Origin of the sequence: Planktotalea sp. (genome assembly GCF_018607965.1) — a bacterium.
Taxonomy (GTDB): domain Bacteria; phylum Pseudomonadota; class Alphaproteobacteria; order Rhodobacterales; family Rhodobacteraceae; genus Planktotalea.
The window spans coordinates 3,534-54,780 of sequence record NZ_JABBAM010000040.1; the positions used below are offsets into that span (position 1 = coordinate 3,534).

General features: G+C 53.2%; 46 protein-coding genes and 1 pseudogene. 35 read left to right on the forward strand and 12 right to left on the reverse strand.

All coding sequences use genetic code 11. The features are described from left to right. Positions 1 to 1,190 (forward strand): glycerol-3-phosphate dehydrogenase (gene glpD, locus QZ279_RS03470; RefSeq protein WP_293447969.1); only part of this gene is annotated, 1,190 nt, incomplete at its 5' end. Here the strand turns inward: glpD and QZ279_RS03475 are convergent. Continuing rightward, a complete protein-coding gene (locus QZ279_RS03475; RefSeq protein WP_293447971.1) occupies positions 1,187 to 2,158 on the reverse strand; it encodes a DMT family transporter in 972 nt (323 codons plus the stop codon). The genes glpD and QZ279_RS03475 overlap by 4 nt on opposite strands. Positions 2,159 to 2,250: 92 nt before the next feature. Between QZ279_RS03475 and QZ279_RS03480 the strand changes: the two genes are divergently transcribed. From QZ279_RS03480 to QZ279_RS03520, 9 genes are all read left to right on the forward strand, one after another. Next, positions 2,251 to 3,180: an ABC transporter ATP-binding protein gene (locus QZ279_RS03480; RefSeq protein ID WP_293447973.1), complete on the forward strand. Its 930-nt coding sequence runs from the start codon at positions 2,251 to 2,253 to the stop codon at positions 3,178 to 3,180. Beyond that, complete coding sequence (locus QZ279_RS03485) at positions 3,177 to 3,938, forward strand: ABC transporter permease (protein ID WP_293447975.1); 762 nt, start codon at positions 3,177 to 3,179, stop codon at positions 3,936 to 3,938. The genes QZ279_RS03480 and QZ279_RS03485 overlap by 4 nt, the downstream gene beginning before the upstream one ends. Positions 3,939 to 4,002: 64 nt before the next feature. Then, positions 4,003 to 4,800, forward strand: a complete 798-nt coding sequence (locus tag QZ279_RS03490; protein WP_293447978.1) for a S49 family peptidase — start codon at positions 4,003 to 4,005, stop codon at positions 4,798 to 4,800. Positions 4,801 to 4,979: 179 nt separating this feature from the next. Beyond that, the gene (locus tag QZ279_RS03495) at positions 4,980 to 5,951 is read left to right on the forward strand and encodes a calcium/sodium antiporter (protein WP_293447981.1); all 972 of its coding nucleotides are present in this window, start codon (positions 4,980 to 4,982) and stop codon (positions 5,949 to 5,951) included. Positions 5,952 to 6,270: 319 nt separating this feature from the next. Next, entirely contained in the window at positions 6,271 to 8,148 is a 1,878-nt protein-coding gene (gene uvrC, locus QZ279_RS03500; RefSeq protein ID WP_293447984.1) for an excinuclease ABC subunit UvrC, read from the forward strand. A 201-nt stretch (positions 8,149 to 8,349) separates the two neighbouring features. Next, the gene (locus QZ279_RS03505; RefSeq protein WP_293448073.1) at positions 8,350 to 10,539 is read left to right on the forward strand and encodes a DEAD/DEAH box helicase; all 2,190 of its coding nucleotides are present in this window, start codon (positions 8,350 to 8,352) and stop codon (positions 10,537 to 10,539) included. Positions 10,540 to 10,592: 53 nt separating this feature from the next. Further along, positions 10,593 to 11,258, forward strand: coding sequence for a CDP-diacylglycerol--glycerol-3-phosphate 3-phosphatidyltransferase (gene pgsA, locus QZ279_RS03510; RefSeq protein ID WP_293447987.1), 666 nt, complete (start codon positions 10,593 to 10,595; stop codon positions 11,256 to 11,258). Then, entirely contained in the window at positions 11,258 to 11,503 is a 246-nt protein-coding gene (gene moaD / locus QZ279_RS03515) for a molybdopterin converting factor subunit 1 (RefSeq protein WP_293447990.1), read from the forward strand. Before pgsA ends, moaD begins: the two co-directional genes overlap by 1 nt. Before the next feature lie 3 nt (positions 11,504 to 11,506). Beyond that, positions 11,507 to 11,950, forward strand: a complete 444-nt coding sequence (locus QZ279_RS03520) for a molybdenum cofactor biosynthesis protein MoaE (RefSeq protein WP_293447992.1) — start codon at positions 11,507 to 11,509, stop codon at positions 11,948 to 11,950. 4 nt (positions 11,951 to 11,954) lie between these two features. Here QZ279_RS03520 and QZ279_RS03525 read toward each other — a convergent pair whose 3' ends face one another. From QZ279_RS03525 to ubiA, 3 genes are read right to left on the reverse strand one after another with little or no spacing between them, the layout of a single operon-like run. Then, positions 11,955 to 12,281, reverse strand: a complete 327-nt coding sequence (locus QZ279_RS03525) for a hypothetical protein (protein ID WP_293447994.1) — start codon at positions 12,279 to 12,281, stop codon at positions 11,955 to 11,957. Beyond that, the gene (locus tag QZ279_RS03530) at positions 12,268 to 14,178 is read right to left on the reverse strand and encodes an OmpA family protein (protein ID WP_293447997.1); all 1,911 of its coding nucleotides are present in this window, start codon (positions 14,176 to 14,178) and stop codon (positions 12,268 to 12,270) included. The genes QZ279_RS03525 and QZ279_RS03530 overlap by 14 nt, the downstream gene beginning before the upstream one ends. 58 nt (positions 14,179 to 14,236) lie before the next feature. Then, positions 14,237 to 15,202, reverse strand: a complete 966-nt coding sequence (ubiA, locus tag QZ279_RS03535) for a 4-hydroxybenzoate octaprenyltransferase (protein ID WP_293448000.1) — start codon at positions 15,200 to 15,202, stop codon at positions 14,237 to 14,239. An 11-nt stretch (positions 15,203 to 15,213) separates the two neighbouring features. Here ubiA and QZ279_RS03540 point away from each other — a divergent pair, with 11 nt between their 5' ends. Together QZ279_RS03540 and QZ279_RS03545 are read left to right on the forward strand one after the other, a co-directional pair. Then, positions 15,214 to 15,939 (forward strand): 16S rRNA (uracil(1498)-N(3))-methyltransferase, encoded by a 726-nt coding sequence (locus tag QZ279_RS03540; protein WP_293448002.1) that lies wholly within the window; start codon positions 15,214 to 15,216, stop codon positions 15,937 to 15,939. Next, positions 15,936 to 16,463, forward strand: a complete 528-nt coding sequence (locus tag QZ279_RS03545) for a hypothetical protein (protein ID WP_293448004.1) — start codon at positions 15,936 to 15,938, stop codon at positions 16,461 to 16,463. The genes QZ279_RS03540 and QZ279_RS03545 overlap by 4 nt, the downstream gene beginning before the upstream one ends. 4 nt (positions 16,464 to 16,467) lie before the next feature. Here the strand turns inward: QZ279_RS03545 and QZ279_RS03550 are convergent, their stop codons facing one another. From QZ279_RS03550 to QZ279_RS03560, 3 genes are read right to left on the reverse strand one after another with little or no spacing between them, the layout of a single operon-like run. Next, a complete protein-coding gene (locus tag QZ279_RS03550; protein ID WP_293448006.1) occupies positions 16,468 to 17,835 on the reverse strand; it encodes an MATE family efflux transporter in 1,368 nt (455 codons plus the stop codon). 3 nt (positions 17,836 to 17,838) lie between these two features. Then, positions 17,839 to 18,579: an amino acid ABC transporter permease gene (locus QZ279_RS03555; RefSeq protein WP_293448008.1), complete on the reverse strand. Its 741-nt coding sequence runs from the start codon at positions 18,577 to 18,579 to the stop codon at positions 17,839 to 17,841. 10 nt (positions 18,580 to 18,589) lie between these two features. Further along, entirely contained in the window at positions 18,590 to 19,345 is a 756-nt protein-coding gene (locus tag QZ279_RS03560) for an amino acid ABC transporter ATP-binding protein (RefSeq protein ID WP_293448010.1), read from the reverse strand. Positions 19,346 to 19,467: 122 nt separating this feature from the next. On the opposite strand from QZ279_RS03560, the gene QZ279_RS03565 reads away from it, so the two are divergent. Then, positions 19,468 to 20,247 carry a transporter substrate-binding domain-containing protein gene (locus QZ279_RS03565; RefSeq protein WP_293448013.1) on the forward strand — a complete coding sequence of 260 codons (780 nt, stop codon included), beginning with the start codon at positions 19,468 to 19,470 and terminating at the stop codon, positions 20,245 to 20,247. A gap of 74 nt (positions 20,248 to 20,321) precedes the next feature. Further along, positions 20,322 to 20,957 (forward strand): glutathione S-transferase family protein, encoded by a 636-nt coding sequence (locus QZ279_RS03570; RefSeq protein ID WP_293448016.1) that lies wholly within the window; start codon positions 20,322 to 20,324, stop codon positions 20,955 to 20,957. Here QZ279_RS03570 and QZ279_RS03575 read toward each other — a convergent pair. Continuing rightward, on the reverse strand, positions 20,954 to 22,129 hold the full coding sequence (locus tag QZ279_RS03575) for an amidohydrolase family protein (protein ID WP_293448018.1): 1,176 nt from the start codon (positions 22,127 to 22,129) through the stop codon (positions 20,954 to 20,956). The two genes, QZ279_RS03570 and QZ279_RS03575, sit on opposite strands and share 4 nt — an antisense overlap. 143 nt (positions 22,130 to 22,272) lie before the next feature. Here QZ279_RS03575 and QZ279_RS03580 point away from each other — a divergent pair, with 143 nt between their 5' ends. Genes QZ279_RS03580 through QZ279_RS03605 form a run of 6 tightly spaced genes read left to right on the forward strand, consistent with a single transcriptional unit; the run spans position 22,273 to position 29,290 of the window. Further along, on the forward strand, positions 22,273 to 23,103 hold the full coding sequence (locus QZ279_RS03580; RefSeq protein ID WP_293448021.1) for a xanthine dehydrogenase family protein subunit M: 831 nt from the start codon (positions 22,273 to 22,275) through the stop codon (positions 23,101 to 23,103). Further along, a complete protein-coding gene (locus QZ279_RS03585) occupies positions 23,096 to 25,816 on the forward strand; it encodes a molybdopterin cofactor-binding domain-containing protein (RefSeq protein ID WP_293448024.1) in 2,721 nt (906 codons plus the stop codon). Before QZ279_RS03580 ends, QZ279_RS03585 begins: the two co-directional genes overlap by 8 nt. Next, entirely contained in the window at positions 25,809 to 27,302 is a 1,494-nt protein-coding gene (locus QZ279_RS03590) for a 6-hydroxynicotinate reductase (RefSeq protein ID WP_293448027.1), read from the forward strand. Before QZ279_RS03585 ends, QZ279_RS03590 begins: the two co-directional genes overlap by 8 nt. Further along, the gene (locus QZ279_RS03595; RefSeq protein ID WP_293448030.1) at positions 27,299 to 28,132 is read left to right on the forward strand and encodes a UPF0280 family protein; all 834 of its coding nucleotides are present in this window, start codon (positions 27,299 to 27,301) and stop codon (positions 28,130 to 28,132) included. Before QZ279_RS03590 ends, QZ279_RS03595 begins: the two co-directional genes overlap by 4 nt. After that, positions 28,125 to 28,709: an amino acid synthesis family protein gene (locus QZ279_RS03600; RefSeq protein ID WP_293448032.1), complete on the forward strand. Its 585-nt coding sequence runs from the start codon at positions 28,125 to 28,127 to the stop codon at positions 28,707 to 28,709. The genes QZ279_RS03595 and QZ279_RS03600 overlap by 8 nt, the downstream gene beginning before the upstream one ends. After that, a complete protein-coding gene (locus tag QZ279_RS03605) occupies positions 28,706 to 29,290 on the forward strand; it encodes an amino acid synthesis family protein (RefSeq protein ID WP_293448034.1) in 585 nt (194 codons plus the stop codon). The genes QZ279_RS03600 and QZ279_RS03605 overlap by 4 nt, the downstream gene beginning before the upstream one ends. On the opposite strand, the gene QZ279_RS03610 is transcribed toward QZ279_RS03605, so the two are convergent. Next, the gene (locus QZ279_RS03610; protein ID WP_293448037.1) at positions 29,287 to 29,724 is read right to left on the reverse strand and encodes a MarR family transcriptional regulator; all 438 of its coding nucleotides are present in this window, start codon (positions 29,722 to 29,724) and stop codon (positions 29,287 to 29,289) included. The two genes, QZ279_RS03605 and QZ279_RS03610, sit on opposite strands and share 4 nt — an antisense overlap. Positions 29,725 to 29,835: 111 nt before the next feature. Between QZ279_RS03610 and QZ279_RS03615 the strand changes: the two genes are divergently transcribed. From QZ279_RS03615 to QZ279_RS15630, 15 genes are all read left to right on the forward strand, one after another. Continuing rightward, positions 29,836 to 30,903 (forward strand): aromatic ring-hydroxylating dioxygenase subunit alpha, encoded by a 1,068-nt coding sequence (locus QZ279_RS03615; RefSeq protein WP_293448040.1) that lies wholly within the window; start codon positions 29,836 to 29,838, stop codon positions 30,901 to 30,903. A 36-nt stretch (positions 30,904 to 30,939) separates the two neighbouring features. Next, entirely contained in the window at positions 30,940 to 32,148 is a 1,209-nt protein-coding gene (locus QZ279_RS03620) for an ABC transporter substrate-binding protein (RefSeq protein ID WP_293448043.1), read from the forward strand. A gap of 90 nt (positions 32,149 to 32,238) precedes the next feature. After that, positions 32,239 to 34,098: an ABC transporter permease gene (locus QZ279_RS03625; protein ID WP_293448045.1), complete on the forward strand. Its 1,860-nt coding sequence runs from the start codon at positions 32,239 to 32,241 to the stop codon at positions 34,096 to 34,098. Continuing rightward, positions 34,095 to 34,874, forward strand: a complete 780-nt coding sequence (locus QZ279_RS03630) for an ABC transporter ATP-binding protein (RefSeq protein WP_293448048.1) — start codon at positions 34,095 to 34,097, stop codon at positions 34,872 to 34,874. Before QZ279_RS03625 ends, QZ279_RS03630 begins: the two co-directional genes overlap by 4 nt. After that, the gene (locus QZ279_RS03635; RefSeq protein WP_293448051.1) at positions 34,867 to 35,568 is read left to right on the forward strand and encodes an ABC transporter ATP-binding protein; all 702 of its coding nucleotides are present in this window, start codon (positions 34,867 to 34,869) and stop codon (positions 35,566 to 35,568) included. The genes QZ279_RS03630 and QZ279_RS03635 overlap by 8 nt, the downstream gene beginning before the upstream one ends. A 215-nt stretch (positions 35,569 to 35,783) precedes the next feature. After that, positions 35,784 to 36,251: a CoA-binding protein gene (locus QZ279_RS03640; RefSeq protein ID WP_293448054.1), complete on the forward strand. Its 468-nt coding sequence runs from the start codon at positions 35,784 to 35,786 to the stop codon at positions 36,249 to 36,251. Positions 36,252 to 36,401: 150 nt separating this feature from the next. Beyond that, a complete protein-coding gene (ftsH, locus tag QZ279_RS03645; protein ID WP_293448057.1) occupies positions 36,402 to 38,318 on the forward strand; it encodes an ATP-dependent zinc metalloprotease FtsH in 1,917 nt (638 codons plus the stop codon). 243 nt (positions 38,319 to 38,561) lie between these two features. Further along, a complete protein-coding gene (locus QZ279_RS15620) occupies positions 38,562 to 38,843 on the forward strand; it encodes a hypothetical protein (RefSeq protein ID WP_366513841.1) in 282 nt (93 codons plus the stop codon). A gap of 8 nt (positions 38,844 to 38,851) precedes the next feature. Further along, complete coding sequence (locus tag QZ279_RS15625) at positions 38,852 to 39,046, forward strand: hypothetical protein (RefSeq protein WP_366513842.1); 195 nt, start codon at positions 38,852 to 38,854, stop codon at positions 39,044 to 39,046. 154 nt (positions 39,047 to 39,200) lie between these two features. Then, complete coding sequence (locus QZ279_RS03655; RefSeq protein WP_293448059.1) at positions 39,201 to 40,886, forward strand: NAD(P)H-dependent oxidoreductase subunit E; 1,686 nt, start codon at positions 39,201 to 39,203, stop codon at positions 40,884 to 40,886. A 3-nt stretch (positions 40,887 to 40,889) separates the two neighbouring features. Continuing rightward, on the forward strand, positions 40,890 to 43,667 hold the full coding sequence (fdhF, locus tag QZ279_RS03660) for a formate dehydrogenase subunit alpha (RefSeq protein ID WP_293448062.1): 2,778 nt from the start codon (positions 40,890 to 40,892) through the stop codon (positions 43,665 to 43,667). Between the two features lie 33 nt (positions 43,668 to 43,700). After that, the gene (locus QZ279_RS03665; protein WP_293448064.1) at positions 43,701 to 45,377 is read left to right on the forward strand and encodes a formate--tetrahydrofolate ligase; all 1,677 of its coding nucleotides are present in this window, start codon (positions 43,701 to 43,703) and stop codon (positions 45,375 to 45,377) included. A gap of 77 nt (positions 45,378 to 45,454) precedes the next feature. Further along, positions 45,455 to 46,345: a bifunctional methylenetetrahydrofolate dehydrogenase/methenyltetrahydrofolate cyclohydrolase FolD gene (gene folD / locus QZ279_RS03670; RefSeq protein ID WP_293448076.1), complete on the forward strand. Its 891-nt coding sequence runs from the start codon at positions 45,455 to 45,457 to the stop codon at positions 46,343 to 46,345. Positions 46,346 to 46,722: 377 nt separating this feature from the next. Continuing rightward, a complete protein-coding gene (locus QZ279_RS03675) occupies positions 46,723 to 47,322 on the forward strand; it encodes a hypothetical protein (RefSeq protein ID WP_293448067.1) in 600 nt (199 codons plus the stop codon). Next, positions 47,214 to 47,510, forward strand: a complete 297-nt coding sequence (locus QZ279_RS15630) for a LytTR family transcriptional regulator DNA-binding domain-containing protein (RefSeq protein WP_366513843.1) — start codon at positions 47,214 to 47,216, stop codon at positions 47,508 to 47,510. Before QZ279_RS03675 ends, QZ279_RS15630 begins: the two co-directional genes overlap by 109 nt. Here QZ279_RS15630 and pdeM read toward each other — a convergent pair. The 3 genes and pseudogenes from pdeM to QZ279_RS03690 form a co-directional block, all read right to left on the reverse strand. Next, a complete protein-coding gene (gene pdeM / locus QZ279_RS03680; RefSeq protein WP_293448069.1) occupies positions 47,507 to 48,175 on the reverse strand; it encodes a ligase-associated DNA damage response endonuclease PdeM in 669 nt (222 codons plus the stop codon). The genes QZ279_RS15630 and pdeM overlap by 4 nt on opposite strands. A 9-nt stretch (positions 48,176 to 48,184) precedes the next feature. After that, on the reverse strand, positions 48,185 to 50,590 hold the full coding sequence (locus tag QZ279_RS03685) for a ligase-associated DNA damage response DEXH box helicase (protein WP_293448071.1): 2,406 nt from the start codon (positions 50,588 to 50,590) through the stop codon (positions 48,185 to 48,187). Between the two features lie 38 nt (positions 50,591 to 50,628). Then, positions 50,629 to 51,204 (reverse strand): annotated as a pseudogene (locus QZ279_RS03690) (ATPase); the annotation flags it as partial. Positions 51,205 to 51,247 lie beyond the last annotated feature (43 nt).

Consider the following 51,247-nt stretch of genomic DNA (forward strand, 5'->3'; position numbering starts at 1 on the left):
CGTGGCTGATCCGGTTTGGTCTGTTCCTCTATGATAATCTGGGGGGGCGCAAAATCTTGCCTGCGACGTCTACGGTTGATCTTAGCACGTCGCCCGAGGGTGCGCCTTTGCAAGAGCGCTTTAGCAAAGCTTACGAGTATTCTGATTGCTGGATTGAAGATTCCCGGCTTGTGGTCTTGAACGCCCGCGACGCCCAAGCGCGCGGTGCGGACATCATGGTGCGCACTAAAGTTTCTGGCGCAGAGCGTCACGCCGATCATTGGGTTGTGACGCTGAATAATCAGCAAAGTGGCGAGACGCGAACAGTCAGCGCCAAGATGATCGTTAACGCGGCTGGCCCGTGGGTTGGCGATGTCTTGAACGGCAAGCTGGGTCTGAACAGTCGCGAAGGCGTACGCCTTGTACGTGGCAGCCATATCGTCGTGCCAAAACTATATGATCACGACAAATGCTATTTCTTCCAAGGCGAAGACGGGCGCATCATTTTTGCGATTCCGTATGAGGGTGATTTCACGTTGATCGGCACGACGGACGCGGATCATTCTGATCCTTCTGAGAAACCTGAATGTACGCCAGAAGAACAGGATTACCTTTGTGATTTCGCGTCGCGCTATTTCACCAAACCAGTGACGCGTGATGAAATTGTGTGGACTTATTCCGGCGTGCGCCCGCTTTATGATGATGGGGCCGAAGATGCATCAGCCGCAACGCGTGACTACATCCTGACGCTAGATGAAAACGCAGCGCCGTTGCTGAATATCTTTGGTGGCAAGATTACGACCTATCGCAAACTGGCCGAGGGTGCCTTGGCCAAGATAGGGTCTCAGTTCGATGATCTTAGTGGCGATTGGACGGCAGGCGTTCCCATGCCCGGTGGTGATTTTCCTGTGAATGGCGTGGCTGAGATGATTGCAGGTCTTCAGCGCGACTATTCTTTCCTGACCCAGAAATGGGCGCAACGTCTGGTGCGTGCTTATGGGACCGAGGCGAGAGGCGTGCTTGGGGGTGCCAAGACCGCCAGCGACCTTGGCGAAGATTTTGGTGCAACTTTGAGCGAGGCAGAACTCAACTGGCTTAGATCCCACGAATTTGCGCGCAGTGCGGAGGATGTCGTTTGGCGACGCTCAAAGCTTGGTCTGCGGATGAGCAAAGATCAAATCGCGCGGGTTGAGGCGTTTTTGACCGCCTAACGACGCATATTGATCGGGCGCGTGATTTTGCGCGCCAACATGCGTTCACGTAGGAATACGAACAACCCAGCACCCATGATAAGCAAGATGCCGAACGTCACTGCCAAATCGGGCAGTTCGCCAAAGATGAAATAGCCCCAAAGAACCGCAAGAGGCAGGCCGATGTATTCAAAGGGTGCGACAGTCGCGGCGCTGCTGATGCGGTAAGCTTGGCTAAGGCAGTAGCCTACGATTGCGGAGACGCAGCCCAAGCCAATCAAGAGGGGCCAATCTGCGGACGCAGGCCATGTCCACGCGCGCAGCAAGAATATGACCGCGCCGTTTTCGGCACCTTCCGCAAAGCGTCCATCGCCCGCGACAAAATAGAAAGCTGCCGACACCAGAATAAATGCGCTTTGGATATAGATCGACAGGGCAGATGCACGACTGCTGACGCCCAAATTTCGGGTCATGACTTGGTTAATCGCGTAGGTCAGCGCCGCGAGAATAGGCAAGAGCAGCACAATGCGATTCACATCCGTATCGGCTACGCTTTGCCAAGGGCGCTGCATGATCATCACCCCTACAAAACCGACCAAGACTGCGGATAGACGCATGGGGCCGACTTTTTCGCCGAGGATCGGGATAGATAGTAGGGTGATCATCAAGGGTGCTGCGAAAAACAGCGCTGTGGTTTCGGCCAAGGGGAGAACCGCGATAGCAGCAAAAAACGACATGTTTGAGATCACGATCATCAACGCGCGCAGGGTGTGTAAACCTGGTGTAGATGTCTTGAGCAGGGACCAGCCGCCTTCCAGATGAAGGAAGAAGATTGAAAATATTACGCCGATCGCAGAGCGCGTGAACACCAATTGATGAAGAGGATATCCGCCTGAAAGCTGCTTGATCAGAACGTCATTTATCGAAATCGCAGCCATGCCGATCAGGATGAAAAGGATGCCGAGTGTGGATGTGTCGCGTGTGCTCATCCTCCATCCCTATCTGCGATACGTGCGGTGTACTAGCCCGTTTGCGACTGGCGCGCGAAGCAGATAGGCAGGGTGCAACAGGGGAGAAAACCATGGCAGCCATTCTGAGTGTGCGTGATCTTATCAAGCGATACGATGATGGGTTCGAGGCCCTGAAGGGCGTGACGCTGGACATCGAAAAGGGCGAAATTCTTGCTTTGCTGGGCCCAAATGGTGCTGGTAAAACAACTTTGATTTCAACGATTTGTGGCATCACCGAGGGCACGAGCGGCTCTGTCACGGTTGGTGGACATGATATTGTTAAGGGCTACCGCGCTGCGCGTTCCATGATCGGCCTTGTCCCCCAAGAAATCAACTTGGAACCGTTTGAACGCGTGCTGAACACTGTGCGTTTCTCACGTGGCTTGTTCGGCAAACCTAAGAACGAAGCACACATTGAAAAGATCCTGCGCCAGCTTTCGCTTTGGGACAAGAAGGACAATCGCATCATGGAATTATCAGGCGGCATGAAGCGCCGTGTGTTGATTGCCAAGGCGCTTAGCCATGAACCTGAAGTCCTGTTCCTTGACGAACCAACGGCTGGCGTGGACGTGGAGTTGCGAAAAGACATGTGGGAAATCGTGGCGGATCTGAAAAGCCACGGAACAACGATCATTCTGACCACACACTATATCGAAGAGGCCGAAGCAATCGCGGACCGCATTGGCGTAATCGCCAAAGGCGAACTTCTGCTTGTTGAAGAAAAACAGGCGCTGATGACGCGTATGGGGCAAAAGCAATTGCAGATTGATCTGGTTGAGCCCGTGACGGATTTACCCGCCGCGCTGGGCACATATGATCTGGAAATCACGGATGAGGGCAATTCAGTCCTTTATACCTACGACACACGCCGCGAGCGCACGGGCATCACTGCCTTGTTGGCTGCTTTGGCGAAACAAGGCATGATCATGCGCGATCTACAAACGCGACAATCCAGTTTGGAAGACATTTTCGTGGGTCTGGTTGCGGAGGACGCGGCATGAATTGGCAAGCGATCCGATCAATTTACACATTTGAAATGGCGCGCTTCTTTCGTACGCTGACCCAAAGCTTCATTTCGCCGGTCATTTCAACGTCGCTATATTTCGTTGTGTTTGGCGCGGCCATCGGCAGCCGCATCCAAGAGGTTGATGGCGTCAGCTACGGCGCGTTCATCGTACCGGGTTTAATCATGCTGACCGTCATGACGCAGGCCATTTCGAACGCATCTTTCGGGATATACTTTCCGAAATTCATGGGGACGATTTACGAATTACTCTCTGCGCCAGTGAATTTTTTAGAAATCGTACTGGGATATGTGGGCGCGGCGGCAACAAAAGCGCTGTTCATTGGGGTCGTCATCCTAATTACCTCAGCGTTCTTCGTCGATCTGCAAATCATGCATCCTTTCGCGATGGTCGCATTCCTGCTGTTAACTTGCGTTAGCTTTTCGCTGTTCGGCTTTATCATCGGCATATGGGCGCAGAATTTTGAACAACTCCAATTGATCCCACTGCTGGTCGTCACGCCGTTGGTCTTTTTAGGGGGGTCATTCTACTCGATCTCGATGCTGCCCCCGATCTGGCAAACGGTCACGCTGTTTAACCCTGTTGTCTACTTGATCTCTGGGTTTCGGTGGGCGTTTTTTGGTATATCGGATGTGCCCATTGGGCTAAGTTTACTCGCGATCGCTGCGTTTTCGGGCCTGTGTCTGATCGCAGTATGGTGGATCTTCAAATCTGGTTGGCGCATTCGCAAATGAACACAGCAACATTATATCCCGCGCATACCTTGTTTCGCGGCTTTGGGCATTCTACATCGATCTTATGAAACGCTATATTCCCTTCATGAAATCGAACCCCACGGTTGCGGTCGTTCGCTTGTCCGGCGCAATTGGCACGGGCGGTCGTGGTTCGCTGAGTGACCAAGCGCTTGCGCCTGTGCTTGAAAAAGCTTTTTCACGCGGCAAGCCCGATGCGGTTGCGTTGCAGATCAATTCACCTGGTGGCAGTCCTGTGCAAAGTTCGCTGATAGGTGCGCGGATCCGGCGGCTTGCGGATGAAAAAGACATTCCCGTTGTTGCGTTTGTTGAAGATGTCGCGGCCTCTGGCGGGTATTGGCTCGCGGCAGCGGCTGATGAAATTTATGCGGATGAAAGTTCGGTTGTTGGCTCTATCGGTGTTATTTCCGCAGGCTTTGGGGCGCATGTCTTTCTTGCGCGTCAAGGGATCGAACGCCGCGTTTATACGGCGGGAAACTCCAAATCCATGCTTGATCCGTTCAAGCCCGAAACGGAAGAAGACGTCGCGCGTTTGAAAACGATGCTTGAGCAGATTCACACTAACTTTATCCGCCACGTCCAAAAACGTCGTGGGGAAAAGTTGGACAACAATAGTGATCTGTTCACTGGCAACATTTGGATCGGCAGTGCCGCGCAAGAGGTTGGTTTGATTGATGGGATCGCCCATTTGGTCCCGGCAATGAAAGCGCGCTTTGGCGACAAGGTTCAATTCAAACGATACGGCCCGAAACGTGGCTTTATGAGCCGCATTGGCGCGCAAGTCGCGACGGACGCGTTGGCCGGCATTGAGGAGCGCGCAGAGTTTGCACGCTTTGGTCTGTAAGCGTGATCTTTAAGATCGTCACACTTTTTCTGGTTGGCATGGGCGTTTTGGCCATGTTCGGGAAATTCACGTTTCCTGGCCAAAAGCAGCTGCAAAACGCAAAATGCAAACGTTGCGGGCGGTTCAAAATCGGGCGTGGCCCTTGTGATTGCACCAAACTCAAGGGCAAGGGTTAAGATATGTTGGTTTGGCTGCTGTGTGGACTAGGCTTGGTGATCTTGCTGTTGGCTGGCGATGCGTTGGTGAAAGGGGCTGTGAACCTTAGTCTACGGGTCGGTATTCCAGCGTTGATCGTCAGTCTTACAATTGTTGCTTTCGGGACGTCTGCGCCCGAGCTGTTGATTGCGATCAGCTCGGTGCTTGAAAACAAGCCAGACATTGCAATGGGCAATGTCGTTGGTTCGAATACTGCGAATATTCTACTGGTCTTGGGTTTTCCCGCCATTCTTGCGACCCTGCACACCTCTGAATGTAACACGCGTAAAACCTACATTTTTATGATGATGGCGAGCGTTTTGTTTGTTGCCCTTGCGTTTACGGGAAGCTTTGGCACGTGGCAGGCACTGGTCCTGCTTGGCGCTTTGGCGTTGGTTCTGAGCGATGCATTTCGCGACGCACATCTTCACCGCAAAGGTGCGGCAATGGCGGCTGTCGAGGACGCAGACGAGGTTGAAGGCGCTGACCCCAACATGCCGTGGTGGCAAATCGTTGTGTTCTTGTTGCTTGGTCTTATTGGCCTGCCTTTGGGCGCGGATCTTTTGGTTGATAACGCCTCGTTCATCGCGCGGGATTACGGCGTCAGCGAGACAGTGATTGGCCTGACTTTGGTGGCCCTGGGAACGTCCTTACCAGAACTTGCAACGACAACAGTAGCGGCGCTGCGGCGTCAAGCGGATGTCGTGCTTGGCAGTGTCATAGGCTCTAACATGTTCAACTTGCTGGCGATTATTGGTATTGCTGCATTGATCGGCCCGATCCCTGTCGCACCTGAATTCCTACGGTTCGATCTATGGGTTATGTTGGGCGCGTCTGTTTTACTTGCACCCTTCGTATTCTGGCGTTGGAACATCACGCGGGCATGGGGCATTGGCCTGACGGTTGCATATTTCGCCTATATCGGAATCGTTCTTTTACAGGCTTTGCTGGACTAGAAGTGTTCGCTACCAAAGATGCCCTATAGTAAGTTGATGGGAAAGTTTTGCACCCTTTGCGGCCCGGTCACGGATGTGTTGCCAAAAACTTAATGATTTCAATTATTTACAAATATTTAATTAATTTTCAATTTAAAAACAACACCTTAAGTAAGTGCCTAATTTTTAGGCACCTCAGCGAAGTGCGTATAAAACAACGAAAAAATGCACCTTAGGGAAATTTATCCGCAGACTTATCCACAGGAATGGTGGATGCCTTTTCTCTTGCTCTGTAGCTTGGGCCATTGCAGCGGTGGATGAAGAATCATATTCTTTGTACATGAACGATACCCCCGACACAGAAACCGATCCTTCCCCGCACGGTGCGCAGGTTATTCAGGCCTACCTGAAGACTTTAGATAGCTCGCCTGGCGTGTATCGTATGCTGGATGAACAAAGTCGCGTACTCTATGTTGGCAAAGCCCGTAATCTGCGTGCGCGCGTTTCCAATTATGCGCGCCCCACTGGCCATTCGGGCCGTATTTCGACGATGATCGCACAAACTGCAACGATGATGTTCTTAACGACGCGCACGGAAACCGAAGCGCTGTTGCTAGAGCAAAACCTGATCAAGCAGCTAAAGCCGAAGTACAACGTGCTTTTGCGCGACGACAAAAGTTTCCCGAATATTATGGTGAGCAAAGATCATGCATACCCCATGATCCGCAAACATCGTGGTGCGAAGAAGGATAAGGGATCCTACTATGGACCTTTCGCCTCTGCGGGTGCTGTGAATCGAACGCTGAACCAGTTGCAACGTGCATTCCAACTACGCGATTGTGCGGACTCTAGCTTTGCCGTGCGCACGCGGCCCTGTTTGCAACACCAGATCAAACGCTGTTCCGCGCCTTGTGTCGGCAAAATCAGTGAAGCGGATTATGCGGAAACCGTGCGCGACGCGGAACGTTTTTTATCAGGCAAGTCAACAGAGATGCAGGCAAAGCTGGCCCAGCAAATGGCGAAAGCATCCGAGGAGATGGAGTTCGAACGCGCAGCTGCCTTGCGAGACCGCATTCGTGCGTTGACCCAAGTTCAAACATCCCAAGGGATCAACCCGCGAAATGTGTCTGAAGCAGATGTGATCGCGCTGCACATGGAGGGCGGGCAGGCCTGTGTTCAGGTCTTCTTTATCCGCGCCAATCAGAATTGGGGCAACAAGGATTACTATCCGCGCTTGACGGCGGATGTTGATGAGGCCGAAGTGCTTGAGGCGTTTCTGGGCCAGTTTTACGATACAAAAGACCCACCGCGCCAGATTTTGCTTAGCCATGCTTTGGCGAATGATGATCTGATGACGGATGCTTTGTCGCAAAAGCTGGGCAAAAAGGTTGAACTTTTGGTGCCCCAGCGTGGTGAGAAGGCGGAAATTATCGACGGCGCATTACGCAACGCTCGCGAAAGTCTTGCGCGTAAGATGGCGGAGACGCAGGCGCAGAGTAAGTTGCTTAAAGGTGTGGCCGAGGCGTTTGGTTTGGATAAAGTACCAGCGCGTATCGAAGTCTATGACAACTCGCACATCCAAGGGGCGCACGCGGTTGGTGGCATGATTGTTGCTGGGCCTGAAGGGTTTGTAAAAAATGCGTATCGTAAATTCAACATCAAGGGAGAGGATCTGACGCCTGGCGATGACTTTGGCATGATGAAGGAAGTGCTGACACGGCGGTTCAAGCGTTTGATCAAAGAAGACCCTGAGCGGAGCAAAGGCGATTGGCCTGATTTGCTGCTGATCGACGGTGGTGCGGGGCAGGTGAGTGCGGTGCGAGAAATCATGGAGCTGTACGGCGTTGGCGACATTCCGATGGTTGGTGTGGCGAAAGGTGTGGATCGCGATGCGGGTAAGGAAGAGTTCTATCGGACGGGGCAGCGCCCTTTTGCGCTGCGCTACAATGATCCTGTGCTTTATTTCATTCAGCGTATGCGTGATGAGGTGCACCGCTTTGCGATTGGAACCCACCGCGCCAAACGCAGCAAGGCAATTGGTGCGACGCCTTTGGATGATGTGCCCGGTGTGGGTGCAAGTCGTAAGCGGGCATTGCTTGCCCATTTTGGGTCTGCGAAAGCGGTAGGTCGTGCGAACTTGGTAGATTTAAAGGCGGTTGACGGGATTTCGGAAGCTTTGGCGCAAACGGTCTATGATTTTTTCCACGAGCGCGGGTAACCCAATGGAACGCGCTTAGCGCGTGCTTGAGGAGCCGCTGGCGCGGCAGGTTGGGACGCTGTCCCAAACCCTGGGATATTTCATGAGAGAGGAAGTGCTGCATTGCAGCATTTTTTGCATTGGCACTATACTTATGCGATTAATGGGCCTATGCGCGGGGCTTGTTCGAACGGCGGGTATGCAATGACAGATTTTGAAAATATGATTCCAACTTTGGCGACAGCTTTGGCGGCTAAGGGGTACGAGACACTGACACCAGTTCAGATTGACGTGTCCAAGCCTGAATATTTGGATCAGGATTTGCTCGTTTCTGCACAAACCGGTTCTGGTAAAACGGTTGCGTTTGGCTTGGCGATTGCGCCGACAATTTTGGAAGAGACTGGTCGTTTTGAACGTGCTGCGACGCCGCTTGCTTTGGTGATTGCACCGACGCGTGAATTGGCGCTGCAAGTGAAGCGTGAGTTTGATTGGTTGTTTGCACCTGCGGGCGTTGTTTGCGCCTCTACAGTTGGTGGTATGGATTCGCGCACAGAACGTCGCGGGTTAGAGCGCGGCGCGCATATTGTTGTCGCCACTCCTGGTCGTTTGCGCGATCACATTATGCGCGGCGCGATTGATCTGTCTGCTTTGCGCGCAGTTGTTTTGGACGAAGCTGACGAGATGCTCGATATGGGTTTCTCTGAGGATCTGGAGTTTATTCTGGATCACACGCCTGCTGAACGCCGCACGTTGATGTTTTCTGCCACAGTACCACGCGGCATTGCTAAACTTGCGCAGAAATATCAGCGCAGTGATACCAAGCGTATCGAAACAGGCGGTGGTGGCCCACAGCATGCGGACATCACGTATCGCGCTTTGACAGTGGCACCCTCTGATACGGAAAACGCGATCATCAACACATTGCGCTATTATGAAGCGCAGAACGCGATTGTATTTGCTAACACGCGCGCGATGGTTGCGCGTTTGACAGCGCGTTTCTCGAACCGTGGTTTTTCTGTTGTATCGCTGTCTGGTGAGTTGTCCCAGAACGAGCGGACACATGCGTTGCAAGCGATGCGCGATGGGCGCGCACGGGTTTGCGTTGCGACGGATGTTGCGGCGCGTGGGATCGACTTGCCCAACCTTGAATTGGTGATCCACGCGGATCTGCCGTCTAACGGGGAAACATTGTTGCACCGGTCTGGCCGTACAGGTCGTGCAGGTCGCAAGGGTATTTCTGCTTTAATCGTACCAGGGCGCCAGAAATCCAAAGCCGAACGTTTGTTGAAATTTGCCAAACTTACAGTGGAGTGGGCAAATGCGCCTTCTGCTGAGGATGTTCATGCGCGCGACGAAGATCGTATGTTGAACAATGATAGCTGGACAGAAGCAATGACCGAGAGCGAATCTGCGTTCGCGGCGAAACTTCTTGAGAAGTACCAGCCAGAGCAGATTGCAGCTGCGTTCCTACGTATGCACCGCTCGCAGCATTCTGCACCCGAGCAATTGGGTGAAGTGGTTGAGTCTGGTCCGCGCGATAAGCGCGCGCCCCGTGAGCCACGCGCACCCCGTGATTTTGGCCCAAGCTCTTGGTTCTCTTTGTCGCTTGGTCGAAAGCATAAGGCCGAGCCGCGTTGGTTGCTGCCGATGCTGTGCCGCAATGGCAACATCTCTAAGGACGATATCGGTGCAATCCGTGTTCAGTACCAAGAGACGTTTGTAGAGGTTCAAACCTCTGCCGTTGAGCGCATGAAGAAAGAATTGGGTGAAGGCATGAACCTTGAGCAAGGTGCAAGCCTGACCGAATTACCGGGCAAGCCTGACTTTGATTCTTCACCAAATGGTCCGCCCGCTGATGGCGCTTCAAAGCCATATGACAAAGGTCCACGCAAAGATCGTCTTCGTGGGGATAAGCCGCGCTACGATAAGCCACGCGGTGATAAGCCAAGCTACGGCGACAAGCCACGCGGCGACAAGCCGAAGTATGACAAGCCTCGTGGAGACAAGCCGTCCTACGCTGACAAACCACGCGGTGATAAGCCTGCTTATGGTGACAAGCCGAAATTCGACAAGCCTAAGGGCAAGCCAGCATATAAAGCGGACAAGCCGGGTAAGAACGATCCGCGCCCACCTAAGCATGCTGCTAAGTCTGGCGTACCCAAATCAAAATCACCACGCGCACCCAGCGCTGTTGATACGGGCGCCGTTGCGCACAAGTCTGCTGGCAGTGCAAAGCCTGCGTCACGCAAAGGTGCGATGGATCCGTCCAAGCCCATGGGTGATCGCAAAGCGCGCGCTAAATCGGCTGCGGGAAAGCCAAAGGGTGGCGACAGCAAGCCCTACAACGTGAAAACACGCGCGGGCAAAGGTCCTGACGCCAAACCAATGCGCAAAGCGCCGCGTAAACCATAAAGCAAGTGGTAAGCAGACTTGCGGGTGCCAAGGCGACAGCCTAGGTATTGGTCATGAATATGACGATCCCAAATGTTCTTACCGTGCTTCGGCTGCTTGCAGCGCCGGGGCTTGCGGTGATGTTTCTCTATTTCACGCGACCTTATGCGGATTGGTTCGCGCTTTGCCTGTTCGTACTGGCAGCGTTTACCGATTGGCTAGATGGCTATCTGGCCCGTACTTGGAAACAAGAAACCAAACTTGGTGCGATGTTAGATCCGATTGCTGACAAGGCGATGGTCGTGATCGCATTGATGGTGATAATCGGATTTTCTTCGTGGTCTGCTTGGCTTGTTTTACCTGCGACTATGATCCTCTTTCGCGAGGTGTTCGTTTCAGGTCTACGTGAATTCCTTGGTGACACCGCGGGTACTTTGAAAGTGACCCAGCTGGCCAAGTGGAAAACGACCGCACAGATGGTCGCGATTGCTGTCCTCTTTAGTCAGGGCGTTTTCGAACACTACCTCGGTATGTCCGCGTGGGGCATGGACCAAGCTATGTTTGAAGCCATTCTAAGTGGTGCTGAAGACGACGTTTTGGGTCTGGGCTGGAAGTATCAAGGCATGGTTTGGTCTGGCCGCATTGGGCTTTGGTTGCTTTGGCTTGCAGCGTTCCTGACGCTGATCACGGGCTGGGATTATTTCCGCAAAGCGCTGCCGTATCTGAAAGATGGTGCGTGATGGAAGTGCTTTACTTTGCATGGGTGCGTGAACGCATTGGCCTACCAAAAGAGACGGTAGACACACAAGCGCTGACAGTCATGGAGTTGGTTGATGAGTTGCGCGCGCGCGAAGAACGTTATGCGTTGGCTTTCTCTGATCTAAGCGCGTTGCGTGTGGCGGTTGACCAAGACCTCGCAGATTTTGACGCCCCTCTTAAGGGTGCACGCGAAGTTGCCTTCTTTCCTCCGATGACCGGCGGCTGAACGATGCGCATCGTTGTGCAAAAACTGCCCTTTGATAGCGGCGTAGAGCTGAATGCGTTTACAGCCAAGCAATCCAATATGGGTGCTATCGTGAGCTTTACAGGGGTCGTGCGTGATTTTCCCAATGGCGGTTTGCAGTACATGGATATTGAACACTACGCGGGCATGACTGAAAAAGCGCTGGAGGCCATTGCAACAGATGCGATGTCGCGCTGGGATTTAGGCGATGTTTTGGTGATCCATCGTTACGGTATGTTGACGCCGCAAGAACCGATTATGATGGTCGCGACTGCCTCAAAACATCGCAAAGATGCGTTTGAGGCCGCTGATTTTTTGATGGATTTCTTAAAGTCTCGCGCGCCCTTCTGGAAGAAAGAACAAACATCTGCATCTCACGAATGGGTCGCATCCAAGCAAGATGATGAAGACGCATTAAAGCGTTGGTAGGCCGTTAAGCCTGCTGTGCGCGCTCAATGTAGGCGCGAAGCTCTTCGGCTTCATAGCGTGCATCACGTAGACCCTCCATCGCCGCGTTCAATTCGGCTTCTGTCTGGGACAGTTGATTGGTCAATTCAGCTTCGCGTTGCTGCAAATAGGTGATTGACTGATCGCGGGTTTCTTCGGCTTCATGCAGCTCTTGCGCCATACGCTCTAGCTCACCCACATCAGAGCGGGACACGTGCGTGAAGCGGTGGATCAGCCAGTTGGCAAACCAGCCCATGCAAAAGGCGACAAATAGAATAATCGCTGTTGCGATGACGAACTCAGTTCTGTTCATCGGTTGTCCCTTCTTGGCCGCTCTCTTGCGTACCGTCTTGCGCGGTTTCAGCCGTCTCTTCAAGGGTTGTTGTGACGTCTTCGGTGGACTTTGGCAAAATCAATTTAAACTCGATCCGTCTGTTGGCTTCACGACCTGCTGCAGTCGCGTTGTCCCCAATCGGGTCTGCTTCGCCGTATCCCTTTGCAACGAACCGTGATGTCAGAATGCGACGGTCCCGAAGTGCCGCTAAAACCGCCTGCGCGCGTGCTTGGCTTAGCTCTTGGTTCATACTTTCGCGACCTTGGCTGTCTGTATAGCCGCTGATTTCCATTCGCATATCTTCAGGGCATTTGACAAGGATCTCGGCAATATCATCGATAATGCTTGCGTTAGATCCATCTAGATTTCCCGAACCTGGTTCGAACGCAATCTTGCGACCCGTTTGAATTTCAGAGACTTGCAGTTGGCATTCCTCAGGCGTTGGCAATCCCAACACTGGATCAAGTTTTTTTTTGTAGGTAACATCGATTGCAAACTCTTCGGTTTCACCCAATTTAGACAAGAGCATTTGCGCAATATCAGATTTTGCACTGGGAACCCCTGTGTTACCAAACACGCGAACGTTCTCGGGTGTGACCGTGACAGAGCCATTCTTTAGCATTGAAAGGGTTTCGATTGCTGCCAACATCCGCACGGACCAATCTCGAGGAAGCGTATCATCGATGCGCGCAGCAGAATAAACCGCATCAGATCCAAAATGCGCTTTTGCGTAACTATCAGCGGTACTGCGCGAAAGTTCGGAATTCACACGACCACGGATCTGAACCTGACCTTCGGGGCTAAGCGTTACGACAAATTCCGGAGGGCCTTGGCTTGTGTCTTGTGCAATTGGTAAAACTGCATTCAGTGCGAAGACCTCCGGCAATTGCGTTTCCAACTCGCCAACAACGCGATCAAAGAGGGATTGATCCGTTCCCTCATTCGCAGTTAGCGTTATGTCGGCATCAGCAAATGTCACAGATCCGCCGCCCAATTCATCCAATTTGTCGATTGTGAGCGCGGTTGCGTTAGCCCATTGGCGAGATGGAACGCCTAGGCCAATTCGGCAATCTCTTTCGCCCGCCACACCCACTCGTTCGGCTGCAGCAAGGATAATGTCGCGCGCCTCTTCTGTATCAGCACTACACGCATCAAAGCGTGCGCCGTCTGGCAAAATGGAAAAGCGCAGCGTGAAGGGGCTGATGACCGGCCTTGGCGCAGAAATATTCAACGACAGATTTACACGTGTCGTGCGCCGCGCGCGCAATGTTTTCTCAAATTGGCTTTTCTCTGCGGGGCTATCGGCCATCGCTGTGATTGTAACATTGCCAGCATCAATAGAAATTTTAGAGCGTGGCAAAAGTTCAAGTGCTTCGAGGCCAAGTTCCATTGCTGCCGCCCAACCTTCGGGTGCTGGATACTGTGCGCCCTCCAGAAGGTCGCTTATCTTACCATCACCTGCCAATTTTGCGACGTCTTGGCGCATGTCTTCGGTTGAGTTGGTTTCCGGGATCAAACCGATCAAAGAAATACCACTGTCGTTGCGTAGAATCTCAATGGAAAAACGCGGTGGCGCATAGGCTTCGCGGTCTGCAACTTCGGTTTGATCGATCACGCGTGCTGCATCAACGATGCTACCCGCGGTGCTAACAGCTTTGAAACGTTCCGCTTCTGACGGAGCGGTTCCGATCAGGAAAACTTGCAGGCCGTTTGAATCTGCATCGGCCCATGTGAGGCTTTGTTTGTCCAAAGCACGGCGCACAGCGGTCTTGGAATTGTCCTCGATCAGGGTGACCGCAAAGCCAGCGGCGACTGTGCACAAGCTTGCTGCGCATATAAATGTTGCAGCAACAGTAACGTATGAAGACAAGCGCATTGGCATCCAGACTATTCAACTCTGTCAAGGTGATACGCCGTGATGCGATGGGTTTCAATCACAGCAATAGGGCGATGGCGAAAAACAGCACAGGCAGCAGTCCAGCGTCACGATTTGATCGAAAGAGCATTATCAAATTGCTTTGATCGTGGGGGCTAAATTGACGCAATTGCCAGTTCAAGTGCCAACCGTAAGCCCAAACGCCTGCGACTGTGCATAATAGGGATAGAACAGAACGATCAACAGCAGCTTGAACAACTGCAAATGTGAAAAGCGTTACAGAACCGATCAGGAAGTACATCAACCACTGGGGTGACGCATCGCCAAACAAACGCGCCGTACTTTTGATGCCAATCAGCGCGTCATCTTCAGTATCTTGATAGGCATAGATTGTATCGTAAAAGAGGGTCCAAAGGATGCCGGTCACATACAGCGTTATCGCAGGCCAACCGAGTGATCCGCTATGTGCAGTCCATGCCAGTAAAGCCCCCCAGTTGAACGCCAGACCAAGGAACACTTGGGGCCACCACGTAAAACGTTTTGCAAATGGATAGACCAGAACAGGGACGATCGACAAAAATCCCAGTGGTATCGCGGCCCAGTTGAACGTTAGTAAAACACCCAGCGAAACAAGGGCTTGCAGGCCCATCCATATCACGGCTTGGCGAACGGTGACTTGACCAGACGGGATTGGGCGATTGCGTGTGCGCGCAACTGCGCCGTCATAATCGCGGTCTGTTATGTCATTCCACGTGCAGCCTGCACCGCGCATTAACGTCGCGCCAATCGCGCAGCCCACAAAAATCCACAGATCAAACCAACTGGCACTGCGTGACGCCATCATGGCCAGCAAAAGCGCCCACCAACAAGGCAAAAGCAGCAACCATGTGCCAATGGGTCGATCAAACCGGCTAAGACGAAAATAGGGCTGGGACCATGCGGGCGCATGTGTGTCGACCCAATTTCCTTTGACCGCATCAGCAATCAACGGGGTGCCCTCTGGTTCTTGCGAGTGACCTTGCATATGTAGGTTCCATGAATGCTAAAATTCGCCTTTTTGTAGACCAGCCTCTTGCCAAGGGGAACCGCGTTTCACTGACGCAGCCCCAAGCCCACTATTTGTTTGGCGTGATGCGCCTTGCAGTTGGCGGTGCGGTTTCGCTGTTCAACGGTAGAGACGGCGAATGGCGCGGCGAAATTGTGGACGCGGGCAAGCGTAAAGGGACGTTGGAATGTTCTGAGCAGACCAAACCCTTGCAAGTGCCACCGGATCTATGGCTGTGCTTTGCGCCGATCAAAAAAACGCGCACAGATTTCATTGTTGAAAAAGCGGCTGAGATGGGCGCTGCAAAAATTTTCCCCATGCAGACCGAGTTCACCAATTCCGAACGGGTCAAACAGGAACGCTTGCAAGCCCACGCGATTGAAGCCGCGGAACAATGTGGCGCGACATACGTTCCCGAAGTGACGGAACTGCGTAAATTAAGCGCTATGCTGGATCACTGGCCTAAAGAGCGCCAGATCATGTTCTGTGATGAAGTTGAACTGGGTGTGGCGACGTCGCTTGCGACGGTTGCACGCGGACCCTGGGCAATTTTCATTGGCCCTGAGGGCGGCTTTTCACCCGTTGAGCGCAAGCGATTGCATGCAATGCCCCAAGCACATGTGGTTAGCCTTGGCCCACGCATTTTGCGTGCTGATACGGCGGCGGTCGCAGCGCTGACGCTTTGGCAAGCCGCTTTGGGGGATTGGTCGCAATGAGTTTCATTCGCCCAGAAGCGCGCGCCAGTCTTTGGAGGTGGCGCGAAGTTCTCTTTGGTGTCGGTCTTGCATGTTTTGCAACGGCTTGGGCGCTGGGGGCATTCGGCATCGTGCGCATGCTCGCATTGGTTCTTTTGGGGTTTGCCGTTGTGCTTATATTGGCGGGCATTCAACGCAGCCGCTTTCGTGGACGTGGCGGCGGGCAGGGCGTTGTGCAGGTTATCGAGGGACAAGTGACGTATTACGGTCCTTTGAACGGTGGCGCGGTCGCGATTTCAGAATTGGCTGCGCTTAGTTTGGATGGGCGCGATAAACCTGCACATTGGTTGTTGGTGCCAGATCAAGGCGCGACCTTGCAAATTCCAGTCAGTGCAGAGGGGGCGGACGCTTTGTTTGATGCCTTTAACGGTCTGGCTGGATTGCGCACCGAACATTTGCTTCGCATCAAGCAAGCCGCCTTGCCGCGCCTTCAAGTGGTTTGGCGCAGGCAAGACGTTCAAGCACGGATCAATGCACTGAATTAGAGGATTACCTGCGCAAACCGCCAATTTTATCGTTGGCGATGCGGATTGTCAGGATCAATGCGATCACCCATCCAGAACTGACGGCGGCGGCAATCGCGAGCCAAACGCCCCAAACGTCCAATCCCATCACGCCGATCAACAGCCAGATGAAAAAGGCAACACCAAATCCTTGGCGATAAAGGCTGATCCACAATGTATAGACGGGTTTTTTCAGCGCTTGCAGTAGCGAGTTGATGGCGAACAGCATCATGTAGAGCGGGAACAGAAAGCCGTCGACGCGCAGATAGCTTTGGCCAATTGGGATAACGCGAGCGTCGTCTGTAAAAAAGCTCATCGCGAGACCGCCACCGAACCAGAGGATCGGGGCCGCAATTGCGGTCATTGCAAAGCCGAGTTTCCAGCAGAACCACGTCGCTTCACGCACGCGTTCGTGGTTGCCCGCACCGTAGTTTTGCGCCGCGATTGGAAGCAGCGCACCTGTCATGCCAAGAACGGGCAGGAGCAAGATTTGTTCGATCCGCAGCGCTATGCCGTAGGCGGCAATGGCCTCTTCACCAAATCCCTTTAACGCGTATTGCACGACGAATCCTGATATAAACATGACCATCATTGCGGTCGTGACAGGCAACATTTGGGCAAGGATTTCTTTGACGGTTGCCGCTTCGATCCGCACATGGCGTGGTTCAACACCTTTCATGATCTCAAGGCGGCTGACGGTCCAAAGGATCCAGATCATAACACCTGTTTGGCAAAGGATGGTAGAGAACGCGATGCCGTTGAAGCCCATACCGTCGATTACGCCGGGGATGCCGTAAATGAACAGAGGGTTTAGTGCGATATTGGCAAGAAACGCGATCACTTGGCTGCGTTGTAGCGTGACGCTATCGCCATGGGCTTGCAGAATGCCGTTTGCTGAGAACGTCAAGATAAAGCCGGGCAGGGCAGCGATCAGCCAGTAGAAATAGCCAGTTGCCGCATCGCGATACTCGCCTGGTTCAGAAATCAGCGCGATCGCGCGTGGGCCGAACCAAATTGCAAAGACCATTAGAATGGCTGTTGCGATGAACGCGAACGCAAGACCCTGAACTGCCAATCTGTGAGCCGTGCGATTGTCTTTGGCACCGCGTGCATTGCCCACAAGCGCCGACATTGCTGCCGACAGGCCGAATGCGAAGGACAACAATACGAAAAACGCTTGGAAACCAATCGCCAAACCCGCTTGCGCGTCCGTTCCAAGTTGCCCAGCGTAGAACACATCCACCACGTTGTAGAGCGTGGTGAACAACATCCCGAAGGCGGCTGGAATGGCTATTGTTTTGAAGTGGCTGGCGATGGAACCAGTCGTCAGATCGTAGTCGCGTGGCGCTGCCATTGGTTATCCTTCGGAGACGTTCATGCGACGCTCTAGCCAGCGCACACCTTGGGACACGATCAAAATCAGCACCAAATATTCGAGAACTAGAATGGTGTAAATTTCGAGAGGTCTGTATTCTGTTACGACCAATTCATTGGCCTTGCGGGTCAATTCTTGCATGCCGATTACCGACACAAGAGACGACATTTTCATCATATAAACCAATTGATTGCCAAGCGCTGGTAAGATGCGGCGGATCGCTTGGGGCAAAATGATGTAGCGCATTGTGTCGCGGTAGTTCAGGGACACGGATTGTGCGGCCTCATATTGGCCACGTCCGATGCTTTGAATGCCCGCGCGAAAAATCTCGGCTTGGAATGCGCTATCAGAGAGCGCGAGCGCGAGCACCCCCGCCCAGAAAACGTTCAACGTGATGCCTGAGAGTGCAGGTAGGCCGTAATAAACCCAAAGGATCAGAACAAGGATCGGCACAGAGCGCACGCATTCCACGTAGATACGGTTGAACCAACGCAGCCCGCGTTTTTCCGAAAGGCCAGGCAGGGCAACCAAAAGGCCGACCACAACAGATATCGCAATCGCTGTCAGGGACAGTACGATCGTGTTCCAAGCCCCCGAAATGAGGAATGTTAGGTTACTCTTGCCGTTCGGGGTGCCTGGATCGACCACGTACCAACCCCAGTTGTCGCCCGTGCAACCCGACAATCCAACTGCAATCAGAGCGAAAAGAAAGAAACGTTTCATATCGAACCCCTTAATGATTGATGATTTTTTGAAGGAAATCACGGCAGCGATCTGACTTGGGCGCTGTAAAGAATTGCTCTGGCTCTGCGACCTCGACAATCTCGCCTTCGTCCATAAACACCATGCGATCCGCGACTTTGCGCGCAAACCCCATCTCGTGGGTCACAACGATCATCGTCATGCCAGTCTCTGCTAGTTCTACCATCACCTCTAGCACTTCATTGATCATCTCTGGATCAAGGGCCGACGTTGGTTCGTCAAACAGTAAAATCTTGGGCTCCATACAGAGCGAACGCGCTATCGCGACACGCTGTTGTTGACCACCCGATAGCTGGCGCGGAAGCTTTTCAGCCTGATCTGGAATGCGGACACGTTCAAGATATTTCATGGCGCGGGCCTGCGCGACGGCTTTGGTTAGCCCATATGCGCGCATCGGACCTAACGTCAGGTTGTCCATCACGGATAAGTGAGGAAACAGATTGAACTGCTGAAACACCATGCCAACATTCTGGCGTATTGCATCCAGAGCAGCGGGGCTGTCGTTCAGTCGAATGCCCTCGACATCAATCTCGCCCTTTTCGTGCTTTTCCAAACGGTTGATACAGCGAATAAGAGTTGATTTACCTGACCCTGAAGGCCCACAGACCACCAAACGCTCGCCCTCGGCCACATCCAACGACACGTTTTTGAGCGCTTGGAAATCCCCGAAAAATTTAGACACCCCGTTCATCTTGATTACTGGGGCTTGAGAACCACTTTGCATCATACACTCCATCCTGAATTCCTAGGCATTTCAGGATGCGAGAGCCATGACAAGCACTATCGCCTTGCACATCTGCACATGAACGTGTGTTTTAGTGCGCAACCAAAATGAACCGAGGACGAACAATGAAGTTTTTTAAGATCGCCGCAACTGCCGCCATGTTGGCCGGCTCTACAATGGCTGCAAACGCCCAGTCCGTACTTAGCGAAATCCTATCTTCTGGCGTGTTGAAAGTTGGCACAACAGGCGATTGGGATCCAATGTCCGTTCGTGACCCGGCCACGAATTCCTACAAAGGCTACGACATCGACGTGATGACAGAGCTTGCAAGCGATCTGGGCGTTGAGCTTGAGTTCGTTGCAACAGACTGGAAGACGCTCGTCAGCGGCGTGACATCTGGCCAGTACCACATCACTGGATCCGCGTCGGTTTCCCCAGCGCGTGCAAAAGCGGCGGGTTACTCAGATAGCTATTTCGCGTTGTTCACTGTGCCTTTGACACAGAAAAAGAACGCGGATCGTTTCAAGGATTGGGATGATCTCAACAAAGCTGACGTCAAAGTCGCAGCTACACTTGGTACAACACAAGAACAGCAGGTTAAGCGCTTCTTCCCAGATGCAGAGCATCGCATCGTTGAAGCACCTGCACGTGATTTCCAAGAAGTTCTGTCAGGGCGTGCGGATGCAAACATCACATCCAACGTGGAAGCCAACAAGTTGATCGCGAAATACGACCAACTGATGATTGTCCCAGTATCTGAAGTACGTGCACCAACACCAATCGCGATGTTGTTGCCACAAGCAGATCAAGTCTGGATCAACTATGTGAACACTTGGATCGCGTTGAAGTCCGAACGTGGCTTCTTTGACGAGCTTGCAGACAAATGGGCACTTTCAGTCGACTAAAGACTGCGTATAGTATCGCTTCAAAGGGGGCTCTAGCCCCCTTTTTCGTGTGAATTTTACGGTAAGGGGCAAGTATGCTGACGATCTATAACATCCCGATTTCGATCTACACGGCTAAATTGCGTGTTGTTTTGCGCCATAAGGGGCTTGCTTGGGAAGAATTAGCGCCCCCTGGTGGATACCGTTCTGATGCGTATCGCAAGATTGTGCCGTCGGGAAATATTCCGACCATGATAGATGGCGATGTGATGCTGTCTGACAGCGAAGCGATTGCTGAATACCTTGAGGAAAAGCATCCAGAATCCGCGATGATGCCCGTCGGCTTGGTGCCACGTGCCAAAGCACGCGAGCGTGGGCGCTTTCATGATACGCGGCTAGAGCCAGCCTTGCGGGTTATGTTCCCATTGCTGAAAACCCGTGATCAAGGCGCGCTATCCGTGGCGTTTTCAGAAGTGAATCGTCATTTTGAAGCGCTCGAAATGCTGCTCACGACCGATGGCCTTCCGACGCGCGACCTGCTTTTGTGTGATGCAGGTTTTGCAGCGACGCTTGAATGGTTTGCAATCTTAGAGCGCGCTTTGGGGTTCGAACTGACATGGCCAAGCAGCGTCGTGGCCTATCGAAAGCGACTTAGCAGTTATCCCGCGGTCGCAAGTGAGATAGAGCATTATCGCCCTGCCATTCGTGCTTATCTTAACTCAGAAGGCTAAGCGACGACGCGGGGAAGGCGATTTGCAGGTGGTGTGTTTCGGCTGCGTTCGGAACACACGACACCATCAATTACTGTCATGCCAACACCCGGTAGATTGCCCAACTGGACGCTTTCCAGAATGTTCTTGCCGGGTGCATGCTGGGCCTGATCCATCAGCACAAAGTCTGCGCACATACCGATTTCGATCAGCCCCGTATTCAATTTACGTTGACGCGATGTGTTGCCGTTGCCAAAGCAAAACGCGATTTCGGCGGGAACATTACCAAAGGCAGACAGCATCGCGATCATGCGCAAGATGCCGAGCGGCTGCACACCTGATCCAGCTGGGCCGTCGGTGCCAAGGATCACTTGATCCAGTTTTCCAAGCTCGCGCGCAGTGTTTACCGTCAATACCGCCGCGCGTTCGTTGCCGTTATGAACGATCTCGAATGCTGCTTTGCAACTTTCGCACAGACAAATGATCTGATCATCGGGCAGCGCCGAATGGCCGCCATTGATGTGACCAATCACATCTGTTCCCGTTTCCATCACCATATCCGCGTCGATCAAACCTGATCCAGGGATGGATGGGCCACCTGTATGGATCGTGCTTTGAATGCCATACTTACGCGCCCAACCGACCATCTGCTGCGCGGTCTTGCCGTCTTTTACGGTGCCAAGGCCAACTTCGCCCAGTAACGTCACGCCTGCATCTGCGAGGTCTTTGAAATCTTCTTCGACCATGCCGTGTTCAATGACAGGCGCACCCGCGTGAACTTTCATGCCGGAGGGGCGGAAATTTTCGTACCAGCGTTGCGCCGCAATCGCCATCGCCTTAAGGCCGACAACATCTTTGGGGCGTCCGGGCATATGTACTTCACCCGCTGAAATCAGCGTGGTCACGCCGCCGTGTAATGTGCTGTCGATCCAATGCAATTGCTGCTGACGCGGGGTGTAGTCGCCAATAACCGGGTGGATATGGCTGTCGATAAGACCGGGGGCCAGCGTGACGCCATTTGCATCGATGACTGAATCCGCACCCTCCAAATCCATGTCTTTTTCGCGCCCCCACTGCACGATCTTGCCGTCTAATGCGATAATGCAATCAGCCTCATAAATAGGTGCTTCCATTTTGCCCGAAAGCATCAGGCCGATATTGTGAATGACGAGCTTGCGTGGGGTTTCAGACATTTTGGTTCCTCCCGAATTCGTTTGAACGCTAACAGAAGTTCGATGTCGATCAAGAGGGGGCATGAAAGGATTTGACAGAATCCTCACTTCGATATTCTATTCGTATACAAACAAATATTTTGTGTACTTCACGAGGTGCTGTCTTGGACTACTTCACGCCAACACGTTTGCAAGACGCGCTAACCGCATTGGGATCTGGGGCGCCAAGCATCATTGCAGGTGGTACTGATTGGTATCCTGTGCAGGGAGAAAAATCTATTCGCTGTGACATGCTCGATATAACGCGGATTGAAGGATTGCGTTGCATTTCCCGTGACGCGCAGGGATTGCGTATTGGGGCGGCAAGCACATGGACGGATATTATTAAGGCGGACCTTCCACCCGCGTTCAAAGGGCTGAAAACGGCCGCGCGCGAAGTGGGTTCTGTTCAAATCCAGAATGCTGGCACGATTGCGGGTAACCTGTGCAACGCATCCCCCGCTGCAGACGGTGTGCCGCCTTTGCTGACGCTGAATGCGCAGGTGGAGTTGGAGTCTTCGAATGGCATACGCGTTTTGCCTTTGTCGGATTTCATCACGGGTGTTCGCCAAATCGCGCGTAAAGCGGATGAATTGGTGACGGCGATTCTTATTCCTGACCTCTCTGAAACGCGCAGAAGTTCGTTTGTTAAGTTGGGTGCGCGCAAGTACTTGGTGATCTCGATCGCAATGGTTGCAGTGACATGCGAGGTAACGGATGGCGTGTTGAGCGACGTGCACATTGCTGTTGGATCCTGTTCGCCAGTTGCTCAAAGATTGACTGGACTGGAAGCTGCATTAGAGGGGCTTCGCGTTAGCGACGTTGAGACGGTTATCGCCAAGGCGGACCTGTCGCGCCTTAGCCCAATCGACGATGTGCGCGGTTCAGGTGAGTATCGCTTCGATGTTGTCGCTTCGCTGATCAAGCGTGTATTAGAGGAGGCAGCCCATGAATAAGTCTTCGCAGATTGAGTTCACCTTGAACGGACGTGCGGTCCAAAGCACGTCAGCCCGCCAAACGCGCCTAAGCGTGGTTTTGCGCGAAGAACTGGGTGCAAAAGATGTCAAAATCGGCTGTAACGCAGGCGATTGTGGGGCCTGTACGGTTTTGATCGATGGCGCGCCCGTTTGTGCCTGTCTCACGTCTAACGCTCAGGCGGCAGGGCGTAATGTTCAAACTTTGCAAGGTGTTGCGCCTGATATCCTTGCTGATTTGCAAAAAAGCTTCACCGCGCATCAAGCCGCGCAATGCGGTATTTGTACCCCTGCAATGATCGTGAGTGCGGCGGCGCTTTTAGCTGAAAACCCAAAACCAAATTCTGAGCAAGTTCAGGACGCTTTGGGTGGTGTGTTGTGCAGATGTACGGGCTATCGCAAAATCATTCATGCGGTTGTCGCGGTTGGTGAAAACCAGTCGGTCATTGCTGCAAAAGGCTCTGTTGGCGATCCGATTGCGCGATTGGATGCTTTGCCAAAGGTCGATGGGACAGAACTGTTTGGCGACGATGTTGCGCCCGTTGGCGCGCTCGTGGCGTTGGTGATCCGATCGCCGTTTCCGCGTGCTGCTTTTGAGTTTGGAGATCTGGATTCGGTGCGTGCAATCGAAGGAATTGAAGCGGTTCTGACAGCACAGGATGTGCCGGGCGTTAACCTATTTGGCACCATTCCAGGCTTTATTGATCAGCCAATGTTTTCCGAAACTGAAACCCGCTTTAAGGGTGAGGCGGTTGCAGCTATCATTGGTGATGCGGACGTTATTTCAAGCTATGACATAACTGATTTTGCGATCAATTGGACGGAGCTCCCCAGTGTTCAGGACGTGAGCGAAGCCCAAAACAGCAACGTCGCGCAGATCCATGAAGGTCACGACAACAATGTGATGTGTGGCGGGTTTGTTGCACACAGCGATATCGACGCGGGCTTGGCTGACGCTGATATCGTGCTGAGTGCAGAGTTTGAGACGTCCTTTGTAGAACACGCCTATATTGAACCCGAAGCAGGTTTTGCAGAAATGGTTGATGGCCGCGTGCATTTACATGTTTGCACACAAGCCCCAGTTATGAACCAAGAGGCCTTGGCAGGTCTGTTGGCACTTGAAAATAATGATATCAGGATTGTGCCGACGGCAGTTGGTGGTGGTTTTGGGTCCAAGCTGGATTTGACGGTACACCCCTATCTTGCGCTTGGTGCGATGGTCACGGGTCGCCCTGTTCGCATGGCCTATTCGCGAGTGGAAAGCATGGCAACATCAACCAAACGCCACCCTGGTAGGATCACGATTAAAGGGGGCGTTCGCAAGGATGGTCGCCTGACAGGTCTACGCTTTGACGGTGATTTTAATACGGGTGCCTATGCCAGTTGGGGCCCGACGGTTGCGAACCGCGTGCCGCTACATGCGTCTGGTCCATACAGCATTCCCAACTACCGCGCTCAGTCCAAAGGGATTTACACGAATTGTCCCCCTGCGGGCGCATTTCGTGGTTTCGGAGTCCCCCAATCGGCTATCGCGCAAGAGACTTTATTTGACGAACTCGCCGCTGCAATTGGGATGGACGCGCTTGATTTCCGCATGCTGAATGCGTTGGATAATGGCGTAGCGACGGTATCGGGACAGGTGTTTGAACAGGGTGTTGGGGTGAAAGCCTGTTTGGAGGCGTTGCGCGAGGCGTGGGTTGCAGAACAGCTTGAATGCCGAACGTTCAATGACATCGAAGGGCACTTGAAACGTGGTGTCGGTCTTGCGGCAGGCTGGTATGGCTGTGGCAACACGTCCATGGCGAACCCGTCAACGATCAAATGCGGTTTGCGCAGCGATGGCACCTTGGTTTTGCATCAAGGTGCTGTGGATATCGGGCAGGGATCCAACACTGTCATCACACAAATTTTTGCGCAAGCGTTTGGCGTGCGCCCAGATCAGGTTTCGATTGTTGGCCCTGACACGGATATTACGCCAGATGCGGGCAAAACGTCTGCCTCACGCCAGACATTTGTGACGGGTAACGCGGCCAAACTTTCGGCCGAAAGCCTTCGGCGCCAAGTTTTGGAACTGGTAAACGCTGCCGAAGATGCCGAGATTATTTTAGGTAATACTGTGATTACCTTAAGTGGGGGGCACTCCATTGACCTTGCGAGGATGGATACAGGCGCGGACGGATACGTCATGCGCGCTGTGGCCAGCTATGATCCGCCAACTGCGCCGCTGGATGAGAACGGTCAAGGCGTGCCTTACGCGCAATTTGGGTACGCTGCACATTTGGCTGTGGTCGAGGTGGACACGCAACTTGGAACAATCAAACCGCTGCGTTTTGTTGCCGCGCATGATGTGGGCCAAGCGATCAATCCTTTGCTGGTCGAGGGGCAAGTGCAAGGCGGCGTTGCCCAAGGTCTTGGTATGGCTTTGATGGAGGAATTTATCCCGGGGCGCACCGAAAATCTGCATGACTATTTGATTCCCACAATCGGCGATGTTCCTCCGATTGAAACGCTGATCATCGAAGAACCAGATGCGCATGGACCCTATGGTGCCAAGGGTCTTGGCGAACATGCATTGATTCCCACCGCGCCTGCCATTTTGAACGCAGTTCATTTTGCAACAGGTGTGCGTTTGCGCCATGTTCCAGCCTTGCCGCACCGCGTCCGTGCCGCTTTGAAGGAGGCTGGATATGCCTGAGGATGCCACCGATACCATGCACGTGAAACCAGAGAAAATTCGCTGCGATGCCTGTCCTGTGATGTGTTTCATCTCAGAGGGCAAAGCGGGGGCGTGCGATCGTTATGCCAATCACGCGGGCGACCTTGTGCGCCTTGATCCATTGACGGTTATCGAGAACGGCGCGCCTGCGGTTGCCTTTCTTGGTCAGGGCAAAGATCCCAAAAATTGGAACGGCGACGTGTTGCAAGGATCGCGCCCCTTTGTGACGGCTGTCGGGGCTGGTACGACCTATCCCGATTACAAACCAGCACCCTTCATTGTTAGCCAAGACGTTGACGGCGTTGATATGATCACGGTCGTGACCGAGGGGATCTATTCCTACTGCGGCGTGAAAGTGAAAATCGACACGGATCGTTTCATCGGCCACGAACGTGCGGTTGTGCGTGTGAACGGAGAAGCGATTGGGCATGTAATGACATCTGAATATGGTTCCAAGATGCTCTCGCTTGGCGGGGTCGAACACTTGACAGGTGGTACGAAATCCGCGGGCCGTGTGACCTGTGATGCGTTGATGAACCTGTGCAATCGCGACGCGGTCACGATGCAGATTGACGAGGGCGCAGAGATTATCGTGCAGGCGGGCATAGCTCCGATCATCAATGGCGTGCGCGAAAAACTGATGCGGGTTGGGTGTGGCTCTGCGGCGATTGGAATGTTCGCCAAACAATGGGAACCCCACGTGGACGAGGTGATCGTCGTGGATGATCATATCACGGGCGTTTTGACGGAACATGAAGCGGGCAAGCAGCTTAATATGCGCCCCTCTGGAGTAAAAATTAAAGGACGTCGTTCAACGCCGGGTCGCTATTTTCAGGTCGCCGAGCCGGGGACTGGGTGGGGCGGTACGGACGTGGAAGACCCGCTGACAATTTTGAAACCTGCGGATGCGAAAAAGGCGTGGGTAGGTTTGCGGTTGTTAATGGTGTCTACGACGGGCGAGCAGTGGGCGTATTATGAATTAGACGACGATCTGATCCCACGGCCCGCCGAGATTTCTGAAGAGCTACGCATTACTGCGGATCGCATCGCAGAGAACTGCGAACCCTCCCTCTGTTCAGTTCTCTTCATGGGCGGCGCAGGTGGATCGTTGCGGGCTGGTGTTACGGAAAACCCCGTCCGGCTAACGCGTTCTGTCAAGGATGCGCTGACTTATGTGTCGTGCGGTGGTGCCGAAGCCTATGTTTGGCCCGGTGGTGGGATCACGGTGATGGTTGATGTCATGGAAATGCCCACGAATTCATTTGGCTATGTGCCAACGCCTGCGCTTGTGGCACCCATCGAATTCACCTTGCGGCGCGAAGACTATGACGCGCTGGGCGGTCACATGGAGTACATCATCGACGCTGCAAGCGTGCTAAAGGGGGAGTTGCGCAAAGTCACGCGTATGCCGTCCCAGCCTGATCCGCACCAAGCGCAAAAAACCAAACGGATCCTGCGGGGATGATGGGCGTCCAAGCAGCCCTTTTGTCGGGCGACCGTCTGCACCTACAACATGGCCCGATTGATTTGATCATTGGAGTCGATGGCGAACGCATGCTTGCTTTCGAGGCCGCGCAAACACGGCTTGGTACGGTCTTGGCAGAATTGATGGACGAGATTGATCTTTTGCGCATGGTCCATGGGCCAAAGCCAAAGGGGTGCATTGCTTTGGCGATGTGGCGTGCGGCGCAAGCGCATGATGGATTTGTAACGCCTATGGCGGGTGTCGCGGGGGCTGTCGCTGAAACGGTTTTGGACGCGATGCAGCAAGCCGCGTCTTTCAAGCGCGCCTATGTGAACAACGGCGGTGACATCGCGCTTCACGTGTCTGGCGACGCTGTGTTCTCGGTTGGTATGGCTGGTGTGAAGGGCGGCGCGCTTGGTAAGATTACATTGAGTGCTGACAGCCCCATTCGCGGTATCGCGACGAGTGGGCAGGGCGGTCGCAGCCTGTCCTTTGGTATTGCGGATAGTGTCACGGCCTTAAGCGAAACGGCCTGCAAAGCCGATGTGGCGGCAACTTTGATTGCGGGTGCTGTCGATCTGCCAGATCACCCCGCGATTACGCGCCAAAATGCGAATGAGATCGTTGATCAAAGTGACTTGGGTGCTATGAGGGTGGTCACGCATGTTGGGCAGTTGACTCTAGCAGAGGTCACGCGCGCGCTTGAAACTGGCCTAAGCCACGCGCGTGATATGCAAGAAGCTGGCCTAATTCACGCGGCCAGCTTGCATTTTCAGGGTCAAAGCAGACAAATAGAAATGAACAACAAGAAGGTGCTAGAACATGCCTGATGTAGAGATCCGCAAGATTGCAACGGTCATTGAAGAAGTCTTTCACGAGGGTGGTCCACGCGCAAACGTGCCCCAAAGACGTGGAGCTGTTATCGCGGTCATCGCGAACCCCTACGCGGGACAATATGTTGAGGACATTCAACCGTTCATGGAAGACCTAAAGCCACTGGGCTTGCAAATGGGGCAAAAGTTGATTGATGCGCTCGGCGGTGATGCGAGTATGATCGAAGGCTATGGTAAAGGCTCAATCGTCGGTACGGCGGGTGAATTGGAGCACGGGGCGCTTTGGCATGCGCCGGGCGGATACGCGATGCGCGAACTTTTGGGTGATGCAAAGGCGATAGTCCCGTCCACGAAAAAGGTGGGCGCGGCGGGCGTTCGTTTGGACGTTCCGATCACTCATATCAACGCATCCTACGTGCGCGGACATTTTGATGCGATGGAAGTTGGCATGAATGACGCGCCCCGTGCAAATGAGCTGGCGTTCGTTCTGGTGATGAGCACAGGCGCACGCGTGCATGACAGGGCTGGTGGGTTGCCCGCGAGTGCGATCAAAGGTGAGGATGGTCTACGATGAAAGCTGACATTCGCAAGATTGCTGTTTTCGTTGAAGAAACACATCGTGAGGCAGGGCGTTCAATTGCACCTGCCACGCGTAAAGCCGTTGCTGTCGCGGTCATCGCGAACCCATATGCGGGGGGATACACCGAGGATTTGAAACCCTTGATGGATATTGGCGCTGAACTTGGCGAAACGCTCGGCAAGCGCTGTGTCGAAGCGCTCGGCATCAAGCCTGCACAGGCCGAAAGCTATGGAAAAGCTGCGATGGTGGGCGAAAATGGAGAGCTAGAACACGCCGCCGCTTTGCTGCACCCCAAGATGGGTGCGCCTTTGCGCAAAGAAGTTGAAAAGGGTGCCGCCCTTGTGCCGTCGTCTAAGAAAATGGGTGGCCCTGGACAGGATTTAGATGTGCCGTTGGGACATAAAGATGCGGCCTATGTGCGGTCACATTTCGATGGAATAGAAGTCCGTTTGAACGATGCACCGCGTGCGAATGAAATCATGGTTGCAGTTGCCGTTACAGACGGCGGGCGGCCTTTACCGCGCGTTGGTGGCTTGTTGCACGCGGATGCGGTGGGCAAAGATGGGTTGCGTTAAAGTTTTTCCAGAAGGGCCAGCAAGCGTTCCGTTTCGCGCGTACTTAGGTTTGCAGTTGTGCGCGCCGAGATTTTAGTTGCTGTCGCGATTGCGCGGGATGCAAACTCTTGTCCTGTTGAGGTTAAAGAAATCTCTAGCCTGCGCAAATCGGTTTTAGACGCGGTGCTTTGAACAAACCCTTTGCTGCGCAAACGATCCACGACGCCTTTTGTGGTTGCCGAATCCATGCCAACACGGCGTCCCAGATGATTTTGCGACAATGGTCCGTCGGCGTGAAGGCGTGCGAGGATGGCAAATTGCGTTGGGGTCGCGTCTGGCATCAACTCTGCAAAGTGCTCTAGGTGCTTTTGGTTCGCCAAACGCAGCTTGAAACCGATCTGATCTTCCAGACGGTATTCGACCTTCTGCGCATTGCTTGCCTCGTCTTTGATCATTCGCCGCGTTCTCCCTATTTTCATAGGATACGAGCGAAAATATTGTTTGACAACGAACAAGTTTTCAGTGCCGAATGCAGTTTAGATGCCAAGGCTGGGAGAGTCGCTCGAATGCCGTTTGTACGTAATGCGTGGTACGTTGCTGGCTGGTCCAAGGACTTTGCGGATGATCTGCGCGCGATCACGATCACTGAACAAAATATGGTGTTGTTTAGGGCCTCCGACGGAGAACTTGTTGCCTTGGAAGATCGCTGTCCGCACCGCCTGTTGCCACTCTCTAAAGGCAAACGCGTTGGCGATACGGTGCAATGTGGCTACCACGGAATGACGTTTGGGCGTGATGGGAAATGCGTGCGCGTTCCGGGTCAAGATAACCTTCCTGCGTCGGCGTATGTTGATACATATCCTGTTCACGAAGCCCATGGAATCGTTTGGATTTGGCCTGGTGAAGCAGCTTTGGCTGCAAACACGCCCGTCTTTGACATGCCTGAATTTTCCGACCCGAATTGGCATGCGCATCACGGCGATGGGCTGCATCTACACGCGAACTATCTCAACGTCGCAGAGAACCTTGTTGATCCTGCGCACGTCAGTTTTGTGCATCCAACAACGCTGGGCAGTGCCGCGTCTGAAAACGTACCTGTGCATGTGTCGACGTCTGGTGATGTGATCCTCGCGTGGCGTTGGATCAAGGACTCCGCTCCCGTTGGGTTCTTTCAGAATTTTGGCGATTTCACAGGCAATGTGGATCGCTGGCATTACTACTATTTGCACCTGCCCAGTACGGCTGTCATTGATTTCGGCAGTGCGGATGTGGCGGCTAACCTCTCTGAGGATGAACGTGACAAGGGCGTACGCATTTTCGCGCTGCACTTTGTGACGCCTGTGACCGAGGACTTTACGATCGATTACTGGATGCACCTGCGCAACACGGCGGTTGGCGACGAAGCTGCGTCAGAAAATATGGACACGATGTTCCGCATCGCGTTTTCTGAGGACAAAGAGGTGCTGGAAGCCATCAACATTGAAGAACAGCGTCCACAGAAGCGTAAACCCATCAGAATTGCCATCGACAAAGGGCCAAACGTGTATCGCAAACGAATACGCGACCTTGTCGAACTGGAGGCCACCGAAGATCTCGGTGCGCCTCTCCATCCGACCTTTGTGCAGCACGACTGACGCTGCTAGGGTCGACCCAACAGAAAAGGGATGACCATGAAACGTAAGATATTTTTGAAAAGCCTTGTAGGCGCGATTGCGATTGCGGCTGTCGGCCTGCCTGCGCTTGCGCAAGAGACGATCAAGATTGGTGAGATCAACCACTACAAGCGCCTCGCGGCCTTTGCAGGTCCCTATAAATTAGGCATCGAGATGGCTATTGAAGAGGTGAACGCAGCAGGTGGTGTGCTTGGCAAGCCGCTCGAATTCATTTTCCGCGATGACCAAGGCAAGCCCGGTGAAGCGGTGAAGATTGCCGAAGAGCTTATGACGCGTGAGGGCGCTGTGATGCTGACGGGCACGATCTTGTCCAATGTTGGTTTGGCGATTTCATCGCTCGCGGCAGAAAAAAAGTATGTCTACCTGGCGTCAGAGCCTTTGGCCGATGCAATCACATGGTCCAAGGGCAATGACTACACGTTCCGCCTGCGGTCCTCCACATACATGCAAGCGGCCATGCTGGCTGAACAAGCTGCGCAAACCGATGCGATCCGTTACGCGACAATCGCGCCGAACTATGCGTATGGCAAAGATGCGGTCGCAGCGTTCAAGAAGGCGCTGACAAAGCTAAAGCCCGAGGTTGAATTCGTAGCAGAGCAGTGGCCTGCCTTGTTCAAGATCGATGCGGGCGCTGAGGCGCAAGCGATTGAGCGCGCTAAGCCAGACGCGATCTACAACGTGACATTCGGGGGCGACCTTGCAAAATTCGTTCGCGAAGGCGGCACACGCGGCTTGTTTGAAGGCCGTAATGTTTACGGTCTCCTTTCAGGTGAACCTGAATATATGGATCCTTTAGGTGATGAAGCGCCTGAAGGTTGGGTTGTCACAGGTTATCCTTGGTCCGAAATTACGGAAGGACCGGGTAAGGTCTTCGTTGATGGCTACATGGCGAAATACGACGATCACCCCCGTATCGGATCGCTTGTTGGCTATATGACCGTGCAATCTGTCGTGGCTGTTCTGGAAAAAGCAGGTTCTACTGATAGTGAAGCCATTCGTGCGGCGTTTGCGGACCTACCCGTCAGCACACCTGTTGGCGATATCACGTACCGTGCGATTGATCACCAATCCACAATGGGTGCTTTCGTTGGTACAATTGCCTTAAAGGACGGCAAAGGGACGCTGGTTGATTGGTCTTATAAGAACGGTGGCGACTACACTTTGCCAGACGAAGAAGTCATGAAACTACGCGGTTCTGGCAACTAAGCGCTAGATTTTTCTTGAAAAATCGAAACACGGTCCGTGCAAATGCGTGCGGACCGTTCCCTTTTCCTACATCGAAGACAGGAGCAGACCATGGGTCTCTTCATCGCGCAAATCCTGACAGGTTTGGCCAATGCAAGCGCACTTTTTATGGTTGCTTCAGGCCTTTCCCTGATTTTTGGCGTCACACGGATCGTGAACTTCGCGCATGGCTCATTTTACATGCTGGGCGCTTATGTGGGCTATTCTTTCATGCAGATTTTGCCAGGGGCATTCGGATTTTGGGCGTCGATCCTTTTGGCAGGTCTCGTTGTCGGGATCATCGGCATTATTGTCGAAATATTGGTCCTACGTCCTGTCTACAAAGCGCCTGAGCTGTTCCAGCTGGTCGCGACGTTTGGCGTAATTCTCGTCATTCAAGACCTCACATTGTTGGTTTGGGGCGCGGACGATTTCCTTGGCCCGCGTGCGCCGGGTTTGAAAGGTATCATTCGGATCATGGGGGAACCCGTTCCGAAATATGACCTTGCTTTGATCGCGCTGACGCCGTTCGTGGCCTTCGCGCTTTGGTGGCTGATCACCAAAACCCGCACAGGCATTCTCGTGCGCGCGGCAACGCAAGACCGCGAAATGGTTGGCGCTTTGGGTGTGAACCAAGCATGGCTTTTCACGGGTGTTTTCTTCCTCGGTTGCGCGCTTGCGGGGCTCGGCGGCGCGGTGCAACTCCCCAAAGGCGGCGCGGACTTGTTGATGGATTTCAACATTCTTAGTGCAATCTTTGTTGTCGTGGTAATTGGCGGCATGGGATCGCTCCCAGGTGCCTATGTAGCCGCTGTTCTCATCTCTGTTCTCAACGTGTTCGGTGTGAACTACCTGCCGCAATCCACACTCGCCCTGATGTTTGTTGTCATGGTCGTGGTCCTGATCTTCCGCCCTTTCGGTCTGTTTGGACGAGAGGAAGTCGCGGGCGAGCATGGGCAGGTTGGGGAGCCGGAACGCCCGATCAAACCCGCAGGTCAGAGTGCGCGGATGATTGTGATGTTTGGCCTCTTTCTCATGGCGCTGCTTCCGATTGTGGGGGATAGCTTTATCCTTGTTCTCATCACCGACATTGCGATTTTCTGTTTGTTCGCGGCTTCGCTGCATTTCCTACTTGGCCTTGGTGGTCTCGTCTCTTTCGGTCACGCGGCCTACTTTGGCGGTGGTGCTTATGCAGCGGCCTTGCTTGTTACATATGCGGGCACGCCGATGGAGCTTGCGTTGATCCTTGCGCCCCTTGCGGCAGGCCTAACTGCAATCATTTTCGGCTGGGTCTGCCTGCGCTTGACGGGTGTTTATTTCGCCATGCTTACGCTCGCCTTCGCGCAGCTTTTGTGGTCGCTGGTCTTCCAATGGGGCGATTTTACGGGTGGCGACGATGGGCTTGTGGATATATGGCCATCTGATTGGGCAAGTGGGACGACCACGTTCTATTACTTGTCGATGGTACTCTGTGTCGGAGGCATCATACTGCTGCGCCACACCGCCCATTCGCCGTTTGGGTATGCGTTACGTGCTGCACGAGACAGCCAGCGGCAGGCGGAATCTACAGGTATCCACACCAAGCATGTTCAATTGGTCGCCTTCGGTTTCGCGGGGGCCATGGCGGGTATCGCGGGTGGCTTGTTCGTGTTCTCAAAAGGCTCGATCTTTCCGAATGAACTAGAAATTGCACGCAGCTTTGATGCGTTGATTGTTGTTTTTCTAGGCGGCGTAAAAACCCTCGCAGGTGGCGTCGTCGGCGGTGCTGCGCTTGAAGGGGCTAAGGACTACATCACGCGATTTGAATACTGGCGGTTGCTGCTGGGTCTGCTGATTATCTTCGTTGTGATTGTTGCGCCTGATGGCATCGCAGGCACGTTGCGTAAATGGGCCGAAAAAATTGGCTTTATGAAACGGGAGGATCAAGCATGAGCGCGGTTCTTGAAGTGCAGGGCCTGAGCAAGGCTTTTGGTGCTATCCAAGCGGTGGATAACGTGTCGTTCGCGTTGCAAAAGGGCGAGCTGCTTGCGTTGATCGGCCCTAACGGTGCGGGCAAAAGTACATGTTTCAACATGCTCATGGGGCAATTGAAATCAAGCGCTGGCACGGTCAAGCTGAACGGCCAAACCCTTGCGGGCCTGAAGCCTCGCCAAATTTGGCGCAAAGGGGTGGGACGCACCTTTCAGATCACCGGAACCTACACGTCAATGACGGTGATCGAGAATGTGCAAATGGCGCTGATATCGCATCATCGTAAAATTTATTCCCTGCTGCCGCGCGCCCATAAGATGTATTGTGACGCAGCGATGGACCTGCTTGATCTGGTTGGCATGGCAGATCAATCGGAACGCCATTGCGCTGTTTTAGCTTATGGTGATTTGAAACGTCTCGAACTCGCGATTGCTTTAGCGCATGAGCCGACGCTTTTGTTGATGGACGAACCGACAGCTGGGATGGCACCTGCGGAACGGATCGCGTTGATGCAGCTAACGGCGGATATCGTCGAAAGCCGCGGGGTCAGCGTGTTGTTTACGGAACATGATATGGACGTCGTTTTTGCCCATGCGCATCGTGTGATGGTTTTGAACCGAGGTCAGTTGATCGCCAATGGCTCCGTCGATGAAATTCGAAATGATGATCGTGTGCGCGAGGTTTACCTTGGGGGCGGGACGCTGTTCAAGCATGACGGGGAGAGTGCACATGCTTGAGATCAAAGGCATCAACAGCTTTTACGGTAAGGCACATGTTCTGCGCGACCTGAGTTTCGATGTGGAACGCGGGCAAGTTGTTGCGCTACTTGGGCGCAACGGTGCTGGCAAAACGACGACGATGAAATCGGTCATGCAATTGGTTGTGCCCGAATCGGGGTCTGTCACGTTTCAAGGTGTCGAAATTACACGAATGGCCCCGCACAAGGTGGCCAAAATGGGTCTGGGCTATGTACCAGAAGAACGGCGCATTTTCACGGACTTGACTGTCATGGAAAACCTAGAAGTGGGCCGCCAGCCTGCGCGCGCGCAGGCCGTGACGTGGAACGAGGACATGCTGTTTGACATGTTCCCCAACTTGGCTGAACGGCGCACGAACCGTGGCAAGGAACTGTCGGGTGGAGAACAGCAAATGCTGACAATCGCGCGTACGTTGATGGGTAATCCTAGTTTGATCTTACTTGATGAACCCTCAGAGGGCATCGCACCTGTAATTGTCGAAGAAATGGCGCGCGTTATTTTGAAGCTGAAGACAGAAGGGCTGACGGTTCTGTTGTCTGAGCAAAACCTGCATTTTGCACAGGCCGTGGCAGACCGGGTCGTGATTGTGGAAAGTGGTAGTGCTAAATATCAAGGTACGATGGCTGAACTGAACGCAAACCCTGAAATTCGCGATACATACCTGTCGGTTTAACCCGATTTGCGCGAGTTTTCGCCGAGTATTCACAAAATCCAGCGCAGCCCTTTAAGTACGCAAAACAGCACCTAAGTCTAATCCCAAGAGACGCGCCTCTCGGAACACGGCGCGTCACTTCACTGTCCCTCGTTCCCCACTCAGCGCCCCGGGTTTCCCTGCCCGTGGGCGCTTTTTTCTTTTGAACTTTGCGTAAAATTGGGGTGAATAGACATATGAGCTATTCTGATAAATTTTTGCGCGACATTTTGAACCGGACCAAAGTGGTCGCGGTTGTCGGCGTGTCGACCAATCCTTTGCGTCCCAGTTATTATGTGGCGCGTTACCTTGGGCTGAAGGGATACCCTGTGATCCCCGTCAATCCGATGCACTCGGGGAAGATGCTGTTTGGTCAAACCATCCGCGCAAGCCTGTCTGAAATTACAGAGCCTGTGGATATGGTCGATATTTTTCGCCGTTCCGAAGCGGTGCCTGAAATTGTCGATGAGGCGCTGGCGCATTTGCCCTCGTTGAAAACCATTTGGATGCAGATCGGAGTCCAACATCCGCAATCGGCTGCAAAGGCCGAGGCGCAAAATATCGACGTAATCCAAGATCGTTGCCCGAAAATCGAGTATCAGCGCTTGTTTGGCGAGTTGCGCATGGGTGGTTTTGCGACCGGCATCATTTCGTCCAAGCTATAATTGGCGATAATCCGCGTTTTTTTCCCATAAATGGCGAATTGAACGTATTTGATCCCAGCGCTTCATTGAACATTGGCGCGATGTGTCTATTTTAGTTCTAATCGCGTCGTGCTAACCCACACGCCAAATCCATATCAAGGAGAGTGTTTCTTGGGAAACGCACGCAACTTCGCATTCTGGGTCGTCCTATTTCTTCTGATCCTAGCGCTCTTTAACCTCTTTAGCGGCGGAAACACCGCGATGCAGAGCCGCGAGATCAGCTATTCTGAGTTTGTCTCTTCTGTTAACGGTGGCTCTGTCACGAATGTGACGCTTGACGGTGAACGCATTCGGTTCCGTGGTTCAGACGGCAGCGACTACGTGACGATCAAGCCGACAGACGCGAATGTGTCTGAGTTTTTGATTGAACAGAACGTGGCCGTACGCGCAGAGCAGCAGCAAAAATCTGGGTTCCAGACGTTCATCCTATCGCTTCTTCCGTTCCTTTTGCTTATCGGTGTGTGGGTCTACTTCATGAACCGCATGCAGGGCGGCGGCAAAGGCGGCGCGATGGGCTTTGGCAAATCCAAGGCCAAGATGCTGACCGAAAAGTCTGGCCGTGTTACGTTTGATGACGTTGCAGGCATCGATGAAGCCAAGGAAGAGCTGGAAGAAATCGTTGAATTCTTGCGCAACCCGCAGAAATTCTCGCGGCTTGGAGGCAAAATCCCTAAAGGTGCTTTGCTCGTTGGCCCTCCCGGTACGGGTAAAACGCTTCTCGCACGCGCAATCGCGGGCGAGGCAGGAGTTCCGTTCTTCACAATTTCTGGTTCTGACTTCGTTGAAATGTTCGTTGGTGTGGGTGCATCCCGTGTGCGCGACATGTTTGAGCAGGCGAAAAAGAATGCACCGTGTATTGTTTTCATCGACGAAATCGACGCAGTCGGTCGTCACCGTGGCGCAGGCCATGGCGGTGGTAACGACGAGCGCGAGCAGACATTGAATCAATTGCTGGTTGAGATGGATGGCTTTGAATCAAACGAGGGTGTGATCATCATCGCTGCGACCAACCGTCGTGATGTGCTTGACCCCGCTCTTCTGCGTCCAGGACGTTTTGACCGTCAGGTTACGGTACCAAACCCAGACATCAAAGGCCGCGAAAAGATCCTGAATGTCCACGCACGCAAAACGCCGCTTGGCCCAGATGCCGACATGCGCATCATTGCACGCGGTACTCCTGGTTTTTCTGGTGCGGACTTGGCCAACCTAGTGAACGAAGCTGCCTTGATGGCTGCACGTATCGGTCGTCGCTTTGTAACGATGGAAGATTTTGAATCCGCCAAAGACAAGGTGATGATGGGTGCAGAACGTCGTTCGATGGTTCTGACCAATGATCAAAAAGAAAAGACGGCTTACCACGAAGCGGGTCATGCCGTTGTTGGTATGCATTTGCCCCAGTGTGATCCCGTCTACAAAGCGACGATCATTCCGCGCGGTGGAGCGTTGGGTATGGTTGTGTCCTTGCCTGAGATTGATCGCCTAAATTGGCATCGTTCTGAGTGTGAAGAAAAGATGGCGATGACGATGGCGGGCAAAGCTGCTGAAATCATCAAATATGGCGCGGATAATGTGTCCAATGGCCCTGCTGGCGATATCCAGCAAGCTTCCGGTCTGGCGCGTGCGATGGTTCTGCGTTGGGGCATGTCGGACAAAGTCGGCAACATCGACTACGAACAGGCGCATGAAGGATACAACGGCAACGGCGCGGGCGGTTTTTCAATCTCTGCGGCGACGAAAGAACTGATCGAATCCGAAGTGAAGCGCATGATCGATGAAGCCTACGTGACTGCGCATCGCATTCTGACGGAAAAGAACGAAGAGTGGGAGCGCCTTGCGCAAGGATTGCTTGAGTACGAAACGCTGACTGGCGAAGAGATCAAGCGCGTCATGGACGGCGAAGCACCCAATGCTGGACCTGACGAAGATGACACGCCAGATCAAGGCAACGCTCCAAGTGTGACGGCCATTCCCAAGACCAAGCCACGGGCAAAGCCCACAGGCGGAATGGAACCTGAACCCACTGCGTAAGAAACCTTACGACGTAAAATTTTGATGAACCCCAGCCAAGCGCTGGGGTTTTTCATTTCTGGATGTGATTGTTCAGATCACACATTCTGGATTGAATGTTAGCGCGCCCCGTGGCTAAAGTTGATATGGCAAATTCGGAAGCCCCATGCCCGCTCTCAAACCTACTGATTTCTACGCGACAGTCCTTTGGCTTGGATCTGTGAAGGATAGCGAAGCTGATTTGACGTCTGCGCCGCTGTCCAAATGCCGCTTACCTTCGCAGGTTATGAGGCCGAATTTCATTCAGGACTAACGCGTCCTTCATGTAGTCGGGTTAAGCAGCAGTATAAGCGTTACACGACGATCAAGAACGCGCACCAACTGTCGATTGTGTCGCGCGAAGAGTTGGATTTGATCGCTGCTGACATGGATCTTGAAACGTTAGAACCACACCTAATCGGCGCATCCCTTGTCATTGAGGGTATCCCTGATTGGAGCTACGTTCCCCCATCCGCGCGCTTGTTGCACAGGATGGTCCGGGCCTGATCATCGACATGGAAAACCGTCCCTGCCATCTGCCTGCGCCCTTCATCGAAGCGCAGCACCCAGAGAAAGGGAAGGGCTTTAAAGCTGCAGCTAAAGGTCGGCGCGGTGTCACCGCCGCGGTGGAATGCGAGGGAGTTTTAACGCTTGTAATGACATTGCGTCTGCATGTTCCAGACCAACCGATTTGGAGCGAACAGCGCTAGATTTAGCGGTTTCAGCACTCAATTCCCAACACCTCGCGCACCGACTCCGTTTTTGTGACATTTCTTGTCTTGAATGAAGGATTGTATGCCGTCGCATGGCGTAGAACTTGCCTGAGGTTCGGCACGCATTGTGCCGCTTGGGGAGGGTACGCGCATGGCGCTCGATGATCGCAAAGGCGTTTGGAAATCTGGCAAAGGCAAGGGGCGTCATACGCCCAAAGGTCGCCAGCTAGAGGATAACGCGTGGGACGAGGTTCGCACGCTTTTGGGCGATAGCCCACGTCGCGCTGATCTTCTGATCGAGTTTCTGCATCTGATCCAAGATGAATATGGCCACCTAAGTGCCGCACATCTGCGCGCCTTGGCCGAAGAACTGCGCCTGTCCATGGCCGAAGTTTACGAGGTCGCCACCTTCTACGCGCATTTCGATGTTGTGAAAGAAGGCGAGATCCCGCCACCTGCTTTGACGATCCGTGTATGCGATTCACTGTCTTGCGAACTTGCGGGTGCGCAGGCGCTGAAATCTGCACTGGAAAGCGGTCTGGATGCATCAGAAGTGCGCGTATTGCGTGTGCCGTGCATGGGCCGTTGCGATACCGCGCCTGTGTTGGAATTGGGCCATCACCACATCGACTACGCCACGCCTGAAAAGGTGCAGGCGGCGATTGCGGCGAACCATACGCATGCGGACATTCCTGAGTACGAAGATTACGCGACTTATGTTGCCTCAGGTGGTTATGCATCCCTGAAAACCCTGCGCGACACTGGAAACTGGGAACAGGTTCAAGAAACCGTTCTAGACGCTGGTCTGCGTGGCCTTGGCGGCGCTGGTTTCCCGTCTGGCAAAAAATGGGGCTTTGTGCGCGGTAACGCGGGCACGCGCTACTTGGCGGTGAACGGTGACGAGGGCGAACCCGGCACATTCAAAGACCGCTACTATTTAGAGCGTACACCACACCTTTTCCTTGAGGGCATGCTAATCGCTGCGTGGGCCGTCGAGGCGGAAACCTGTTTTATCTACATGCGCGACGAATATCCTGCGGTTCTGCATATCTTGGCCGGGGAAATCGCCAAACTGGAAGAGGCGGGATTGGTTGCAAAAGGCTACATCGATCTACGTCGCGGCGCGGGTGCTTATATCTGCGGTGAAGAAAGCGCGATGATCGAAAGCATAGAGGGCAAGCGCGGACTTCCGCGTCATCGCCCACCTTTCGTGGCGCAGGTTGGCATCTTTAACAAGCCGACTTTGGTGCACAATGTTGAGACGCTTTTGTGGGTTGCGCGCATCGTGCGCGAAGGGCCTGAAGTCCTCTCCTCCACCGAGAAAAACGGTCGCAAAGGTCTGCGCAGTTACTCCATCTCTGGACGCGTGAATAACCCTGGTGTGCACTTGTTGCCTGCGGGATCGACAATCATGGACTTGATCGAGGCCTCTGGCGGTATGATCGACGGGCACACGTTCAAAGCTTATCAGCCGGGTGGTCCGTCTGCGGGTCTTTTGCCTGCGTCTATCAACGATGTCCCGATGGATTTTGATACGCTCCAACCACTTGGTACGTTCATTGGATCTGCCGCTGTTGTTATCCTGTCTGACAAAGACAGTGCGCGCGGTGCCGCGTTGAATATGCTGCGCTTCTTTGAGGATGAAAGCTGCGGTCAATGTACCCCGTGTCGTGTCGGCTGCGGCAAGGCGGTTCAGTTGATGCAGGCGGACAAGTGGGATCAACCGCTGCTGGAAGAGCTTTGTACAGCAATGGGCGATGCGTCGATCTGCGGTTTGGGCCAAGCGGCGCCAAACCCAATTCGCATGACCATGAAACATTTCGCGGATGAGGTGTAATCCATGACTAATCAAATCACATTCACGATGGACGGCGAAGAAGTCACTGTTGATGCGGGCCTGACCATTTGGGAAGTCGCCAACGGTCGCGGCCTTGTTATTCCACATCTGTGCCACAAACCACAGCCCGGCTATCGCCCAGATGGCAATTGTCGTGCCTGCATGGTCGAGGTCGCGGGCGAACGCACTTTGGTTGCGTCCTGTATTCGTGAACCGAATGAGGGTATGGTTGTCACGACCAATTCGAACCGCGCGACAAGCGCGCGTAAGATGGTTGTGGAAATGCTGATGGCGGACCAGCCTGCGCGCGACGTGTCCCACGATAAATCCTCGCATCTTTGGGACATGGCCGAAGCAAACGGCATCGATCAAAGCCGTTTCCCCAAGATGGAAGAGGGCTGCATCCCATTGCTGGATAACAGCCACGTCGCGATGTCTGTTAACCTTGATGCCTGCATCCAATGTGGTCTCTGTGTGCGCGCGTGTCGTGAAGTGCAGGTCAATGATGTGATCGGCATGTCGGGGCGTGGTCAGAATTCTTATCCAACGTTCGATTTGGCTGATCCGATGGGTGACAGCACTTGTGTCGCTTGCGGCGAATGCGTTCAGGCCTGTCCAACGGGCGCGCTGATGCCATCCACTGTGGTGGACGATGCGCAAGTTGGGGACAGCAAGGATTTTGATAGTGAAACCGAAAGCGTCTGCCCGTTCTGCGGCGTTGGCTGCAAGGTTTCGTTGAAAGTCAAAGACGGGAAAGTGAAATTCATCGAGGGCATCAACGGTCCTGCGAATGAGGGTCGTCTGTGCGTTAAAGGTCGTTTCGGGTTTGACTATATTCACCATGATCACCGCCTGACCAAACCACTGATCCGCCGTGATGATGCCCCTGCAAAGGGCCTGAACGTCGATCCGGGCAACGTGCTGACGCACTTCCGTGAGGCGACTTGGGAAGAAGCAATGGATCGTGCGGCTGGCGGTCTTGCCAAACTGCGCCAAGCCCATGGTGGGCAATCGGTTGCGGGATTTGGTTCTGCCAAATGCACCAATGAAGAAGCGTATTTGTTCCAAAAACTGATCCGCCAAGGATTTAAGCATAACAACGTCGATCACTGTACGCGTCTGTGCCACGCATCTTCGGTGACGGCGCTGATCGAAAATGTCGGGTCTGGCGCTGTGACGGCGACGTTCAACGAGATCAAAAATTCGGATGTTGCGATCGTAATCGGGGCCAACCCTGTCGAAAACCATCCTGTTGCCGCAACCTATTTCAAGCAGTTCACCAAACGCGGTGGCAAGCTGATCGTGATGGACCCACGGGGGCAGGGGCTAAAGCGTCACGCCTCGCATATGCTGCAATTCCGTCCCGGTTCAGACGTCAGCCTGTTGAACGCGATCATGCATGTGATCGTCGAAGAAGAGCTGTATGATAAGCAATATATCGACGCCTATACCGAAAATTGGGAAGCTGAAAAAGCCCACCTTAAGGACTTCACGCCCGAAGCGATGGAAGGCATTTGTGGCATCGCGCCCGATGTGATCCGCGATGTTGCGCGCATTTTTGCGGGTGCTAAAGCGGGTATGATCTTCTGGGGCATGGGCGTTTCGCAGCATATTCACGGAACAGACAATTCACGTTGCCTGATTTCACTCGCGCTGATGACGGGCCAGGTTGGTCGTCCTGGCGCGGGTCTGCATCCACTACGCGGTCAGAACAACGTGCAAGGCGCGTCTGATGCGGGGCTGGTCCCGATGTTTGTTCCTGATTATCGTTCTGTCGAGGATGATGGTGTACGCGAAGACATCTTTGGTGTTTGGGGCCGTGATGAGGATTGGTCCAACAAAAAGGGCCTGACGGTTACTGAAATCGTTGATCAAGTTTACGCAGGCAACATCAAGGGCATGTATATTCAGGGCGAGAACCCTGCAATGTCGGACCCTGACGTGGAACATGCACGTGATGCGTTTGCGAATTTAGAGCACCTTGTTGTGCAGGATATCTTCCTCACGGAAACGGCGTGTTTCGCCGATGTGATCCTGCCAGCCTCTGCGCTTTATGAAAAGAACGGCACCGTTTCCAACACCAACCGCCAAGTACAACGTGTACGCCCAGCCGTGCCGCCGCCCGGGGACGCACGTGAGGATTGGGTGATCACGGTCGATCTGGCACAGCGTTTGGGTCTGGATTGGGATTACACCGAGGCGAGCCAAGTCTTTGACGAGATGAAGCTCGTTATGAAATCGCTCGACAACATCACATGGGAACGCCTGAAAACTGAAACGGTAACCTATCCTTCGCTTTCCCCAACTGATCCAGGCCAAGCGATTGTGTTTGGCGATGGTTTCCCACGTGCAGGGGGCCGTGCGAAATTTACACCTGCCTCAATCATTGCGCCGGATGAAGTCCCCGATACGGATTACCCGATGATCATGACCACGGGCCGTCAGTTGGAACATTGGCACACAGGGTCGATGACCCGCCGCGCCATGGTTCTGGACGCGGTTGAACCAGAAGCGAACTGTTCACTGCACCCCAAAACTCTGCGCGCCCTTGGCGTTGAGCCGGGTGGCATGGTGCGTCTGACAACGCGTCGTGGAAGCATCGACATCATGGCCCGCGCGGATCGTGCGGTATCTGAGGATATGGTGTTCGTCCCATTCGCCTACGTCGAAGCGGCGGCAAACGTGCTGACCAATCCGGCCGTCGATCCATACGGAAAAATTCCAGAATTCAAATTCTCGGCGGTGCGCGTCGAGGCTGTTCAAACAATAGCCGCAGAATAAGCGGAACCACGTATCAACAAGGAAGTAAGACCCATGGGATATAAAACAGACATCGAAATCGCGCGCGAAGCGGATAAGAAATCAATCCAAGAGATTGGCTTGAAGCTTGGCATTGAAAGCAAAGATTTGCTGCCATATGGCCACGACAAAGCAAAGGTTTCCCAAGAGTTCATCAACTCTGTGCAGGGTAACAAGAACGGCAAGTTGATCCTTGTGACTGCGATCAACCCGACGCCTGCGGGTGAGGGTAAGACGACAACGACGGTTGGTCTTGGTGACGGTCTGAACCGCATTGGCAAAAAGGCGGCTGTTTGTATTCGCGAAGCGTCCTTGGGGCCAAACTTTGGCATGAAGGGTGGCGCTGCAGGGGGTGGTTACGCTCAGGTTATTCCGATGGAAGACATGAACCTGCATTTCACAGGTGACTTCCACGCGATCACATCTGCGCACTCGCTGCTTTCTGCGATGCTCGACAACCACATTTATTGGGGCAACGAGGCGGACATCGACATTCGCCGCGTCCAGTGGAAGCGTGTTGTTGATATGAATGACCGTGCGTTGCGTCAGGTGAACGTGTCGCTTGGTGGTGTCGCGAACGGTTTCCCACGTGAGGGCGGTTTTGACATCACAGTCGCGTCCGAAGTCATGGCGATCTTGTGTTTGGCGAATAACCTTAAGGACCTCGAGAAGCGTCTTGGCGACATGATCGTGGCGTACCGCCGTGACCGCAGCCCAGTGTTCTGCCGCGATATCAAAGCGGAAGGCGCGATGACCGTGTTGTTGAAAGACGCGATGCAGCCGAACCTTGTTCAGACGCTTGAGAACAATCCAGCCTTCGTTCATGGTGGCCCATTCGCGAACATCGCGCACGGCTGTAACTCTGTTATTGCGACGACAACAGCACTTAAGATTGCTGATTTTGTTGTGACAGAAGCGGGCTTTGGTGCGGACCTTGGCGCTGAGAAGTTTATGAACATCAAATGTCGTAAAGCGGGTCTTGCACCTGATTGCGTCGTCTTGGTTGCGACTGTGCGTGCGATGAAGATGAACGGTGGTGTTGTTAAAGCGGATCTTGGCGCTGAGAACGTTGATGCGGTGAATTCTGGCTGTGCAAACCTTGGCCGCCATATTGGCAACCTGAAGTCCTTCGGTGTTCCAGTTGTTGTTGCGATCAACCACTTCGTCACCGATACGGATGCAGAAGTCCAAGCGGTCAAAGACTATGTCGCAACGCAAGGATCTGAAGCGATCTTGTCCCGTCACTGGGAACTTGGTTCAGAGGGTTCCGCAGACTTGGCGACACGCGTCGCGGAGATTGCCGAGAGCGGCGCAAGCCAGTTCGCACCGATTTACAAAGATGACATTCCTTTGATGGAGAAGATCGAAACAATTGCAAAGCGTATCTACCACGCAGACGAAGTGCTGGCGGATAAGAAAGTACGCGATCAGTTGAAGTTGTGGGAAGAGCAGGGCTACGGTCATCTGCCTATCTGTATGGCGAAAACGCAGTACAGCTTTTCAACTGATCCGTCCCTGCGCGGCGCGCCGACGGGGCATTCTGTGCCGATCCGTGAAGTGCGTTTGTCTGCGGGTGCCGGATTTGTTGTGGTTGTCTGCGGTGAGATCATGACGATGCCGGGTCTGCCACGTGTTCCGTCTGCGGAGAACATACACTTGAACGATGACGGTCAAATCGAAGGCTTGTTCTAAATACGATGGGGCGGTGTGTGCTTGGCATGCTCCGCCCCTTTGGCACCGATATGAAAAGACGAAAAAAGGACGACATGATGAGCGCTCAAATTATTGATGGAAAAGCCTTTGCAGCCAAGGTGCGTGGCCAAGTGGCTGAGCACGTGACGCGTTTGAAAGAACAGCACGGTATCACGCCAGGACTGGCTGTTGTGCTTGTTGGCGAAGATCCTGCGTCGCAGGTTTATGTGCGCTCTAAGGGTAAGATGACCGCTGAAGTCGGCATGAAAAGTGTTGAGCATAAGTTGGAGGTTGAAACAGCCGAAGCTGATTTGCTGGCGTTGATTGATCAGTTGAACAAGGATGAAAGTATCCACGGAATTTTGGTACAGCTGCCATTGCCTAAGCATTTGAATGAAGACCTTGTGATTAATTCAATCAGCCCTGCCAAAGATGTTGATGGGTTTCATATTTCTAACGTGGGTCTGCTTGGAACGGGGCAAAAGAGCATGGTTCCCTGCACGCCGCTTGGCTGTTTGATGATGTTACGTGAACATCATGGATCGCTCTCGGGTTTGAACGCCGTCGTAATCGGCCGTTCCAACATTGTGGGCAAACCAATGGCGCAGCTTTTGCTGGGTGATAGCTGCACGGTTACTATCGCGCATTCGCGTACGAAAGATTTGCCAGAGGTTGTGGGCCGCGCGGATATCGTTGTTGCCGCCGTTGGGCGTCCTGAAATGGTGCCAGGTGAGTGGATCAAAAAAGGCGCGACTGTTATAGATGTGGGCATCAATCGCATTGAACGTGACGGTAAGAACAAGCTGGTCGGTGATGTAGATTTTGCATCCTGTTCAGAAGTTGCTGGCGCGATCACGCCTGTGCCAGGTGGTGTGGGCCCTATGACGATTGCGTGCTTGCTTGCAAACACCGTGACCGCCTGTTCGCGTGCGAATGGATTGCCAGAACCTGAAGGATTGACTGCCTAAATTCTAACAAACTCTAGAACATTATTTCATGACACCGGGTGCGATCAGCGCTCGGTGTTTTTTATCACATGCACACGCATAACGTTTAAAGTGATCTTTTTTAAAAGGAGAAATTGCTTTACGTCGGTCGTAAGATCAACACAGAACGCTCAGCTTGAAGGGACAAAACCTTTCCTGTTTCAGTAGTCGCCTTTAGGATGCATTTTCTAGGGGAAAAGAATTGAATTTCTCCCATGCCACCTTAGGTGACGTTAGGAGATCGTCTTTGGGAAACCGGAAGCAGGAATTCGAGTAGTGAATATTGCACAAGATCAATGTGATAGGATCATACCTAAAGCAAAAACTGCTTTGAAGAATGCTCTTTCGAGGGTTCTGAATTGGCGCATTATATCAATTTGGTTTTGCTGCTCATTAATCGTGGCTTTTGCGGGACCCTTTGGGACCTACCAAAATCAAAGCCACTGGATCTTTTGGTAAAATGGCTGGTTTTATTGGGCGTTGCCATTTTACTCGCTTATATCGTCGATGCGTTCTGTCGTGTTTTTATGCCGAGTACCGCCTCAAGGCTGTATAAGGGTTGTGTGTTTGCACCTATTTCGTCAATATTGGTTGGCTTAAGCGTTGATCTTTTCTTGACGTATGCGTTTATCTCACAGCAAGAAGTAAGGCCTGAAATGCTCGAACTTTCGGCTTTTACTTTAGCCGTTATTTTACTCATGTTTGGCCTGTGCGCTGTCATTGCCACGGCTGAGCCGTTCAATGAAATAAAAAATAGCCAAATCACGCCCGTGATTTCATCGGCGCCCTGCCGCGGCACAGCCGGTTGGCAAAGCGCTTGGACATACCGCAAGACAAGCAGATTATTCATATCACAGCGCAGGGTCATTTCGTCGAAGTACGAACCTGCTCTAAAACCTATCGCATTCGTATTCGGTTTTCTGATGCCGTGGATGAATTGGATAGCACAATTGGACTAACCGTGCATCGTTCACATCGGGCTCATCGCGATGCGATTAAAGGCTGGGTGCCAACTGCGCGTAAACCATACGTTCTATTGGAAGATGGAACTCGAGTGCCCGTCAGTAAGACGTATTTTGAAAAGGTTCTAGCGGCCGACTTGGTGACGTTGGAAGACCCAAAAGATTCAGCTGAATACGTTGACTAGGTGGCATTGGGACGAGGAATGGGTAACGCTTGGAGCCCCGTCAAAATACAAGTCGAATTTCGCTTCATGATGGATACAAGCGGTTCGGACAATACACTTAAACCACCTGTGTAAGTTCCGAATGCAGGCATTATAATCCGGTCTTCGTCCACGATGAAACATCGCTTTGAAACGTTGCGTTTTGATAGCTTTAGAGAGACCTTTGGATGGTAGTGGCCAGATATTTCGCCGCGTGTCCTTTGGTCTGTTATGTGGCGAAAACTTATGGAACCAACCGTATGGTTTGCTAAGTGAATCCCGCCTAACCCGATTGGTCCTGGATCATGATTTCCCTCAATCCAAAGCCAATCCCGCCCCGCTTGCAACCTTGTGATCCAGTCGTGGGCTTGGTCGTCCATGTCATCGCTGGCACCGACGCGATCAAAACTATCGCCAAGACAAATTACCGTCCTTGCCATCGTGTTTGATATGTCGTCGCTCAAACGCGTAAGCGTATCAAGGGTGTCGTAAGGCGGCAGTGTGCTTCCACCTTGCGTCGCATAGCGCTGCGCTTTGCCGAAATGTAGATCAGACACGCAAAATAGATTTTGTTTCGGCCAAAACAACGCGCCAGAGGCGAGGGCGTGAAGGATTTCGCCTTGAAACGTGAATGCGTAATGGCTCATGCGCTGTTCTTATCCTAAGCCAGCGGCATCCATCAACGCAGCAGTTTCAGCGGCCAAAAGACGCTCTTCACCAGCACCTTTTATTGGAACGCGACCCATCTCTAGAAACATTGGGGCGGCAAGCGGGCTGACACGTTTGAGCGTAACAAAATCGATGCGTCCGGATGTGCGATCCAGCATGTCGCGGATGCGTCCGAAATCAACCAAGCCACGCAGGGCTTCTTGTTTGGTGATCCGTAAAAGAAGATGGTCTGGGTCATATTTGTGCAGGGTGTCATAAAGAATATCGGAACTGAACGTGGCTTGGCGTCCGTTTTTGCGTTGCGAGGGCAGATTACGCTCAATCAAACCCGCAATGGTGGCAGAGGCGCGAAATGTACGCTTGATCAACGCGTTGCCAGCCAACCATTGCTCTAGCCCGTGTTCAAGTGTTTCGGTGTTCATCAGCGCGTCGGGGTCGGCGACAGGCTTCAGACCCCAGAACAGTGTTGCGTAGTCGGTGGCGACGAAACCCAAAGGATCATATCCGAGCTCCTCCATGCGCTTGGATAGTAACAAACCCAGCGTTTGTTGGGCATTGCGGCCCGCAAACCCATAGACAACGGTATGGCTGCGATCGTCGTGTGGAAAACTCTCAATCAGCAATCTGCCGGGTCTTGGCAGGGTGCTGGATCCGCGCTGAAGGGTCAGCCAATCGGCGGTGTGTGCAGGAAGTTCTGGCCACGAATCTTGCTGGAACATACGTAAAATGCGCTGACTTAGCTGCGTCGATGTTGCGAATTTTGTGCCCGAAAAGGTCGCAACTTTTGGTTTTTTGTCAGCGCGACGTGTGACTTCAACGGTCATCTCACGAAGGCGTTCGTAGCGCACAATCTGTCCGCCAATTAGAAATGTGTCGCCTGGTGTCAGCGAGGCCGCAAAATTTTCTTCGACTTCGCCCAAGGGCTTGCGGCCGCGACTTCCTTTCATCCGAACCTTTAGGGTGTCTGTGTCTTGGATTGTGCCGATGTTCATCCTGATACGCTGGCTGGAACGCGGATCGCGTAAAATCCACAACCCGTCGGGGCGCTGCATCAAGCGTTTCCATTTGTCATAGGCGCGCAACGCATAGCCACCGGTTGCGCAAAAATCAAAGCAGTCATCGAAGGCCGCGCGCGTCAAATCGCTATAGGTGCCCACGCTTTTGATCTCAGGGTAGAGCGTATCTGGATCAATTGGTCCTGCGCAGGCGCGAATAAGGATGTGTTGGCACATGACATCTAACGGGCCTGCGCCACGGGGGTCCCCGTCTAGATCATGTTTTTTTACGGCGTGCAAAGCGGCGACACATTCCACGACTTCCATGCGGTTTGCAGGGACAAGCAGCGCTTTGGAGGGGGCGTTATAGCGATGGTTGGCACGTCCAATGCGTTGCACAAGGCGCTTTACGTTCTTAGGCGCGCCAATCTGGATCACAAGATCCACATCGCCCCAATCGATCCCTAAATCGAGCGAGCCTGTACACACGATCGCGCGTAAATCGCCGCGCACCATCGCGGCCTCGACCCGTTCGCGTTGAACACGATCAAGAGATCCATGATGAATGCCAATGGGTAGACTGTCTTCATTCGCCAGCCATAGATTGTGGAAATAGATTTCGGCTTGCGCGCGGGTATTATGAAAAATTAGCGTGGTTTTATGTGCTTTTATTTGCTCAAGCACTGCAGGGATTGAATAGTTCGCCCCTGCGCCCGCCCAAGGGGGTGGTTCAGCAATTTGTAGCATGGAGATGTCAGGATCTGGCCCTGGGTCTGCATGCACGATGTCACAAGGATCAGGATGTTTGGCAAGATAGTGCGCGATCGCGTCAGGGTCTTCTACGGTTGCGGACAAACCAACGCGATGCAGGTCAGGACATAGCACTTGGATCGCCGAGAGTGCGAGCATGAGTTGATCGCCCCGCTTGCTTTCTGCCAGTGCGTGAATTTCGTCCACAACGATGCGTTTGAGCCCTTTGAACATCCGCGGTGCATCCTCGTAGGACACCAGCAGTGCGAGGCTTTCAGGGGTGGTTAAAAGGATGTGAGGGGGATCTGCGCGTTGACGCTTTCTGCGCGTCGCAGAGGTGTCGCCAGTACGATCCTCGATGCGAATGGGCAGGCCCATGTCTTCGACAGGGCGGCGCAGGTTGCGTTTGATGTCTGCGGCAAGCGCCTTGAGCGGTGAAACGTATAACGTGTGCAATCCTTGGTGATCACCGTTCGCTAATTCGTTGAGCGTGGGCAGAAAACCCGCAATGGTTTTGCCGCCCCCCGTGGGGGCGATCAGCAGGGTTGCGGGGTCTTGCGCACGATCCAACATGTCCTGTTGGTGTGGGTGGATAGACCAACCTTGCTTGGTAAACCAAGCATCAATTTGGGGGTTAAGTGCGCGCATATCGTGCAAAGTAACCCAGCCGCACGCACCTGCCAGTCCTATTTTACAATTACTTCGTCCTTAACGAACATATTCGCCCAAGCACGGTCGATAAGTTCGGGTGTCATCTGGTTCGGGATGCCTTCAAATTCACAAATCGCGATCATTTGGTCGATCAGAAAGACGGGTTGATAGTTCGCATACACGTTGTCGATCGTGGGATATTTATTCTGCAACAAATAGATCAGCGTTTCTTCGTCTAAAGGAACACCCTTTTTATTCGCAACAAGTGCGAAAATCTTGAGGAAGTTCTGCTGGTCAGGACCATCAATTTTGATCTTGTAGAAAATCTGGCGCAGGGCAGCCTGGTCAAAGATTTCATTTGGGTGGAAGTTGGTGGAGAAAATCACTAACGTATCGAAGGGTACTTCAAATTTTTCTCCCGATTGTAGGGCTAGAATGTCTTTGGATTCCTCAAGCGGAACAATCCAACGGTTGACCAAGGATTGGGGCGGTTCGGCCTGTCGACCAAGGTCGTCGACGATAAAAATTCCACCAGTTGATTTTAACTGCAAAGGCGCTTGATACATCCGTGCGGTTGGATTGTAGACCAGATCAAGCATATCTAGGGTCAGGACCCATTAACTGATTGAGCCTGTGGGGCTGATATGATTCACG

Excerpts from the sequence above, each read along its gene's own strand:
- QZ279_RS03475 (WP_293447971.1), bottom strand. The coding sequence starts at position 2,158 with ATGAGCACACGCGACACATCCACACTCGGCATCCTTTTCATCCTGATC.
- QZ279_RS03480 (WP_293447973.1), top strand. The coding sequence starts at position 2,251 with ATGGCAGCCATTCTGAGTGTGCGTGATCTTATCAAGCGATACGATGAT.
- QZ279_RS03485 (WP_293447975.1), top strand. The coding sequence starts at position 3,177 with ATGAATTGGCAAGCGATCCGATCAATTTACACATTTGAAATGGCGCGC.
- QZ279_RS03490 (WP_293447978.1), top strand. The coding sequence starts at position 4,003 with ATGAAACGCTATATTCCCTTCATGAAATCGAACCCCACGGTTGCGGTC.
- QZ279_RS03495 (WP_293447981.1), top strand. The coding sequence starts at position 4,980 with ATGTTGGTTTGGCTGCTGTGTGGACTAGGCTTGGTGATCTTGCTGTTG.
- uvrC (WP_293447984.1), top strand. The coding sequence starts at position 6,271 with ATGAACGATACCCCCGACACAGAAACCGATCCTTCCCCGCACGGTGCG.
- QZ279_RS03505 (WP_293448073.1), top strand. The coding sequence starts at position 8,350 with ATGATTCCAACTTTGGCGACAGCTTTGGCGGCTAAGGGGTACGAGACA.
- pgsA (WP_293447987.1), top strand. The coding sequence starts at position 10,593 with ATGAATATGACGATCCCAAATGTTCTTACCGTGCTTCGGCTGCTTGCA.
- moaD (WP_293447990.1), top strand. The coding sequence starts at position 11,258 with ATGGAAGTGCTTTACTTTGCATGGGTGCGTGAACGCATTGGCCTACCA.
- QZ279_RS03520 (WP_293447992.1), top strand. The coding sequence starts at position 11,507 with ATGCGCATCGTTGTGCAAAAACTGCCCTTTGATAGCGGCGTAGAGCTG.
- QZ279_RS03525 (WP_293447994.1), bottom strand. The coding sequence starts at position 12,281 with ATGAACAGAACTGAGTTCGTCATCGCAACAGCGATTATTCTATTTGTC.
- QZ279_RS03530 (WP_293447997.1), bottom strand. The coding sequence starts at position 14,178 with ATGCGCTTGTCTTCATACGTTACTGTTGCTGCAACATTTATATGCGCA.
- ubiA (WP_293448000.1), bottom strand. The coding sequence starts at position 15,202 with ATGCAAGGTCACTCGCAAGAACCAGAGGGCACCCCGTTGATTGCTGAT.
- QZ279_RS03540 (WP_293448002.1), top strand. The coding sequence starts at position 15,214 with ATGAATGCTAAAATTCGCCTTTTTGTAGACCAGCCTCTTGCCAAGGGG.
- QZ279_RS03545 (WP_293448004.1), top strand. The coding sequence starts at position 15,936 with ATGAGTTTCATTCGCCCAGAAGCGCGCGCCAGTCTTTGGAGGTGGCGC.
- QZ279_RS03550 (WP_293448006.1), bottom strand. The coding sequence starts at position 17,835 with ATGGCAGCGCCACGCGACTACGATCTGACGACTGGTTCCATCGCCAGC.
- QZ279_RS03555 (WP_293448008.1), bottom strand. The coding sequence starts at position 18,579 with ATGAAACGTTTCTTTCTTTTCGCTCTGATTGCAGTTGGATTGTCGGGT.
- QZ279_RS03560 (WP_293448010.1), bottom strand. The coding sequence starts at position 19,345 with ATGATGCAAAGTGGTTCTCAAGCCCCAGTAATCAAGATGAACGGGGTG.
- QZ279_RS03565 (WP_293448013.1), top strand. The coding sequence starts at position 19,468 with ATGAAGTTTTTTAAGATCGCCGCAACTGCCGCCATGTTGGCCGGCTCT.
- QZ279_RS03570 (WP_293448016.1), top strand. The coding sequence starts at position 20,322 with ATGCTGACGATCTATAACATCCCGATTTCGATCTACACGGCTAAATTG.
- QZ279_RS03575 (WP_293448018.1), bottom strand. The coding sequence starts at position 22,129 with ATGTCTGAAACCCCACGCAAGCTCGTCATTCACAATATCGGCCTGATG.
- QZ279_RS03585 (WP_293448024.1), top strand. The coding sequence starts at position 23,096 with ATGAATAAGTCTTCGCAGATTGAGTTCACCTTGAACGGACGTGCGGTC.
- QZ279_RS03590 (WP_293448027.1), top strand. The coding sequence starts at position 25,809 with ATGCCTGAGGATGCCACCGATACCATGCACGTGAAACCAGAGAAAATT.
- QZ279_RS03595 (WP_293448030.1), top strand. The coding sequence starts at position 27,299 with ATGATGGGCGTCCAAGCAGCCCTTTTGTCGGGCGACCGTCTGCACCTA.
- QZ279_RS03600 (WP_293448032.1), top strand. The coding sequence starts at position 28,125 with ATGCCTGATGTAGAGATCCGCAAGATTGCAACGGTCATTGAAGAAGTC.
- QZ279_RS03605 (WP_293448034.1), top strand. The coding sequence starts at position 28,706 with ATGAAAGCTGACATTCGCAAGATTGCTGTTTTCGTTGAAGAAACACAT.
- QZ279_RS03610 (WP_293448037.1), bottom strand. The coding sequence starts at position 29,724 with ATGATCAAAGACGAGGCAAGCAATGCGCAGAAGGTCGAATACCGTCTG.
- QZ279_RS03615 (WP_293448040.1), top strand. The coding sequence starts at position 29,836 with ATGCCGTTTGTACGTAATGCGTGGTACGTTGCTGGCTGGTCCAAGGAC.
- QZ279_RS03620 (WP_293448043.1), top strand. The coding sequence starts at position 30,940 with ATGAAACGTAAGATATTTTTGAAAAGCCTTGTAGGCGCGATTGCGATT.
- QZ279_RS03625 (WP_293448045.1), top strand. The coding sequence starts at position 32,239 with ATGGGTCTCTTCATCGCGCAAATCCTGACAGGTTTGGCCAATGCAAGC.
- QZ279_RS03630 (WP_293448048.1), top strand. The coding sequence starts at position 34,095 with ATGAGCGCGGTTCTTGAAGTGCAGGGCCTGAGCAAGGCTTTTGGTGCT.
- QZ279_RS03635 (WP_293448051.1), top strand. The coding sequence starts at position 34,867 with ATGCTTGAGATCAAAGGCATCAACAGCTTTTACGGTAAGGCACATGTT.
- QZ279_RS03640 (WP_293448054.1), top strand. The coding sequence starts at position 35,784 with ATGAGCTATTCTGATAAATTTTTGCGCGACATTTTGAACCGGACCAAA.
- QZ279_RS15620 (WP_366513841.1), top strand. The coding sequence starts at position 38,562 with ATGCCGCTTACCTTCGCAGGTTATGAGGCCGAATTTCATTCAGGACTA.
- QZ279_RS15625 (WP_366513842.1), top strand. The coding sequence starts at position 38,852 with ATGGAAAACCGTCCCTGCCATCTGCCTGCGCCCTTCATCGAAGCGCAG.
- QZ279_RS03655 (WP_293448059.1), top strand. The coding sequence starts at position 39,201 with ATGGCGCTCGATGATCGCAAAGGCGTTTGGAAATCTGGCAAAGGCAAG.
- fdhF (WP_293448062.1), top strand. The coding sequence starts at position 40,890 with ATGACTAATCAAATCACATTCACGATGGACGGCGAAGAAGTCACTGTT.
- QZ279_RS03665 (WP_293448064.1), top strand. The coding sequence starts at position 43,701 with ATGGGATATAAAACAGACATCGAAATCGCGCGCGAAGCGGATAAGAAA.
- folD (WP_293448076.1), top strand. The coding sequence starts at position 45,455 with ATGAGCGCTCAAATTATTGATGGAAAAGCCTTTGCAGCCAAGGTGCGT.
- pdeM (WP_293448069.1), bottom strand. The coding sequence starts at position 48,175 with ATGAGCCATTACGCATTCACGTTTCAAGGCGAAATCCTTCACGCCCTC.
- QZ279_RS03685 (WP_293448071.1), bottom strand. The coding sequence starts at position 50,590 with ATGCGCGCACTTAACCCCCAAATTGATGCTTGGTTTACCAAGCAAGGT.